The following is a 55,158-nucleotide window of genomic DNA, read 5'->3' on the forward strand; positions in this document are numbered from 1 at the left end:
TACAAGCACGCCAACGTCCAGCGCCATTTCGAGAGCTCGCCCAAGCAGTGGGATTCGCTGCGCGAGCGCACGCTCAATGAAAAGTCCGAGCTGGTTGCGCTGGCGCGCTACGACATGATCAACCACGATCCGCAGCCGTACCGGGGCAAGACCTACGAACAGGCGTTCGGCGAGCCGGCGCATCGTCAGTCCGCCGCGCGCCCGGCGCGTGCACCGATGGCCGACGGTGTGCTGGTGCAGGGCGAACGCGGCAATGAAGTGCTCGCGCTGCAGCAGAAGCTGGCGCAGGCCGGCTATACCGGTGTGGATGGCAAGGTGCTGAAGCCCGACGGCGATTTCGGCAGCGATACCTACCACGCGGTGCGTCAGTTCCAGAAGGCGCATGGGCTGGAAGAAGACGGCAAGGCGGGGCGTGACACGCTGTCTGCACTGAACGCCGGGGTTCGCCCACCCGCACAGACACCGGCACCGGCACCGCCATCGGTACCCTCGCCAGAACGCCACGAGCCGAAGGCGCCCTCTACGGATGGTGCGCCGCTGGCGGCCGCCCCCGGTGGCGGCCGCATCACGGTGATCGAGCCCTACGGCAATGTCACCAGCAACCGCACGCTGGCCCACGGCATCAGTGGCGAAACGGCCTATCGCGAACTGAAGATCCATCACCCTAACACCAATGCCGAAGCCGTGCGCACCGGCGATGCCCGCAAGGCCGACCGCCAATCGGGCATGGTCGAAGGCGAGATGGAGAACATCCGCACACGTGAGGACAAGAATGACATTCCGCTGGTGCGCAAGGACCTGATCCTCACCGATCGCCTGGGCAGTCGCGATGTGATGATTCCGAACCCGGTGGCCGGCTACGCGCAGTTCAACAAGGACGCGACCAATTCGATCAGCCTCTACAGCCACCCGGCCGGCGATCCGCGCCGTGAGCTGGTAGGCCAGGTGCTGCACGGCGCCGCCGGCACGTCGCCCTACAAGAACGGTGACTTCGTCGAGTACGGCGCTCCGCTGATCCAGCAGTCGAACGCCGGCAGCAAACCGGTGCATGCGCATATCGAAGTGGAGCCGGCGCAGTTCCGCCGCTACCTCGGCGACATGCTCAACGACCGCATCACCCTCGGCGGCAAGGTACACGCGCAGGGGCCGGAAGCAGCGCAGGCCGCACGCGCCACGCAGCAGGCGCCGATGGCCGACGGCATGCTGGTGAAGGGCGAACGTGGCGATGAGGTCAAGGCACTGCAGGGCAAGCTGGCCGCGCTGGGTTACACCGCCGCCGACGGCAAGGCGCTGGGCACCGATGGCATCTTTGGCAAGGACACGCTGGCAGCGGTCAAGCAGTTCCAGGCCAACAACGGCCTGGAGCAGGATGGCAAGGCCGGCCGCCAGACCCTGGCGCGCTTGGACGACCCGGCCGCAGTGAAGGCCGGCGCGCAGACCGCCGCCGCCCCGGCACGCGCCGAACCGACCGCACCGGCAGCGCCCAGCATGCGCGATCCTTCGCATGCCGAGAATCCGCGCTTCAACCAGGCCCTGGAGAAACTACAGGAGCTGCAGCAGCAGCGCGTGCAGGCTGGCCTGTGCCCGCTGTTCGCCAATGCGCAGGAAACCGAACGCGCCGCCGGCCAGCTGGCCTACGAGAGCAAGGTCGCCGGCATGCGCCAGATCGACCATGTGGTCGCACGCCCGGATGGCAGCGGCTTGTTCGCCGTGCAGGGCAATGTCGGCGACCCGGCTGCGCAGCGCACCTTCGTCGACAGCCGACAGGCCGTGTCGCAGTCGGTCGAGGCCAGCACCCGCCAGACCGAGGAACTGGATGTCCAGTTCAATCAGCGCGTGCAGGAACAGCAGCAGGAGCAGGTGCGCAACCGCGGCCTGTAAGCCTGCTGCACTGTGGCCGAAGGCTCCGGGCCCAACGACCCGGGGCCTTCTGTCGATTCATTCTGCAGGGTCGACCCGCCGGTACACCCCGAACTGGGTCCTGCGCTGGCCCATCGGGATGATCAGGGCCAGCAGGACCGCGCCTCCGTCCACCTGCTTCACCACCAGATCGTTTTCCACCGTGCAGGACAGTTCCACGCGCGACCAGACGCAGCCGGCGCCGGCCTCGCCCGGTTTGCACGATGACCACCGGTTGATGACCAGCTGTTCTCCTTCGGCGCTGTAGCTCTTGCTGGAAGCGCTGCCTGCAGCCTCGATGCCGGTGCCGTCGGCGGCATGGAAGCGGGCCACCAGCCGGCTCGCCTCCTGGCGGATCGTGACCTGGTGGATGTCCTTGTTGTAGACGCCAAAGAGCCTGGAAAGCGCGCCGATGGGCGCATTTTCCTGTCCTGCCGACAGGTAGGACGGCCGGTTGTCGAAGGTGGCGCCTTCGGTGAAGTCGCATCGTGGGCCCGGCCTGATTTCGGCGAGGCGTGCGTCGCGGACGCTGCTGCAACCACTGCCCAAGGCCAGCACCGTCAGCAGGGTGAGGTAGGCGAGGCCAGGGCCAGCCAGCGAGGATGCAGTCTGTTTCATTGTGGCTTCCCTTCCAACAGATGCGGTGCAACAGGAACTCGCGTACCGAGTATCCCCACGCAAGGGCGGCAGCGGCAACCCGGCCTGCATCCCCGGCTGCCCGCCGCCATTCATCCGCCCGGTGTAAACTATTGATCTCACTGGCAATGCCAGTCTCCACGATCAACCGCCCGATGACGTCCGCCACCGCCCGTTACGCTGATTCCCTGCGCCTGTCCGTCGCTCCCATGATGGACTGGACCGACCGCCATTGCCGGGTGTTCCACCGCCTGCTGGCGCCGGGTGCGCGGCTGTACACCGAAATGGTGCACGCCAATGCGGTCATCCATGGCGATCGCCAGCGCCTGCTCGGTTTCGATGCCAGCGAACAGCCGCTGGCACTGCAGCTCGGTGGCAGCGATCCGGCCCTGCTGGCGCAGGCCGCGCGCATCGCCGCCGACTGGGGCTACGACGAGGTCAACCTCAACTGCGGCTGCCCGTCCGACCGCGTGCAGGCCGGGCGCTTTGGTGCCTGCCTGATGCGCGAGCCGGTGCTGGTGGCCGAATGCGTGTCGGCCATGGTCGAGGCAGTGGACATCCCGGTGACGGTGAAATGCCGCTTGGGCGTGGACGAAGACGACAACTACGAGGTATTCGCCAGTTTCGTCGACCGCCAGGTCGAGGCCGGCGCCGCGATGGTGGTGGTGCACGCCCGCAATGCCTGGCTGAAGGGCCTGTCGCCGAAGGAGAACCGCGAGGTTCCGCCGTTGAAGTACGACTGGGCCTACCGGCTGAAGCAGGAGCGCCCGGCACTGCCGGTGGTGCTCAATGGTGGCCTGGCCAGCATCGAGGCGGTGCAGGCGCAGGCCGCGCACGTCGATGGCGTCATGCTCGGTCGCGCGGCCTACCACGACCCCTACCTGCTGCATCAGCTGGAAGCGCTGCAGACCGGCGCGCCGCTGCGTCCGCGCGGTGAGCTGCTGCGCGCCCTGCGCCCGTACATCGAAGCCCGCCTGGGCGAGGGCCTGGCCCTCAAGCACATCACCCGCCACATCCTCGGCCTGTTCCACGGCCAGCCCGGCGGCCGCGCATTCCGCCAGGTGCTGAGCGAGGGTGCCCATCGCCCCGGTGCCGACTGGGCGCTGGTCGAGCAGGCGCTGGCAGTCACCGAACGCGAAGCCGAGCGCGCCGCTGCGTGACGGCAGTCACATTCCTGACTTGACAAGGGCGGCCGTTTCGTCCCGAATGTTCACTTAGCTGAACAACGGTCTGGAGCATCTGGAAAAGTTCAGACCGGATTCACTGCCCGAAACCAAGAATTTGCAAAAGATTTGTAAAACGCCGGGTTCCATTCCGGTGCCCGGATTTACGACTTTTGAACGAATCGCCGTGCTCGGCTAGGATCGCATCGATGTCTTCCGCTCCCTTCCACCGCTGTATTGCCCTGGCCACCTGCGTGGTCCTGGCGGCTGCCCCGCTGTCTTCGGCGCTGGCGCAGGACCCGCAGCGGGAACAGGGGCGCGCAGAAATGATGGAGCGTGGAGGCCGTGGCGCCAGCAACGAGCGCTCGCTGTCCGATGCCGTGCGCCGCGTGCAGCGCACCACCGGTGGCCACATCCTGGGCGCCGAGCGTGTGCCGTTCGATGGTCGTGACATCAACCGGGTCAAATACATGGACGACCGCGGTCGGGTCCGCTACATGGACGACCCCGCCCCGGCACGTTCACAGCCGCGCACGCCGCGGTCGGATATGTCATCACTACGCGGCGATAACCCCTGAACAGGGATAGTTGTCGCTATCAACCCGTACCCACAGGCCTCCGGGCCGCACCCAGCACACTAGGGAGAGTTCATGCGTATCCTTCTGGTCGAAGACGAAGCCCCGCTGCGTGAGACCCTGGCAGCCCGGCTCAAGCGCGAAGGTTTTGCCGTCGATGCAGCGCAGGACGGCGAAGAAGGCCTGTACATGGGCCGCGAAGTGCCGTTCGACGTCGGCATCATCGACCTTGGCCTGCCCAAGATGTCGGGCATGGAGCTGATCAAGGCCCTGCGCGACGAAGGCAAGAAGTTCCCGGTGCTGATCCTGACCGCGCGTTCGAGCTGGCAGGACAAGGTCGAGGGCCTGAAGCAGGGCGCCGACGATTACCTGGTCAAGCCGTTCCATGTGGAAGAGCTGCTGGCCCGCGTCAACGCGCTGCTGCGCCGCGCCGCCGGCTGGAGCAAGCCGACCCTGGAATGCGGTCCGGTTGCCTTGGATCTGGCAGCGCAGACCGTCAGCGTGGCCGGCAGCAATGTCGATCTCACCAGCTATGAGTACAAGGTGCTGGAGTACCTGATGATGCATGCCGGTGAACTGGTCTCCAAGGCCGACCTCACCGAGCACATCTACCAGCAGGACTTCGATCGTGACTCGAACGTGCTGGAAGTGTTCATCGGCCGCCTGCGCAAGAAGCTGGACCCGGATGGCGAACTGAAGCCGATCGAGACCGTGCGCGGTCGTGGCTACCGCTTCGCGATTCCGCGCAACGAGGGCTGAGGCCTTCAACAGGCGATAAACGATGTCCGGCCGTCTGTGGTTCTTCCGACGCTGGCGGCCGCGCTCTCTGCAGGCGCGCCAGATGTTCGCCGCGTCAGTGGGTCTGGTCGCGTTCCTGGCCCTGGCCGGTTACGCGCTTGATGCCGCCTTCGCCGATACGGCGAAGGCGAACCTGCGCGAGCGCCTGAAGAACTATGCCACCGCCTATGCGGCCGGTATCGACTTCACCCGCGACCGCTCGCTGTACATCCGCGAGCAGCCGCCGGATCCGCGTTTCGACGTGCCCGGCAGCGGTCTGTACCTGCAGGTCGTCATGCCCGACGGCAAGGGCAATTCGATGTCCGCCGAAGGCCCGATGCTGCCCACCGTCGGCGGCGGCCTGCTGGCTCCGCGCCAGGAAGTGTTCGAAGGCCCGCTGCCGATGATCCAGATCGACGGCAGCCAGGGCTCGGTGTATCGCTATGGCTTGGGCCTGGTGTGGGATGCCGACGCCGACCCGGCCACCGAATTCCCGTACACCATCTACGTGATGGAAGACTCGCGCGCGCTGGGTGCGCAGCTGCGCGTGTTCCGCAGCCGGGTCTGGTTCTACCTGGGCGGCATCGGCCTGATCCTGCTGCTGCTGCAGACGGTCATCCTGCAGTGGAGCCTGCGCCCGTTGCGGCGGGTGATCACCGAACTGACCAAGGTCCAGCGCGGCGAGACCGAGCGCATGAGCGAACGCCACCCGCGCGAGCTGGAGCCGTTGACCGACAGCATCAATGCCTTCATCGAGGGCGAGCGTGAGAACCTGGAACGCCAGCGCAATACCCTGGCCGACCTGGCGCACAGCCTGAAGACGCCGATTGCGGTGCTGCGTACGCAGATGGACAGCGGCGCCGGCGATGGCGCCCTGCGCGAAGAGCTGGACGTGCAGCTGCAGCGCATGAACAACCTGGTGTCCTACCAGCTGGCACGCGCGGCCTCGTCGGGCCACAAGCTGTTCTCGGCACCGCTGCCGATCGAATCCAACGCCGAAGAGATCGTGCGTGGCCTGGAAAAGGTCTATGCGTCCAAGGGCGTGCTGTGCGAATTCGACATCGACCCGGCCGCGCGCTTCCACGGCGAACCGGGTGACCTGCAGGAACTGCTGGGCAACCTGCTGGAGAACGCGTTCAAGTGGGCCAAGCGCCGCGTGCTGCTGACCGCGCAGCCGTTGCCGGCGCCGAATGCGCGTCGCGCCGGTCTGCTGCTGGCGGTGGATGACGATGGCCCGGGTATTGCTCCGGAGGACATCGGCAAGGTGCTGCAGCGTGGCGTGCGCGGCGATGAGCGCGTACAGGGCCACGGCATCGGCCTGTCGATCGTGCAGGACCTGATCAAGGACTACCGCGGCGAGCTGCAGGTGTCCCGTTCCAGCGAACTGGGCGGCGCCCGTTTCGAAGTGCGGCTGCCGCCGGGGCCGTAACGATCCGTTGCAACCCGATCCGGTCGACGTAGACCCTCGGGTAGCGCCGGGCCATGCCCGGCGGACGGATGAATCACCCGACCATTGCCGGCGGCTCGCCGTAGAACCGCCGCAGATGCGCAGCCACCTCCGGCAACGCTTCGGCCAGCAGGTCCGGCGCAGAGAAGTGGTACTCGCTGGCCACCGCGAAGAACTCTTCCGGTGCCTCGGCCGCATACGGATCGATCCGTGTTTCCACGCCGGCATCCACCTGCGCACAGAACGCGTCGTACGATTTCTGGAAGTCAGCAGCCCACTCGCGTTGCCACGCACGCGGCAACGGCGGCGTGCCGTCCATCGCACCGTCGAGCGCATCCAGCTTGTGCACCATTTCATGCACGGCCACGCAGTAACCCTCATGCGGTGCTGCCAGGTCGGCCTGCACATCGGCCCACGAAAGAATCAACGGACCGCTGTCCCACGACTCGCCAATCAGCTCGTCATCCCACTCGTGCAGTACGCCGGCAGCGTCCATATGGCTGCGATGCACGCGGAACGCATCGGGGTAGACGATCAGCTGCGACCAGCCTTCCAGCCCCACCTCGCCGAACTCCAGCAGCGGCAGGCAGCACAGTGCGGCCAGCAGCACGCCATCGGCCGGCTGCAGCTGCAGGTCACCGATCGGGGAAATGGTCTTCTCATGCAGGAAGCGCGTGGCCAGCGCGCGCAGGCGTGCATGCCGTTCGTCGTCCAGGCCGCGCAACCACGCTGCGCGGTGGCAGGCATCGTTCCAGTGTGCGTCTTCGATCGGTCGCGGCGCGGGCCGCAACCACTGCAGCAACGACTTGATCAGCGGAACATACCCGGCAGGTAGCTGTGCCACTTCGGCGCACGGATGCGCTGCAGTACATCGTCGTCACCGCCACCGCCGCTGCTGGTCGCGGCGGCCGGACGTACCGGTGCCGGCTTGGCGGCCGTCGCTGTCGGCGCGTTGGTCAGCGTGCGCTGCGAGGCTGCATCGCTGGCCGAGTAGACGCAGGCGCCACGGCTGTCATCAAGCGCTGCTGTGGCAGATGCCGCGAAGGGCATCGTCAGCAGGATCAGGCAATGGGCATAACGGCGCATTGACGACATCCACGTTAAGGGAAGGTGAGTTCCCGATTCTAGCCCGAACCCGGCGCCAGATTGGAAGCCCGCCGGAACCGGGGCCGGCGGGCGCCGCTGGCGGGTTTCCCGCATAATTCCGTCCTGACCTTGTGGAAGCTGCCGTGGACGATCGCCAATTGCTGGCCAAACTCGCTGCCGGTCGCCTGTCCGGCGACGCCCTGGCCCGTGAGCTGGGCCAGACCCGGGCCGCCATTTGGAAGCGAATTCAAGGGCTTAGAGCCGCTGGCGTCGAGGTTGAAGGTCGCGCAGGCGAGGGCTACGGGCTGACCCGGCCGGTCGACCTGCTGGACGCCGGGGCCATCCGCGCCGGCCTGCCCAAGGAGGCCGCAGCATTGCTGCACGACCTGCAGGTGGCCTGGACGGTGGACTCCACCAACGCCGAATTGCTGCGCTGCAGCGCGCCCCAGCGCGGTGTCAGCGTCCTGTTGGCCGAGCGCCAGACTGGCGGCCGTGGCCGTCGCGGGCGCACCTGGGCGTCGCCGCTGGCCGCGCATGTGTATCTGTCGGTGCTGCGCCTGTTCGAGGGTGGCCTGGGCCGTTTGGCCGGGCTGAGTTTGGTCGCCGGCGTCGCCGTGGCCGAAGCCCTGCACGATCTGGGCTACACGCAGGCGCAGCTGAAGTGGCCGAACGACGTGCTGGTCGATGGCCGCAAGCTGGTGGGCCTGCTGGCCGAGGGTGGTGGCGAATACGCCGGCCCGGCGCGTGCAGTGATCGGCATCGGCATCAACGTGCACATGCCGCCGGCCTTCGCCGAACAGATCACCCAGCCGTGGGTGGACCTGGACACACTGGCCGGCGCTTCGGTGGATCGCAACACGGTGGTGGCGGCGGTGCTGGCACGCCTGCTGCCGGCGCTGGAGGAATTCGACCGGGAAGGGCTGGCGCCGTTCCTGCCGCGTTACGCAGCGTTCGACATGCTGGCCGGGCGCGAAGTGCGCGTGCAGCTGGATGGCGAATGGCAGCACGGTACCGCGCTCGGCTTGGCTGACGATGGCGCGCTGCGCGTGCGCATCGATGGCCGCGAGCGCCTGCTGCATGCCGGCGAAGTCAGTGTGAGAAAAGCATGAGCGACTGGTTGTTCGATCTGGGCAATTCGCGCTTCAAGTTCGCGCCGTTGCAGGGTGATCGTGCCGGTGATGTGCAGGCCTGGGCGCATGGCGCCGAAGGCATGGCCGGGCAACCGCCGCACAGCCTGCCCAGTGGCGGCACCGCGTTTGTGGCCAGCGTCGCCGCGCCATCGCTGACCAGCGCGATGCTGGATCAGCTGCAGCGCCGCTTCGAGCACGTGCATGTGGTGCGCACCAGCGCCCAGTGTGCGGGTGTACGCATTGCCTACGCCAAGCCGGAAAAATTCGGTGTCGACCGCTTCCTGGCGCTGCTGGCTGCCGCCAAGGCACAGCGGCCGGTGCTGGTGGTCGGTGTCGGCACCGCGTTGACCATCGACCTGCTGGATGCCAACGGCCAGCATCACGGTGGACGCATTTCCGCCTCGCCGACCACCATGCGCGAGGCGCTGCACGCGCGCGCGGTGCAGCTGCCGGCCAGCGGCGGTGACTACAGCGAATTCGCCAACGACACCGCCGATGCGCTGGCCTCCGGCTGCGATGGTGCAGCCGTGGCGCTGGTTGAACGCAGCGCCCGCCAGGCACAGGCGCTGTTGGGCGTCATGCCGTCGCTGCTGGTGCATGGTGGTGGCGCACCCGCGCTGATGCCGCTGCTGGACGGCGCCGACTATCACCCCTCGCTGGTGCTGGATGGCCTCGCCCGCTGGGCGGTGCACCAGCCCGCAGGCTAGTATCGGCGCATGCTGACCCGTGCCCTGATCGTCGTGCTGGCGATCCTCAATCTTGGTGTTGCCACCTGGTGGCTGTTGCGCGATGAACCCGCGCGTGCGCCGTTGCCACCGCCCCCGACCGGCGTGGCCGAGCTGCGCTGGTTGCCCGGTGGCACCGATGCGGCGGTGGCCGCGCAGGCCTCGGCAGCGGCACCCACTGAAGCACTGGTGGAGCGTGAGGCGGCGCCGGCTACCGCAGTGGCCGCTGCACCCGCACCGGCAGCGGCGACACCTGCAGCACCCGGCAAGCCCGCCGAACCAGTGAAGGCGCCTGAGCCGATGGCCGCCGTCGCCAAGCCAGCGCCCGAACCGGTGACCGAGAAACCCGCAGCCCCTGCCGTACCGCCGCGCTGCCTGGCGCTGGGCCCGTTCGCCGACCGCGCCGCTGCCAGCGCTGCGCAGAGTCGTGCGGGCAACCTGTTGAGCCAGGTGCGCCTGCGCGAGCAGCCCGCCGCCAGCGGCAGTGCCCGTTACCGCGTGCTGCTGCCCGCCGCCGCCAGCCGCGATGACGCGCAGGCCACGGTCAAGCGCATCGTCGCCGCCGGGTTGAGCGACTACTACATCATCAGCCAGGGCGACGAGACCAACGCCATTGCGCTGGGCCAGTACCGCAACCGCGAGGGCGCCGAACGGCGCATGGCTGCAGTGCAGGCCGCCGGCTTCCAGCCACGCCTGGTCGCCAGTGGTGATGCCGGCCAATGGTGGCTGGAAGGGCAGCTGGCCACCGGCAGCGAACCGGCCCAGGCACAGCAGCGCAGTGGCGCCGCGCAGCAACGGTCGCTGGAATGCACGCGACTGCGCTAGAATTCCCCCACCACGGCGCTGCCGTCGGCGTTTCACCCCGTGCCGCTTTAGCTCAGTTGGTAGAGCAACTGTCTTGTAAACAGTAGGTCATCCGTTCGATTCGGATAAGCGGCACCATCTCCCGACAATCTCCATTGCCCCTTTTGTTGCATGGGTCGGCTAGTGTCTGTGTGCCTACGCCGCATGCAGCTGCAGCTCCACATACTCCGCCAATCCCCGGCACGCCAGCAGCAGCCCTTCGCGCGTTCCGTCGCCGATCTGCTGCTCGTCGCCTCCATCGACCCGCACTCGCTCGGCGGCGTGGAATATTTCCAGCAAGGTGGTCAGCCCGGCAGCGGCGCGGTCGGCGCGTGCCATGGCCATGCGCTGGCCGGGTGCCAGCGTTGGCCCGCGCCACGGCTGACCGTCGGCACCATCGCCGTTGCGGATGCGCTGCAGGCAGCCTTGCAACGTGATCGGGTCCGGGACATCGACGGCGGCGGCGAACGCGGCTTCCAACGGCTGCGCAAGCTCTGGGGGCAGGCGTTCGGCGGCGTCGCCCAGCGTGGCGGTCAGATAGGGATAGTCAGGGGCGGACATGTGGTCATCCTCGGGTGCAACAGAGGCGCCACCGCAGGGGGTGGCGGGCGATGCGTGGCTTCCAAGACCGGGAATCGATGAGCCGGCGGGCGCAAGGCCCCCACGCACCGCCCGCCATAAGGCAGCAGACGGAGTGTCAGCCGGCGCCACCCGCAAGAGGCGACGCCGGCTGACAAGCGTAAACAGCTTCGATTGCACGGGCTTGGAAGTCCCGGCCACTGGTTTTCGGTGGCAGTTCATCATGCGCAGGCAGAATCACGGGCTGCCAGTCGATTGTTCCGATGGCATCGCGCTGTTTGAAAGGAAAAATGAATTATCGCAATTGGCTTGTCGTGGCCAATCCCAAGGCAAAAACGACATCCTGCGCGGCGTGCTGTTGGATCATGAAACAGGCAGAAGCGCTGCAATCGCACGGCGCAAAGCCGGCGCAACGTGTCAAGCCAGCTTAACCACGTCACCAAGCAATCCACTCAACCATCATACGCACCCGCGCGGCGATCAACGCGTCCCCGGATCACCCGGCACCAGGTGTCGCCACGGAAACACATCCTTGGCGAAATGGCTGACATAGCCCCCCGTCGCGGCCTGGATGACCATGAACGACAACCGTGGGCGCATGGCCTGCAGCGTCTGCAGCTGCGCCACATCCAACGCGCTGTTTCGCAACCGGAAGGTATGCAGCGCATCGAAGGCATCGCTGGCGAACAAGCGCTCATAGGCCGCGAAAGGCGTGACCGCATCGGTCTCACGGGCATCAGCCCAGACGAATTGCAGCTCCGTCGATTCGCAAAAATCCAGCAGGCCCAAGGCAGGCAGGTTGCGTGATGCGGCGAGGTTGTCGATGAAGCGCTGGGTGTCAGAGCCACCGCCGATGCGCAGGCTGTGCAGGTGTGGCAGCGGAACCTCGAAGAACGCGGCGTCCGGTGCATTCGGCACGACCAGTTCGCTCAGATACGGGGCCTTGGAAACGAAGCAGGCGATCTCGCCGTCTTCTTCCATGATGGTGCCCGCGCGCTGCACCAGCGACATGTTGTGGTCGGCCGGTTCGGTAGGGCTGATCGACAACGAGCGCAGGCGCGGGAAACGCACATCGCTGTCCAGCAGCGCGGTGAACTCCCACTCGCGCGTGCCATTGGCCCCTTCGTCCGGGCCGGTGAACGACAGCGACATGATCGCATCGGCCACGCCCTGGTCGGACAGGCAGGCCAGCGTCCATGCGAATGGCTCTTCCCATGGGTTGCCGAAGAACTCCACGTGCAGGCCGCCGTACAACGGCGCCACGGTCACCCGTTCCTGCAGCGCTGCCCACAGCGGGCCGGCCGGGTCCTGGATATCCAGTTCATGCTCGGCGGCACTGTCCAGATTGAAGGCATGGATGCGTTGCTGCAGCGCCAGCAGCTGCTGCTGCGCGTGGTCGAAGGGAGGAGCTGTCATGTGTGCATACCGGACGTCCGTGTGATCCGCCCGATGATAGCGCTGGCCTGATGGCGGTGGTCTGCAGCCCGTGATCGGTTGCTTGATATTCCTCACGGTCGAGCAACTCCGGCAGCCCCCATACTGGCGCCCTCCGCTCACTCCTCACAAGGAAGCCGACCATGCGCCGCCACCGCTTGCCGTTGACCGTTGCGCTGCTCGCCAGCGCCTTCACAGCACCGGCGATGGCCGCCGTGCCGTTCATCAATGCCAGCTGCCCCGGTGGGCTGGATGTCCATGCAGACGAGGGCGGGCCGGTCTACGTGCAGGGCCGCGAGACCACCCTCAAGCGCTTCAACGATCGCTATTTCGAAGCGCGCGATGCCAGCAGCGGCACCACGCTTTCAATCAGCACCGGTGACGACGGTACGCCGCAGGTCAGCTACACCGGACGCGGCGGTGCCAACGGCATCTGCCAGGTCAGCAACAACGGCACGCCGGCGACTGCCGTGGAAGGTGGCAGGCACCACCGTGAGGATCGCGATGACGATGCAGCACTGCCACGCGAGGTGACCTGCGAATCCACCGACCAGCGCCAGGTGTCCTGTGACATGGACACGCGTGGCAACGTGGAGATCGTGCGCCAGCTCAGCCGTACCCGTTGCGAGCAGGGCAGCAACTGGGGCCTGTCGCGGCATTCGGTCTGGGTCAACGGTGGCTGCCGCGCGACGTTCCGCAACATGTCCAAGGCTGCAGCCAACGCGCCAGCGGGCGATACCGCGCTCGGTTCGTGCAATGCAAGCAAAGGCGCACAGGGCACGCTGGTGACCCAGGTGCCGGTCGGCACCGATTACCAGGAACTGATCATCGATTATCCCGAGGGCCGCTTCCTGTGCATGATGCGCAACGACGGCCGGGTGCAGAGCGTGACGCCGATTCGCCGCCGCGGGGGTTGAGCTCATCGTGCCTGCAGCCCTAAGGTGACTACCCTTACACCCGTCTGGCGGCACCACCATGTCCCATCTTCTGGCCAAGGCAGCCGAGAAACAGGATCTTGACCGAATCGACGCATTGCTGGATGCGGGTGCCGATATCGAGTGGCAGCACAAGGGCACCGGACGTACTCCGCTGCTTTCGGCTGTGATCGCCGGAAAGACTGACTCGGTGTTGCGGCTTTTGGACCGTGGCGCCAACATCCAGCACGCCTGCATGGCGGTGGGCTTTACCGCAATGGGATGGGCGGCCGAGCGCAACGACGCAGACATCGGACGCCTGCTGATCGCACGCGGCGCCTCGCTGGACGCGGCCTCCCCGGAACTGCATCGCACACCGCTGATGGTGGCGGCGCAGGGCGGTCATCTGCCGATGGTCGAGCTGCTGCTGGCTGGCGGTGCTGATGTCGCACGCGTGGATTTCGAAGGACATAATGCGCTGTCGCTGGCCGAAGCGCGCGGGCATGCGGCTGTGGTGCAGTGCCTGCAGGCAGCGGGCGCGCAGATGCCACCGATGTTGGAGGAGGCGCCGCCGCTTGCGTGGCCTGAACCGGCCGCAGAGGGGGAACCGGCATCAGTGGTGCGTGGCTATATGCTGGCCTGCAATGAGTGGGAAACGCGTGGTTACCGTGATGCCAAGGTCGGTGGAGTCCTGCTCGGTAGTGCAGCATTCCAACAGGAGCGCGCGGACATCCTCGCGGCCTGGTGTACCGACCGGAAGCGGGTGTATTCCACGGGCATGTCGGTGGGCAATCCGCCGGTGCACGTGCCGGAGGACCTGCTGGCCGCGGTCGGTCAGCCGACGGCCTCCAAGGCCGAAGTCCTGGTACGTGACCATGCACAGAAATCCCGCGCGCTGCGTTACGAGCGCCTGTTCGTGCTCAAGCGCGTGGCTGGGCAGTGGCGGATCGACATGCTGAAGAAGCGCCTGTTCCGCACCGAAGCGTGGTCGTCGGCGATTCTCTGAGCACGGCCCGAAGTGCCGTCAGCCGGCGGCGTTGTACAGCACTACCCACGCCAGCATCAGGGCGAACATGCCGGCGAACGTCAGGCCAAACCACAGCGCCGCCACCTTCACGTTGCCGATCAACGCTGCCAGCATCCGCTGCGGCTCGCTCTTCAGGATCGGATATTCGGCGTGTGCCTTGCGCAGACGCTGCCAACCCAACCCGAGGAATACCAGGGTCGAGAACGGCACCAGCAGGAGCGTCGCCTGCATCAGCCAGCCATTCGGCGACGCATCCATCGAGCTGCTCAGCAGAATCGCAAAAACGGCGATGGGCAGCGCCCCGATGAAAAAGCGCGGCCAGGCAGTGTTGATGAAGGGCGACATCGCAATCTTCCATGAGGGGCGGTCGGGTCCGCGCGGCATCATGCCATGCGATGGCCCTGCTGCACCGCCGCGAGTGGTGTCACATGCGTCTGGCTAGACTGTGCTTCTTTTTCGTTCGCAGGAGGCACCCATGGCCCATCATCCCGCCGTTACCCTGATCGGCGTCCCCACCGACATCGGGGCGGGCCATCGCGGCGCCCGGCTGGGGCCGGAAGCCCTGCGCGTGGCCGGCCTGCCTGAAGCACTGGAAGCGCGTGGCGTGGACGTGCGCGACCTTGGCAACCTGGACGGCCCGCGCAACCCGTGGACCGCGCCGGTGCAGGGCTATCGCCACCTGGACGAGGTGGTGGCGTGGAACCACGCGCTGATGGAAGCCAGCTACGCCGAACTGCAGGCCGGCCGCATGCCGATCATGCTGGGCGGCGACCACTGCCTGGGCATCGGTTCGATCACTGCCGTCGCGCGCTGGTGCCGCGAGCAGGGCAAGGACCTGCGCGTGCTGTGGCTGGATGCGCATTCGGATTTCAACACCAGTGAGGTGACCCCGTCGGGCAACATCCACGGTATGCCGGTGGCCTGCCTGTGCGGCCTCGGCCCGGATGCGCTGACCAGGCTGGGCGGCACTTCGCCGGCGATCCAGCCTTCGCAGGTGCACCAGATCGGCATCCGTTCGGTGGACCCGGAAGAAAAGCGCCTGATCAAGACCCACAAGGTCGATGTCTACGACATGCGCTACATCGACGAGAACGGCATGAAGCGCACCGTGGAAGCGGCGCTGGCCGGCATCGACGAGAACACCCACCTGCACGTCAGCTTCGACGTCGATTTCCTCGACCCGAGCATTGCCCCGGGCGTGGGCACCACCGTACCGGGCGGGGTGAACTACCGCGAAGCGCAGCTGGTGATGGAGATGATCGCCGACAGTGGCCGCATGGGCTCGCTGGATATCGTTGAACTCAATCCGCTGCTGGACAACCACAACAGCACCGCCGAACTGGCCGTGGACCTGGTCGAAAGCCTGTTCGGGAAATCGACCCTGATGCGCGACTGAGAGGGTCCAGCCTGAACGGTTGGACGAACCGTTCACACGCGCTCCACGCCCCTGCCGCCAGATTGCACCTCACGCGGCAGTGTTGGCTTCGAGCCAGCCTGCCGCCCCGATCAATACAACCGAACCCCGTGATTGAGCGGTGTAGCGGCAAACCCAAGGAGAAGCCCATGAAGCGCGTAGTTGCCCTGATGCTGTTGTCGATGTTCTCGGTGGCCCTGCTGGCCGGTTGCAACACCGTTGCCGGTGCCGGCAAGGACGTGCAGAAGGCTGGTGAGAAGGTTGAGGATGCCGCCAAGGGCAACTGAGCCTGAGGTGGTGCGCACTACGGAAAAGGCCGGGATCTTCCCGGCCTTTTTCATGCGCGCTTGCCGCGTGTGGACGCCGCGTGTCGACCGGTAGTGAACCATTCAAGCAGGTGAGCAGCGCTTTCATGGCCGGTTGACCGTGCTTCAACGTGCACTGCGCGATGCTGCAGCCACGGTAACAACGCCGTTGCATTCCAAGGAAGCCTCAGCAATGAACAAAGACATCATTTCCGGCAAGTGGTCCCAGCTCAAGGGCAAGGCCCAGGCGAAGTGGGGCGATCTGACCAATGACGATTTCGATGTGGCCGAGGGCAATGCCGAATATCTGGCGGGCCGCCTGCAGGAGCGCTATGGCTGGGCCAAGGACCGCGCAGAAACCGAAGTGCGCGATTTCGAGAAAGCGATGCACAAGGATTACCCGGACTACAAGTAACCGGGCGTCGAACGCTCGCGTTATGCCCCCACCGACAACGCCCGCGCCGGAAGGTGCGGGCGTTGTGCTGTGTGCAGATCAACGCGCCGGCGGGTCGGGCACGTAGCGGTTGGGGAAGGCCTGTGGCTGGCGGTCCAGGCGCGAGGGCGAATCGAGCAGGATGCCGCGTGCACGCAGGTTGCGGGCGCTGTCGTAGCGCAGCTGCAGCACCTGTGCCGGGCTGCGGGTGGCGCGTTCGAAATCGGTATCGCGCACCGATGAACTTTCGCGCGCACCATGCCCGGTGCCCAGCGCGGGCGCCTGCGACTTGGCCGAATAGCCTTCAATGCGGCTGGCGCTGGCGTCGGCCGCCGCCGAGGCTTCGGCCGACGCCGGTGCCGGTGCCGGCCCGGCGCGACCGCGCAGGATCGGCTGCGGACGCGGGTACCAGCGACGCGCTTCCTCGAACACCGCCACGCCGACCACGCCGACGTTGTCCGGGCGGCCGGTGCGGCTGGCATAGCTGCCGCTGGGGCTGCTGAAGACGAACTGGGCCACTTCGTCCTGGGTCTTGCGCCAACCGGTGATGTCGGCGCGCTGGCCAGGGTTGAGCACGTAACCGGTCTGCGAGGGATCGGCGTCTTCACCGGAGATGGCGTTGACCCCGTCCACCGACAGCACCACCAGCACCCGTCGCGTGCTGTCGTTGTACAGGCGCACCGCATAGCGGTGGCCGCGCTCACCGGCCACCCAGCGCTGGCCGTCGGCCGGGTAGCTGCGCAGCTCGGTGCCGCGGTCGCGGTCGACCAGGGCCACGCGCACCGGGCCGTCCTGCGGCATCGGCGGGGGCAGCGGAGCCGGGCGGAAGCCGGCCAGGGGCAGGATCAGCAGCAGGGGCAGCAGGCGTTTCATCGGGCGTCTCCAGCGGGGTTGGGTGAATGAACGCGCCGGAGGCCCTGACGGGGTTGACCGTGTGCACGGTAAACTGGCCGCGTTCATAGAAGGTTCCCGCACGCAGTCATGACGACCCGAGTCCTTACCGGCATCACCCCCTCCGGCACGCCCCACCTGGGCAACTACGTTGGCGCCATCCGCCCGGCCATTGCGGCCAGCCGCGCGCCGGACATCGAGAGCTTCTTCTTCCTGGCCGATCTGCACAGCCTGATCAAGTCGCAGGACCCGCAGCGCACCCAGCGCGCGACCCTGGAGATCGCTGCCAGCTGGCTGGCCTGTGGCCTGGACCCGGAACACGTGTGGTTCTATCGCCAGAGTGACATCCGCGAGACCACCGAGCTGATGTGGTTCCTGACCGCCATCGCCAGCAAGGGCATCCTCAACCGCGCCCATGCCTACAAGGCGGCGGTGGACAAGAACCGGGAGGAAGGCCAGGACGAGGACGCAGGTGTCAGCGCCGGCCTGTTCATGTACCCGGTGCTGATGGCGGCCGACATCCTGATCTTCAAGGCCAACCAGGTACCGGTGGGCCGTGACCAGATCCAGCACATCGAGATGGCGCGCGACTTCGCCCAGCGCTTCAACCATGTGTACGGCAAGGAGTATTTCCCGCTGCCGGACGTGGTGATCGACGAGCAGGTGGCAACCCTGGCGGGCCTGGATGGCCGCAAGATGAGCAAGAGCTACCACAACACCATTCCGCTGTTCGTGCCGCGCGAGGAGCTGAAGAAGCTGGTGTTCTCGATCCTGACCGACTCGCGTGCCCCTGGCGAGCCGAAGGACACCGAAGGTTCGGCGCTGTTCCAGATGTACCAGGCGTTCGCCACCCCGGAGCAGACCGCTGCCTTCGCCAAGGCCTTCGCCGATGGCATCAGCTGGGGCGATGCCAAGCAGCAGCTGTTCGAGCGCATCGACAGCGAACTGTCGCCGCTGCGCGAGCGCTACAACGCGCTGATGGCCGAGCCGGAGAAGATCGAAGCACTGCTCAAGCGCCGTGGCCAGCAGTTGCGTGAGCAGCTGGCAGCACCGCTGCTGGAAGAACTGCGCCATGCGGTGGGCCTGCGTGATCTGTCCGATGCCGGCGACATCGCCAGCGAAGATGCCGGTGAAGCCCGCGCCGCTCCCCCGCTGTTCAAGCAGTACCGCGAGAAGGACGGCCGTTTCTACTTCAAGCTCACCGCCGGTGACGGCACGCTGCTGATCCAGAGCGAAGGCTTCGACTCGCCGCGCGATGCCGGCCAGCTGATCGCCGTGCTGAAGCAGGCCGAGCAGGGTGACCAGCTGCAGAGTGACCTGTTCAAGCTGGAAGCCGAGGTGGATGCGGTGCTGGCGGCGCTGGCTGTGCTGCGCGCCGACTGATCGGTAGATGCCGACCTTGGTCGGCGCTGTTGAGGGCGGAATGCCGGCCAGCGGCCGGCACTACCACGGCATTGCACCCATGGCATGATGTCCGCGCGCCTCAGGCGCGATGACATGGAGTCTGCAATGGCCTGGTTGTCGCTGCTGCTGTTCCTGCCCTGGTTCATTCTGCTGGGCAGCCTGTACTGGCTGTTTCCGCGCCAGCCGCGTACCGCGCGGCGACGCCTGTTCGATGGCGCTGCGCTGGCATTGGCGCTGGCCCTGAGCATCGTGGCGATGCTGTGGGGCCACCACATCGGTCTGGTACAACCGGGCGCCGGGCCGATCTGGCCGCAGGTGCTGGCGGTGCTGTATGCCTATGGCGCGTTCCTGGCGGTGCTGGTACTGGCGCTGCTGCTGCGGCCGCAGTTCGCTTTGCGCTGCAGCTGATCGGTAGTGCCGGCCGCTGGCCGGCAACTGCATTCAACCGGCTAACCCGGGATTGCCGGCCAGCGGCCGGCACCATCCGACCAAAGCCGCATCGATCACGCCATGCCGGCGCGCCTACCATGGGTGTCTGTTCCCGATCCTGCCAGGTGCGCGTCGATGACCGCCGATCCCAGCATCCACACCATCGATACCGGTTTCCAACGGCCTGACTTCGATGCCGCCTACCTGGTCATCGAAAACGGTCGTGCTGCGTTCGTCGACTGCGGTACCGGCCTGTCGGTACCGGCGATGCTGCAGGCCCTGGCCGACAACGGGCTGGGCGTGGAGGCGGTGGACTGGCTGCTGCTGACCCACGTGCACCTGGATCATGCCGGTGGCGCTGGCCTGCTGATGCAGCAGTTGCCCAATGCGCGCGCGGTGCTGCATCCGCGCGGCGCGCCGCACATGATCGATCCGAACCGGTTGATCGCCGGTGCCACGGCCGTTTATGGCGCTGAGGAAATCGCCCGCAGTTATGGCCGCATCGAAGCGATTCCCGAGCAGCGCGTGGTGGTGGCTGACGACGGCCAGCGCATCGACCTGGCCGGTCGCGAGCTGGTGCTGCTGCATACCCCGGGGCACGCGCTGCACCACTACTGCGTGTGGGATGCGCGCAGCCGCAGCTGGTTCACCGGCGATACCTTCGGTATCTCCTACCGCGAGCTGGACAGCGCGCAGGGCGCTTTCATCTTCCCCACCTCATCGCCGGTGCAGTTCGACCCGGACGCGATGAAGGCGTCGATCCAGCGCATGCTCGGTTACGCACCGCAGGCGATGTACCTGACCCATTACGGTCGTGTCGAACAGGTCGAAAAGCTGGCCGAGGATCTGTTCGAACAGATCGATGCGATGGCGGCAATCGGCCGCCAGTGCGATGGTCGCCCCGATCGTCATCGCTGCCTGCTGGCCGCGTTGCAGGCGCTGTACCTGGAGCGTGCACAGCAGCATGGCTGCGCGCTGGACCAGGCTGCAGTGAGCGAAGTACTGGCGATGGATATCGAACTCAACGCGCAGGGCCTGGCCTGCTGGCTGGACCGTGTATCGCGCTGACCTGCGCACGCCCTGGCGGCGGAGATCCGCTGCGCCCCTGGTAGATCCACGCCATGCGTGGATGACACGGTCCCGGGCCGCGCCGCGATGTCACGACCACGTTACACTCTGGTGACTTTCAAGCTAGCCGTGGTGTTGCCGTGAACCCGATGCGCGTGTTGCTGCTGTCGTCCTGCCTGTTCGTCGGTGGCCTGGCCCATGCGGCCAATGACCTGCCCGGCGGCGGCATCGATCCGCAGGCGCTGTCGCGTCATGTGCGCGTGCTGGCATCGGACGAATTCGAAGGCCGCGCACCGGCCACCGAAGGTGAAGAACGCACCGTGCAGTACCTGATCGAGCAGTTCCGCAGCTACGGCCTGCAGCCGGGTGGCGTGGACGGCAGCTGGGTGCAGCCGGTGCCGCTGGTGCGTGCGCAGCTGGTCGGCCAGGCCAAGGCCAGTCTTGCCCTGAAGGGCGGCAAGCGCGCGCTGGCCAATGGCGTGGACGTGACCCTGCAGAGCCTGCAGCCGCGCACGCGCGTGCAGATCAAGGATGCACCGCTGGTGTTCGTCGGCTATGGCATCGATGCGCCCGAGCGCCACTGGAACGACTACAAGGACGTGGACCTGCACGGCAAGATCGCCGTGATGTTGATCAACGATGCCGATTTTGAAGCCGACGCGCCAGGTGCGTTCGATGGCAAGGCGGTGACCTACTACGGCCGCTGGACCTACAAGTTCGAGGAAGCCGCGCGCCGGGGTGCCGAAGGCGTGCTGATCGTGCACGAGACCGCACCGGCCGCGTATGGCTGGGCCACGGTGAAGAGTTCGGGCACCTCGCCGCTGTTCGACATCGAGCGCGGCCAGGCCGAGGCGATGGCCCAGCACACGCCGCTGCGTGGCTGGATGCAGCGTGAGCTGGCCGAACAGATCTTTGCCGACGCCGGCCTGGATTTCGATGCAGAGAAGCGCAAGGCGATGAGTGCGGACTTCCGCCCGGTTGCGCTGGACAACGCGAAGCTGAGCGTCGATTTCGCGCTCAAGCGCGAGCAGGTGGTGACCCGCAACGTGGTGGCCAAGCTGCCCGGCGGCGAGCACGCCGATGAGGCGGTGATCTTCTCGGCGCACTGGGATGCCTTCGGCATCGGCCAGGCCGACGCCAAGGGCGACCGCATCCGCCGTGGTGCGATCGACAACGCCACCGGCGTGGCCACCGTGCTGGAACTGGGCCGGGTGTTCGCCGCCGGCCCGCAGCCGCAGCGCACCCTGTACTTCGTCGCCCTGACCGCCGAAGAGAAGGGCCTGCTGGGCGCCAGCTACTACGCCGCGCACCCGCTGGCGCCGCTGGACAAGACCGCTGCGGTGCTGAACATCGAGATGTTCAGCCCGGATGGTGCCACCCGTGACATCGCCTCGTGGGGCAAGGGCCGGGTGTCGCTGGAAGGCGACCTGGAACGCGTGGCCAAGGCCCGTGGCCGCGGCTACAGCCCGGATCCGAACCTTGAAGCCGGCTTCTTCTACCGTGCCGACCACTTTGCCTTTGCCCGCCTGGGCGTGCCGGCGATCACCATCGGCCCGGGCCTGGACAAGCTTGAGGGCGGCGTCGAGGCCGGTCGCGCGCTGCGCGAGAAGTACTTCGCCGACTGCTACCACCAGGCCTGCGATGCATGGACGCCGAGCTGGGATCCGGCGGGCCACGCGGCCGACACCCTGCTGGTCTATGACCTGGGCGCCGAACTGGCCAACAGCCGTCGCTGGCCGCAGTGGGAGAAGGAATCGGAATTCCACGGCGCCCGCGAGAAGAGCGAAGCCGCCCGCCGGTAAACGCACGGCAATGCCGGCCGCTGGCCGGCAACCTTCAAACGCACGGCAATGCCGGCCGCTTGCCGGCAACCTCCAAACGCACGGTAGTGCCGGCCGCTGGCCGGCAAGCTCATGAACCTTCCGAAAGGATGTGCAGTTGCCGGCCAGCGGCCGGCACTACCGCATCTCCAGCCACGCGGCGGCCACCGGCATTGCACCGGTGGCCGCGATCACTACGGCGCGTTTACTTGCGCGTGCCGTCGAGCCAGTTGGGGCCCTTGTTGGTGAGGAAGAACACATAGACCACCAACGATACCGCGATCGTCGCGGTGACGTAGATGGCGAACCAGTCCACGTGGCCGGTCTTCAATGCGCCCTGGTACAGCAGCGGCGCGGTGCCGCCGAACAGCGAGTTGGCCAATGCATAGCCGAAGCCCACACCCAGTGCACGAATGTGGGTGGGGAACAGCTCTGCCTTCACCACGGCGTTGATGGAGGTGTAGCCGGTGAGGATGACAAAGCCCAGTGCCAGGGTAAGGAAGGCGAGGGTGGCATCGTGCTGGTGCGGCAGCTGCGTGATCAGGTACCAGCTGTACAGCACGCCGCCCACACCGAAGAACACCAGCAGGCTCTTGCGGCCGATGATGTCCGACAGCCAGCCGCCGACCGGCTGCAACACCATCAGGAAGGCCAGCACACCCAGGTTGATCAGGGTGCCGGTCATCGGGTCGTTGCCGGCGAAGGCGCTCTGGATCATCTTCGGGCCGTTCACCGAGTAGGTGTAGAAGGCGATGGTGCCACCGGCGGTGATCAGGAAGCACAGCAGCAGCGGACGCCACTGGTGCACGAACAGTTCGTACATCGAGCCGGACTTCTTGTCCTTGCCCTCGCGCGCGGCTTCGATGGAGGATTCCGACAGCGACTCGTCCATGCCACGGCGCAGCCAGAACACGACCACGGCGGCGATGCCACCGATGCCGAAGGCGATGCGCCAGCCCCACTCGGAGATTTCCGGCTTGGCCCAGAACGTCAGCATCACGAACAGGGTCAGCTGGGCCAGCACATGGCCGCCCACCAGGGTGACGTAGTGGAACGAGGACAGGAAGCCGCGGCGGCCCGGAATGGCGGCCTCGGACATGTAGGTGGCGCTGGCACCGTACTCGCCACCGGTGGCGAAGCCCTGCAGCAGGCGCGCGAACAGCAGGATGATCGCCGCCCAGATGCCGATGCTGGCAGCGGTGGGGGTGATGGCGATGATGAACGAGCAGAAGGCCATCAGCGTGACCGACACGGTCAACGCAAGGCGACGGCCATGACGGTCGGCGAAGCGACCGAAGAACCATGCGCCGATCGGGCGCATCAGGAAGGTCGCGGCGAAGATCGCCCACACGTACAGGGTGGAGTTCTTGTCTTCAGGCGAGAAGAACTGCGATTCGAAGTACACGGCGAACACCGAGTACACGTAGACGTCGTACCACTCCACCAGGTTGCCGGCGGAGCCTTTGAGGGTGTTGGAGATGGAACGCCGCAGGGCGGCGCCGTCGGTGCTGGGGACAGCGGATTGGGACGTAGTGCTCATCCGGGTGGGGATCCTCGATGCGGTGCGTCCATGCGGGAAATTGCGCTGCCTGGCGCGCGGTGCGCTGCCGGCCAGCCTCCTTGGTACTGCAACCCACGTCAACGCCGGGTGCCGGAAGGGGCGGGCGGGGCATGGATGGATGACAGCGTGCCACTACATGGGCTGCCGGACCATAACCAAAACGTCCTAAAATCCGTGTTCCCCCAGCTCCCTGGTGCGTCATGTCGGCTCCCCCCGTTCCGTCTGCGGCTGCCCCACGGGGCGGCCTTGTCGTGCTGGCACTGCTGCTGGTCTACGTGGTCTGGGGCTCGACCTACCTGGGCATCGCCAAGGCCCTGCATGGCGGCGCGCTGCCACTGACGATGGTCTCCGGCAGCCGGTTCATCATTGCCGGCGGCCTGATGTACCTGGCGCTGCGCCTGTTCTGGAAGATGCCCAGACCCACCCTGCGGCAGTGGCGCAACCTGGTCATCATGGGCGTGACCATGCTGGTGCTGGGCAACGGCATGGTGGTGCTGGCCGAACGCGAGGTGTCATCCGGCCTGGCCGCCACCGCGGTGGCCTCGGTGCCGTTGTGGATGGCGCTGTTCTCGGCCCTGCGCGGGCAGCATGCCAGCAAGGGCGAATGGCTGGGCATCGCCGTTGGCTTCGTCGGCGTGGTCTGGCTCAACGCCGGCAGCAGCCTGACCGCATCGCCCACCGGGCTGGTGCTGCTGCTGATCGCGCCGGTCGGCTGGGCGTTCGGCTCGGTGTGGGCACGCGGGCAGGACCTGCCGGGGCCGTTCATGACGGCGGCCGGGCAGATGATCTGCGGTGGCGTGCTGCTGGTGCTGATCGGCCTGGTCGTCGGCGAGCGCCCCACCACCCTGCCCGACAGCGGTGGCCTGCTGGCGATGGCCTACCTGTGCGTGTTCGGTTCGATCGTGGCGTTCACCGCTTACGTCTGGCTGCTGCAGAACGTGCGCCCGGCGCTGGCCGGCAGCTATGCCTACGTCAATCCGGTGATTGCTGTCCTGTTGGGGGCTGCATTGAATGGTGAACGCTTTGGTTGGCGCGACTTCCTGGCCATGGCGGTGATACTTCTGGGTGTGGTGGTACTGACGATGGCAAGGACACGCAAGCGATGAGCATGGACGAGAAAGAACAGCGACGGGGCCTGTTGATCACTGCCTCCACCTTCGTGCTGTGGGGGCTGGTGCCGGTGTACTGGCATCTGCTCAACGAAGTGCCTTCGTTCCAGATCATCGCCCACCGCATCATCTGGAGCACCGTGCTGGTGGTGGCCTGGCTGCTGATCGCCTCGCGGCTGGGCTGGTGGAAGAAGATCGCCGCGCAACCGCGCGCGCTGCCGATCCTGGCGGTATCGAGCCTGACCATCGCCTTCAACTGGGGCCTGTACATCTGGGCGATCAACGCAGGACATGTGATCGAAACCAGCCTGGGCTACTTCATCAACCCGCTGGTGAACGTTCTGCTGGGCGTGCTGGTGCTGAAGGAGCGCCTGCGCCGCGTGCAGTGGCTGGCGGTAGCCATCGCCGCGGTGGGCGTGGCCTGGCTGACCATCGATGCGGGCACGCCGCCGTGGATCGCGCTGGGCCTGGCGTGCTCGTTCGGCCTGTACGGCCTGCTGCGCAAGCTGGTGTCGGTCGATCCGGTGGCCGGGCTGGGCGTGGAAAGCCTGTACCTGTTCCTGCCCGCGCTGGGCTTCGCGCTGTGGTCGGAAAACGGCCATGGCGGTGGCTTCTTCGGTGGCTGGGGCTGGGCAAACGACCTGATGCTGATTTTCGGCGGGGTGATCACGGCGGTGCCGCTGATCGGCTTCGCCTACGGGGTCAAGCGCATCCCGCTGTCGCTGGTCGGCATCCTGCAGTACATCGCACCGAGCCTGCAGCTGCTGCTGGGCGTGTTCTTCTTCCACGAAGCGTTCGACACCGGCAAGGCGATTGGTTTTGCGGCGATCTGGGCCGGCCTGGTCCTGTACGTCGGTGACAACGTACGGGCGATGCGCGGCGCGAAACGGTAGCGCCTCCGGGGTCAGATCCCTTCGCGATGCAAAGGGATCCGACGCCGCAAAAAAGAACGGCGCCCCGAGGGGCGCCGTTCTGCTTCCATCCACGGCCAGGAGAGAGTTGGCCGGGGCGGGAACGCGGTTGCAGGCTTAGAAGCGCTGCTGGTACTTCATGTACATGAAACGACCGATGTCGAAGCCACCGTAGTAGGTGAAGCTGCTGTTGGGCTGGCTGTACATGATCGGACCCTGGTGGTCGAACACGTTGTTCAGGCCCAACGACACGGTGCCATCCCACGGCAGGCTGTAACGCACCTGCAGGTCGTGGAAGGTGTTGGAACCCACCTTGCGGCTCGGCTGTGCATCGGTATACGGCGAAACAAAGTCGGCCATGTTGCAGTCCGGGCCACCGCCCAGATCGTACGAGCAGGCTTCCTTCATGCCCGAGTAGTAACGGGCGGTCCAGCCGATGCCGAGGTTGCCGTACTGCCAATCCAGGTTGAAGGTCGAACGTACGCGGAAGTCACCGGCCCAGCCCACGCGCTGCTCCACCGGGGTGGTGGCGGCGCTGTCGTTGCGCTGCTCCAGGTAGTCGGTGTAGGTGGTGTTCCAGTTGATGGCGAACTTGCCGTATGCGGTTTCCGGCAGGCGGTAACGCACACCGATGTCATAGCCGGCGGTTTCGCGGTAGCCGGCGTTGACCAGCGAACGGTCCAGCGCCGAAACCTGGCCGCGGGTGGCCGCAGCGGTGGAACGGGTGAAGCGACCGCATGCCGAATCCACGCCCTGCACGTAGCACTGGTTGAGGATGTCGGTAGCCGACTCGCCCACGATGGCGTTGTCGATGCGGATCTTCCACCAGTCCAGGCTGACGTCCAGGCCCTGCACGAATTCCGGGCTGTAGACCAGGCCGACGGTCCAGGTCTTGGCGGTTTCCGGCTTCAGTTCCGGGTTGGAACCGGAGTTGAAATCGGAGGTGGCCTGCTGGCCCGGGCGGTTGGCAAGGTTGCCGTCCGAACCGGTCTGCTGACGGAAGTTGGCGGGCACGTTCAGCGCCTGGCAGCGTGCTGCCACGGTCGGGCTGCTGGCGGCGATGCCGAACTTCGTGTCGCACGGATCGGTGAACGAATCGCGGCTGGAAACCGCGCCGCCGTAGAGATCGTCCACGGTCGGTGCACGGAAGCCGGTGCCGTAGGTGGCGCGTACCAGCAGGCTGTCGATCGGCTTCCACTTCAGGCCGAACTTGCTGTTGGTGGTCGAACCGAAGGTGTTGTAGTCGGTGTAGCGACCGGCCAGGTCCAGCGACAGCTCGCGGGCGAAGGCCATGTCGGCCAGCAGCGGCACCTGCATTTCCAGGTAGACCTCGTTGAGCGAGTAGTCGCCACGGGTCGGCTGGCCGGTGGTGCCGGCGATCTGGCCCTTCTGCACCATCAGGTCCGGGGTGTAGCTGGCTTCTTCGCTGCGGTGCTCAAAGCCCATCGCGCCCATGATGTCGCCGGCCGGCAGGGTGAACAGCGAGCCGGAGATGTTGGCGCTGGCGACCTTGGTGGTGCTGCGCACCTTGTCGACGAAGCGGGTGAACAGGTAGTCCTGCACGTCCTGGTTGCCCAGCGAGCCCGGGCCGGTGTAGCCCATCGGCGCAGCCGGATTCCACGGCACGCAGCCGGCGATCACCGCACCCGGCGTACCGCAGCGGGCCACGTCGCCGTCCATGAAGGACGGGCCGACGGCGAGGTTGACGTTCGGCTGGTACATGCTGCCGGTGCCAACGCGCTCGCCTTCATTGCGGTTGTACATGTAGCTGACGTTCCAGTCCCAGTAGCGCGAACCGGTTTCGAAGCTGCCTTCCAGGCCGAGGCTGGCACGCTTGGTTTCCAGCGTGTTCTCGGTACCGCGCGGCAGCTCTTCGGTGCGGTGCGAGAACAGCACGTCCTGGCCCCACTTGTTGAAGGTGCTGTCCTTGGACAGCGCAGCGCGCGTGCCGTTGCGCGACTGCGCAGCCGAGACCGAGTACGGGTAGCCGGCCAGGTGCTTGGTCGACTCGCGCTTGCTGTACAGCGCATCGGCGACGATGCGCAGGTTGTCGGTGATCGAGAAGCCGCCGTTGGCGAACACCGAGGTGCGCTCCAGGCCGCTCAGCAGGCTCATGTTGGTCTTGGCGTTGGCGCCGTCAGCCGGATCCGGCGTGTGGAAGTTGCCGGCGCTGCTCGGGTCGCCGCCCGGGCCCACGGTCAGCGGCTTGCCACCGACGGTGACCGTGCCCCACTGGGTGGTCGGGCTCAGCGCGTCGACGTCGTCGGCATGGCGCGGGCCACCCGGGTAGCGGCTGAACTCGCGCGCATCGCCGAGGATCTCGTCTTCCTTGGTGCGCTCGGCGCCAACGCTGAACCAGCCGCGGTCGAAGGTCTTGCCGAAGGTGGCGCTGTAGGAGCGCTTCTGGCCGTCGCCTTCACCGTACTGGCCGACATAGACGCTGGCTTCGCCACCGTCGAAGTTCTTGCGGGTGATGATGTTGACCACGCCGGCGATGGCGTCCGAGCCGTACAGCGCCGAGGCGCCATCGGTCAGCACTTCGACGCGTTCCACGATCGCCGACGGAATCGAGGCCAGGTCGGAGTATCCGCCGGCGCTGACGCCCATGCGGCGGCCGTCGATCAGCACCAGGCTGCGTTCCGGGCCGAGGTTGCGCAGGCTGACATACATGCCGCCGAAATCGCGCGAGGAGCTCAGCGAGGACGAACGGCTCAGGCTCGGTGCGCCGGCTGCCGTGACGTCCTGCAGGATGTCGGCAACGTTGACGTAGCCCTTCTTCTCGATGTCGGCGCGGTTGAGTGCCACCACCGGCTGCGCGGTCTCGACACTGGCCTGGCGGATGCGCGAGCCGGTGATCTCGATGCGGTCGAGGTTGGTGGGGGTATCGCCGGCTTCCTGTGCGAAAGCGGGCGTGGTGCAGCTGGCGGCCAGCGCGATGACGATCGCGTTGCGCAGCGGGGTGGTCTTCAGGGACATCCGTGAAATCTCGTGTTTCAGAAAAAACATGCATCCGTTCTATGGACGCGTGGGGTGCTGCAAACCAACGTGGGGGCCGGATTCTAGAGTGTTTTCATCGGTAACTGTTTGTCCGCGCGCGCTGTAACGCCGCGAAAATGAATCGCAACCAACAATCCACAGGTGCACTGTGCGCAACGTCACGCGCGCTGCGTTTGCGATGGGCAGAGGCACCGATAGCGGCGGTGTTTGCGCAATCTGTAATCGTTGTTGCGTGCGTACACGCATCCATCCACGCATGGCGTGGATCTACTGCAACAACGTCGGCGTCCACACCATGCGGATGGGCCAGTAGATCCACGCCATGCGTGGATGACGTGCAAAAAAAAGGGACGGAGCCTTCGCTCCGTCCCCTGCGCAACGTTCATTCAATCAATGCGTGATGCTCAGGTCTCGCGCAGCGCCGTGGTGATCGGCAGGCGTGCCGCGCGCAGTGCCGGGAACAACCCACCCACCAGGCCGATGCCCAGCGCCCACTTCAGCCCGCTCCACAGCAGTTCCGGCGATACATGGAACTTGAACACTACCGCGCTGAAGTTGCTGCCGATGGTGGACACGCTGTAGCCGTTGAACAGCAGCCATGCCACCGCGCAGCCAAGCAGTCCGCCGAGCAGGGCCAGCAGCATGGTTTCCAGCATCACCGCAGTCACCACCGGCAGGCCACGGAAGCCGATCGCACGCATGGTGGCGATCTCGCGTGCGCGCGTCGCCACGGCGGCATACATGGTGTTGAGCGCACCAAACACAGCGCCTACGGCCATGATGGTGCCGATCACCTTGCCGAGGATGTCGATCAGCTTGGTCAACCCACCACCCTGCTTGCTGTAGTAGACGCGGGTGGTTTCCACGTCCAGCTTCAGGCGCGGATCGGCGGCCACGGCGGCCTTGAACTGCTCGAAGCCGGCCTTGCCGTCGGTACGCACGCTGATCGACTGCCAGGCACTGCGCTGGTAGGTGGTGGCCAGCGTGTCGGCGTCGGTCCACAGTTCCGAGTCATGCGCATCGCCGGTAGCGAACACGCCCACGACCGTCCAGGTCTGGTTGCCCAGGGTGAGCGTTTTGCCAACATCCATGTCGCGGAACTGGCTCCTGGCGCCCTGGCCGACCACGATCTCGCGCAGGCCGGCGGCGAACCGGCGGCCTTCGACGATCTTGACCTTGTCATGCACGGCCCACGCCTGCGGGCCGACCCCGCGGAACTGCGCATTGACGTCGGTGCCATCGGCCTTGGACACCAGGTTGACCACCTGCGAGAGTTCCGGCGACAGCAGCGGCCGCCCCTGCGCATCGCGGGTGATGCCGGGCAGGGTGGACAGCGTCGGGACCTGTTCGCGGGTGATGACCGAGTTGGTCTCGGCCTGCGAACCGCCGCGCAGCACGATCGCGGTGGTGTCATCGCCGGTGTTGTTGAGCGTGGCCTGGAAGCCTTCGCCCATCGCCAGCATCGCGACCAGTACGCCGACCACGCCGGCGATGCCGACCACGATCACCGAGGAGGCACCCCAGCGTTGCGGCAGGCTGGCGATGCCGATGCGGGTGGCGGCCAGGGCCAGCCGGCCACTGCGGGTGAGCGCCAGCCACAGCCCCAGCAGCACCGCGATGGCAGCGACACCGATCCACGGCAGGCTGATCCAAACCACCAGGCCAACGACCAGCAGCAGCACGGTCACCGCGTTCCCCAGCCACTTCTTGAGCTTGTTCATGTCGGTGTCCTCTTCAGCGGCCGGCGAGCGCGTCGACGATCTTCAGGCGCTTGGCGCGCAGTGCGGGCAGCAGCCCGACCACGATGCCGATCACCACGATCAGGACGGTGCCCACCAGCCAGGTCGGCGTCGGTACGTGCGGCGGCAGCATGCCCATGCTCTTGGGGCTGATGGCCGGCAGGATCAGCGCCGCCAGGCCCATGCCGATCAGTCCACCGAGGCCGATCAGCAGCACCGATTCGACCATCACCAGGGTCAGCACCGTGCTGTCCTTGAAGCCCAGCGTCTTCAGCGTGGCCAGTTCCGGAACGCGCTCGCGCACCGCCTGGGCCATGGTGTTGCCGGTCAACAGCAGCAGGGTGAAGAACACCGCGCCCATGATCGAGGTGACGATCATGCCGATGTCGGCGAACTGTTTCACGAACGCCTGCTGGAACGCCGATTCGGTCTGGGTCTTGGTTTCGTGGTCGGAGTTGGCCGAGATCGCATCGATGGCCTGCGCCACCCTCGACGACTGCTCCGGGTTGTCCAGCGTCACCGTGTACCAGCTCACCTGGTTCTTGATGTAGTCGTTGGACTCATCGAAGTACTTCCAGTTCATCATCAACTGGCGTTCTTCATTGGCCGCCAGTGCGCGATCCTTCGAGCGGTAGATGCCCTTCAGTTCCAGCGGCCAGTCGTTGCTGCCGCCACGCGGGAAGATGGTGGCCTGCAGCGGGATGGTGTCGCCGATCTTCCAGCCGAACTGCTTGGCCAGCGTCTCGCCGACGATCGCGCCGGTACGGGTCTGCTGCCAGTCCTGCAGCTGCGCCGGGTCGATCTGCAGCTCGCGGTAGACATCGAAGTAGTTGGGCGCCACCGAGAAGTTGGGGAAGAAGTTCTTCGGGTCCTGGTAGATGCCGCCGAACCACATGCCGTAGGTGACATCGCGCACGCCGCTGACCTGGCGGATCTGCGTTTCCAGGCGGATCGGCAGCGACTGGGTGATCGACAGGCGCGAAGCCACCACCAACCGGTTGGCACCTTCCACGCTGCCACCGGACGAGAACGCCACGCGCACCGAGTCGAGCATGCCGAACAGCAGGAACGCGGCCACCACCGACAGCAGGGTCAACAGGGTGCGGGTGCGGCTGCGGAACAGCTGCGCCCAGACCAACGAGAAGTATTTCATCGCTGTGGCCTCCGTCAGTGGGCCAGCGGCGCGTCGGCCAGCTCGCCCTTGTCCAGGTGCACCGTGTGGGTGGCGTACTCGGCAGCCTTCGGGTCATGGGTGACCATGATGATGGTCTTGCCGTGTTCGCGGTTGAGCTGCTGCAGCAGGCCCAGGATCTCTTCGGCGGACTGGCGGTCAAGATCGCCGGTGGGTTCGTCGCAGATCAGGAAGGTCGGGTCGGAGACGATCGCGCGGGCGATCGCCACGCGCTGCTGCTGGCCGCCGGACAGTTCGTTGGGGCGATGGCTGCGGCGGTCGGCCAGGCCGACCAGGGTCAGCGCGATCTCGGCATTGCGCTTGCGCTGCGCCGCGCTGAGGTGGGTCAGCAGCAACGGCAGTTCCACGTTCTTCTGCGCGGTCAGCATCGGCATCAGGTTGTAGAACTGGAACACGAAGCCGACATGGTGGCTGCGCCACGTCGACAGCTGGCCGCCGCTCATCTGGTCGATGCGCTCGCCTTCGATGCTGATCTCGCCGCCGGTGGGGTTGTCCAGGCCGCCGATCAGGTTGAGCAGGGTGGTCTTGCCGGAACCGGACGGGCCCATCAGCGCGACGAAATCGCCGCTGGCGATATCCAGATCGATGCCGTGCAGCACCTGCACCTTTTCGGGGCCACGCTGGTAGGTCTTGGTGATGTTGCGCAGTGAAACCAGGGTCGACATGGGTGGTTCTCCACGAAAGGCGGGAAACGGGGATGCGTCCCGGCCAACGGCCGGCACGCGTCGAACAGTGGTGCTTTCCAGCGGTACTGCCGGTGGCGCCATGCGGGCGCCGGGCCGTTACTGCGCTTGCTTCTGCTTGACCCTGGTGCCGTCGCGCAGGGTGTCCGGCGGGTTGACCACCACCGACTCCCCCGCGCTCACGCCCTTGAGGATCTGGCGGTCCTTGCCCATCGCCTGGCCCGCCTCGACCGTGCGTTGCTGCACACGGTTGTCATCGCCCAGTGCGAAGGCCACCGACGCGCCCTCACGCTCGACCACCGCAGTGGCCGGAACGCGCACGCCCTGTGGCTTGGCTTCGGTCTGCGGCTTGGCCTGTTCCAGGAAGCTGACCCGCACGCCCATCTCCGGCACGATGCGCGGGTCTTTCACCTTCAGTGCGACCCGTACCTTCACCGTGGCCTTGCCGCGGTCAGCGGTGGGAACGATGGCGATCACCTCGGCCGGGATCTTCCAGTCCGGGTAGGCGTTGAGCGTGGCTTCCACCGGCATCTTCGGCTGCACGCGGCCGATGAAGGCTTCGCCGACCTCCACTTCGATCTCCAGCGATTCCATGTCGACGATGGTGCCGATGCCGGTACGGGTGAAGCCACCACCGGCCGACAGCGGCGAGACGATTTCGCCGGGCTGCGCGGCCTTGGCGGTGACCACGCCGGAGAACGGCGCGCGCACGATGTTGTTGTCCACGCCAAGGTCGGCGATGGACAGCTGGTCGTTGGCAACCTTGACGTTGCGTCGTGCGGTTTCCAGCTGCGCACGCAGGCTGTCACGCTGGGCCACGGCCTGGTCGTACTGCGAACGCGAGACCAGCTGCTGGCCGACCAGCGCCTGCAGGCGGCTGGCTTCAGCGGCGGCCTGCTTCTGCTGGGCTTCCAGGCCGACCACCTGGCTGCGTGCGGCCTGCAGCTGCGAGGCGTACAGGTTGCGCTGCGCGTCGGCATCGATCGGGTCCAGGGTGGCCATGATCTGCCCCTGTTCCACCCGCATGCCTTCTTCGATCATCACCTCGCGCACCTTACCGGTGATCTTGGCCGACACCGTGGCCATGCGCCGGGCGACCACGTAGCCGCTGGCGTCGAGCACCGAGCTGCTGGCGCTGCCCTGCTGGATGGCCACCGCCGGCGCGGTGTCCACTTCCACGGTGGGCGCGCGGCCGAACAGTGCGAATGCACCACCGGCCAGCAGCACGATGATCACGGCCACGGCGATCCACAGCCAGCGGCGGCCACCACTGCCGCCACTGGAGGCGGGCGGCGGCGACTTGCGGTCGATACGGAGTTCCTTCAACAGCTCGGCAGAAGCGTTCATTCGTTCCATCACAGGCGTTCGGGCGGGTGTGACCGGAAGGGCAGGCAGCGGCGGTTCCGGCGGTGGAGCGTGCGGCACAGCATGAAGGCAGGTGCATCGGCGATGGCAGTGACAGCTGTCATCCGATGTCATTGACGGCGGCAACTGCGAAATGTGACCACGGCGGCACAGGATGGCAACGTCCCCGCTACCGGTACCGCCCATGGATACGATCGCTCCGTCGCTGGCCCGCCTGCAGCAGGTGCAGGTGCGTTACCGCGGCCATACCGCCCTGCACGGAATCGACCTGCAGGCGCGCGCTGGCCAGGTACTGGCCCTGCTGGGCCGCAACGGTGCCGGCAAGAGTACCGCGATCAGCGTGCTGTTGGGCCTGCGCCGTGCCGACGCCGGCCAGGTCGAGCTGCTGGGCGGTGATCCGCAGCAGCGCGATCATCGGCTCGGCCTCGGCGTGATGCTGCAGAGCACCAGCCTGCCGCCGATGCTGCAGGTGGATGAACTGGTGGCGCAGGCGCGCCGGCGCCTGCGCCGGGTCGGCTGAACTGGCATGATCGGCAGCGATCGTCCTCGCCTGGAATCTTCCGTGCCACCGAGCTGGCTTGCGTCCCTGCTGCGCCCTGCCCCGGATTCGGCGGTGGCCGAACTGCTGCGGCGTGGCAAGTCGCCCTGGAGTGGTGCGATCCACCTGCTGTGGTCGGTCTGGATCTTCCTCACCCCGGTGCTCGGGAATGGCTTCACGCTGCGCTGGCTGTTGCTGACGCTGGCCAGCTATCCGTTGTTCCTGCTGTTCTATGCCAGGGTGATGCTGGCGCCACGGCACCACGCCTGGCGCTACGCGCTGGGCATGATTGCGATGGCCCTGGTGCTGCTGCCGTGGTATCCGTCGGGACTGAGCTACTTCGTGTTCGGCTGCGTGATGATCCGCATGAGCAGCCGCGGCGGCTGGTGGGTGTACCTGTTGCAGCTCACTGGCCTGAATCTCCTGTTCTGCAGCACCGCGCTCTACTTCGGTTATCCGTGGCAGGCCATGGTGTGGATGCCGGCGGTATCGTTCATTGTCGGGCTGGTGGTCAACGTGGAGGCCTTGAGCCATCAGCGTGACGTTGCCCTGCAGCTGTCCCAGGACGAGGTGCGGCGCCTGGCGACCACCGCCGAGCGCGAGCGCATCGGCCGTGATCTGCATGACCTGCTGGGGCATACGCTGTCATTGATCACGCTGAAGCTGGAACTGGCGCGCAAGCTGTACGACCGCGATGACGCGCGTGCCCGGCAGGAAATCGGCGAGGCCGAGGACATTGCCCGCGAGGCGCTGGCGCAGGTACGCAGTGCGGTCACCGGCATCCGCGCCAGCGACCTGGCCGGCGAACTGGCCTCGGCACGCCTGCTGCTGGAATGCCAACAGGTACACCTGCAGTACATGCCGCCGCCGCCGATGCCAGTGGAGGTAGAGCGTGGGCTGGCACTGGTGCTGCGCGAGGCGGCGACCAACATCGTGCGCCACGCGCAGGCGACCCGGGTGCAGGTGGATTTCATGCTTGAGGACCGACAGTTGGTGATGCAGATACGCGATGACGGCCGTGGTGGCGTGCAGGCCGAGGGCAACGGATTGTGTGGCATGCGTGAGCGCGCAGCGGCGCTGGGTGGCCAGTTGACGCTGCAGTCGCCGCGCGGGGAAGGCACGCTGCTGACCGTGCGCGTGCCCCTGGTGGCCGCGACTACGCCGCTGTCGCCGGCATCGCTGGCACAGGGAGGCGCGGCATGATCCGCATACTGCTGGCCGAAGATCAGGCGATGGTGCGCGGCGCATTGTCGGCGTTGCTGGGCCTGGAACCGGATATCGAGGTACTGGGCAGTGCTGCCGACGGCGAAGCCGCCTGGCGCATGCTGCAGCAGCTGCAGCCGGACATCCTGGTCACCGACATTGAGATGCCGGGGCTGAGCGGGCTGGAACTGGCCCAGCGCATCGCCCGCCATGAACTGCCGATCAAGGTGGTGATCGTGACCACCTTCGCCCGTGCCGGTTTCCTGCGTCGCGCATTGGAAGCGGGTGTACTGGGCTATCTGCTGAAAGATGCACCGGCCGAGAACCTGGCCGAGGCACTGCGCAAGGTGAAGCAGGGCATCCGTGCGATCGATCCGCAGCTGGCGCTGGATGCGTGGTCGCAGGCCGACCCGCTGACCGACCGCGAGCGCCGCGTACTGCGCCTGGCAGGCGAGGGCCGCACCGCCAGCGAGATCGCCGAGCAGCTGGGGCTGTCGCACGGCACGGTGCGCAATTACCTGTCCGAATGCATTGGCAAGCTGGGCGTGGCCAACCGGATCGAGGCGTACCGGCTGGCGCGGCAGAAGGGGTGGTTGTAGGGGGGCGTCACTTTCTTTGCTCGTGCAAAGAAAGTAACCAAAGAAACACGCCGCCGGCCGCGAGCCGGTGCTGCGCACCGGTACCCTGCGCTTCTCGGTGAATCAGGGGACGGCGCCGAACTCGCTGCGCTCAGACATCGGCGCCTCTTCGCCCCTGATTCCCCTGCGATGCTCGGCTCGCTAGAAGGCGGAATGGAAGGTCAAGATCAACGGCAAAGGCATCCACGCATGGCGTGGATCTACTGGGTGCAGCTGCGGCTTTTGACGTTGGGTCCGCCTTCAAGCGAGCCGAGCACCGCAGGTCCGGCGAGGGCGCAGAGGCGCGGGTGTCTGAGCGCAGCGAGTTCCGCGCCGTCCCTCGGCGGACCGAGGAGCACAGGGCACCGGCGTGCGAAGCACGCCGGCTCGTGGCTGGCGGCGCGTTTCTTTTGGTTACTTTTCTTTTCGCGCGAAAAGAAAAGTGACACCCCTCCGCAGTCGCGAAAAAGGGCAGCCGGGAACCCCCGGCGAACCCATTCAATCCTTCCCGCGTGCCATCGCCTGGAACACGCCATCGCGGCGCACCCACAGGTGGAACAGCGCCGCACCCACGTGCATCAGCACCGTGGCGAACAACACATAGGCCAGCAGGCTGTGCGCATTGCGCAGCGCGGCGTACAGCGCTGGCGTGTGCGGCACGATCGGCGGCAGGTGCAGGCCACCGCCCAGCACGATCGGGTAGCCGCCGGCCGACAGCATCGCCCAGCCGATCAGCGGCATCGCCAGCATCAACGCGTACAGCATCCAGTGCGAAGCCTTCGCCGCCAGCACCTGCCACGCGGGAAGATCCGCTGGCAGCGGCGGTGGGCGATGGCGCAGGCGGTTGTACAGGCGCAGCACCGCCAGCAGCAGGATGGCGATACCCAGCGGCCGGTGCAGGTCGATCAGCATGGGACGCAGGTGCAGCGAGGCGACCATGGTCACGCCGATGAACAGCATGGCGATGATCATCAGCGCCATGGACCAGTGCAGCACCCGGGCGAGCAGGTTGAAGTGGCCGTTGCCGGTGCTCATCGTGCGTCCCCCTTCGTCTGTGCCGCCGCACCGCTGGCGCGCTCGCGCTCGCGGCGGTTGAACGACTGCGAATACACCGCCGAGCGCGCAGCCAGGATCGGGTCGTCGCTGCCGCGCACGCCGCTGGGCACGATCAGCGGATCGAAGTTGAGCTGGCCGCAGGCGCCTTCTTCCTGCGACTGCATGCGGTCGAGGCTGAGCACGCCCGCCACCACCTGTTCGCGCGATTCAGGCCACGGCACCGAGGGATCATCGATGGCATCGCCCGGCGCGGCCAGGCTGACCACCAGGTTCCAGCGCACCGGGCCGGTGGCCAAGCGCTGCTGCAGTTCCTGGCTGAGGAAATCGACATTGGCCTGCTTGCGTGCCTCTGCATCCATCTCCACCAGCGGCGCCTGCGGCTGCCAGCGCCAGCGCACCGCGCGTTTCTGCCCCTGCGCGTTGGTGAACCAGAAACTGTTGACGCTGTTGAAGGTGGTGTTGGCCCAGCTGCTGGTCCACGGTGCGCTCTTGGCCCACTGCTGGAAGGCCTGTGCGCTGGGGTACCTGGCCAGCACGGCCGCCATCTTCTGCGGGTCGGGCTTGCCGGTGGCCGGATCCGGAATCTGCGCGCGGGTCTGCTCGTAGAACGCCTCGGCGGTGGGCACGGCGAAGAACGGGAAGCTGTTCATCGCCATCCGCCATTCCTGCCCGTCATCGCCCACCAGCTGCACGGCGATGCTGCGCACACGCGCGCTGCCATCGGCGCCGTGCGGATCGCCGCCGCCGATCGACAGCCGGCCCAGCACCGGAACCTTCGCCTGTGAGAACACCCGTGCGCTGGACAGCGTGGGCGCCTGTGCGCTGGGTTCGAACCAGCCGCTCACGCACACCCCTTTGCTGTGCGCGCGGCGGAAGCCGGGATGTGCAGGGCCGGTGGCCTCGATGGTGTCGGTGAAGCGCTGTGCGGTCAGCCGGTCGCGGCCGATCCAACCGGCCAGCCAGGCGAAGGCGAGGGCAACGATGCCCAGGATCAGTGCGATCAGCGCGATCCAGGGCAAGGGCGAATGCCGGCGCGGCGCGCTCGGCTCCTGGCCGGCGCGGGTGTAGCGGAAGAGCGACATGATCGAAGTCCTGCCTTCACGGATGTGTGGGTGGGCGACCACCACATCCTCGCAGAACCCGGCCGGGGCCGAAATTCAATTTTTCGTCAGATTTGCAGGGTGATGCAGTGCCGACCAAGGTCGGCACCCACCGGCATGGGTAGCGCCGGGCCATGCCCGGCAGCTCCATCAGCTGTAACGTGCCTTCAGCATCGTCCACGCCGAACGCAGGGCCAGAGCTTCGCCACCGGCCGGGCGGCCCGGGCGCTCGCCATCGTTCCAGGCATACACGTCCAGATGTGCCCAGCGCTGTCCGTCTTCCAGGAAGCGTTCCAGGTACAGCGCGGCGGTGACCGAGCCGGCCATGCGCGAACCGGCGTTGGCCAGGTCGGCGATGCCGCTGCTCAGGTAACGCAGGTACGGACGCCACAGCGGCATGCGCCACACCGGGTCACGGGTGGCGTCGCCAGCCTGCAGCCACTGCTGGGCAACCGTGTCATCGTTGCTGAACAGCGCCGGCAGGTCCGGGCCCAGCGCGATGCGTGCCGCGCCGGTCAGCGTGGCGAAGTCCAGCACCAGGTCCGGCTTCTGCTCACCGGCGAACGTCAGCGCGTCGCACAGGATCACCCGGCCTTCGGCATCGGTGTTGTCGATCTCCACGCTCAGGCCCTTGCGGGTGGCGATCACTTCGCCCGGGCGGAAGGCATCCGGGCCGATCGCATTTTCCACGGCCGGTACCAGCAGGGTCAGGCGCACCGGCAGCTGCTGGGCCATCACCAGCCCGGCCAGGGCCAGCGCGTGTGCGGCGCCGCCCATGTCCTTCTTCATGTTGCGCATGCCATCGGCCGGCTTGATGTCCAGGCCGCCGGTATCGAAGCACACGCCCTTGCCGACCAGTGCCAATGCCGGGTCGGTCTCCTTGCCCCAGCGCAGCACGATCAGCCGCGGCGCACGGTGCGAGGCACGGCCCACCGCATGGATGGCCGGGAAGTTCTGCGCCAGCAGTTCGTCGCCGGTGATGGCTTCCACCTGCGCGCCATGCGCTTCAGCCAGGGCACGCGCGGCGTCTTCCAGCTGCTGCGGGCCCATGTCTTCGGTCGGCGTGTTGACCCAGTCGCGCACGCGCAGGCTGGCGGCGATCAGGTCGGCCACTTCGCCGGTCGGTGCAGCCACCAGCTGGGCCGGCGCGCGGTTGCGCTTGCGGTAGCGGTCGAATCGGTAGCTGCCCAGGCCCCAGCCCAGCTGCAGCAGCGCCTGCTCGGCGGCCGGCAGTTCGCTGGCCAGCTGCCACACGCTGCCTTCCGGCAGGGCATGCGGTGCATGGGCGTAGCTGTAGGCATCGGCACGATCACCGACGCCGATCACCGCGCCAGCCAGGCCATCGGCGCCGGGCAGCAGCGCAACCGAATGCGCGCCCGCAGTGAAGCCCTGCGACTTCAACCACGCCTGGGTGGCAGCGGATTGGCTGTTCTTCCACGCCTCGAACTGGCTGCGGTCCAGCACGTGCAGCGGCAGTGCGGCGGTGGTGTCGGCGGTGAAGCCAGTGATCTCGCTCATGCGTCAGGTACTCCGGGATGCGTCAGCGTCGGCGGCGTCGAGGTTGGCATCGAGCCAATCGGCCAGGCCGGTGAGGGTGTCGAACTGCAGGTCAGGCTGCAGCTGCGGATGGTTCCAGGTGGCCGCTTCGCGGTTGATCCAGCAGCCGCGCAGGCCGGCAGCCATCGCGCCGGCCACGTCCATCTCGACGTGGTCGCCCACGTGCAGCACCTGCGCCGGGGCGACGCCCAGGCGGTCGCAGGCAGCGTGGAAAATGCTCGCTTCGGGCTTGGCCGCGCCATGCTCGCGGGCGCCCAGCTGGAAGCTGAAGTGATGGGCCAGGCCGATCCGTTCCAGATCGGCGTTGCCGTTGCTCAACGCGGCCACCGGCACCCGCGCGGCGATACGCGCCAGTGCGTCGAGTGCATCGGGGTAGCACTCCACCTGGTTGCGCGCGGCGTAGAACACTTCATACGCCGGCTCCAGAAGATCCAGGCTGGCGCCACTGTTTTCCAGCGCCTCCTGGATCGTCAGCCGGCGCAGCGCGCTCAGGTCGAAATGCAGGTGGGGGTTGTCGCGGAACGAGCGCTCGCGCAGTTCGCGCATGGCCGCCACCGGATACATCGCGGCGGTGGCGGGGCTGTGTTCGCGCATCCAGTCGAACAGGACCTGGTCGATGCGGGCGCCGATCGGAGCGAACGGCCACAGCGTATCGTCGAGGTCGAGGGTGATGGCAAGGACAGGGAATTTCACCCCGCCATTCTACGCCTGCCCGCGCGGGCTTTCATGCGCGCGGCGGGCAGGCGCTGCCGCCGTCAGTGGCTGCGCAGGTCGTAGGAGCAGTACAGGACGGTCTGGCCATCGACGCGATCCACGCTCAGGTCATGCCTGCCCACTTCGCGCCGGTAGCCACCGGCCACCGGCGGCGGCATCTTCGCCAAGGCGGCGACCTTGCTGATTTCCGCGCTGCCGAAGTACGCCGTGTAACTGTCCACGCCATCCTCGCCGCTGGAGCCGTCGTAGGAGGTCACGTGGGTCACCGGCAGGCCAAGCACCATCAGCGGCGAGGCCAGTGTGTAGCCGTCGTCGTACTCGTCCCTGGTCTTGGCCCCGGCGGGCATCAGCACCTTGGCCATGGCATCGAACTGTTCGGGCGTGAGATGGCGCTGGCAGGTGATGGCCTCCACCAGCTGGGTGCGGGCCACTTCCGCACTGGGCGGGGCCGCGGCGAAGGCGGGGGCGGCCAGGCAGGTCAGGGCGAGGCATCGACGCGCGAAAGAGAACATGGGGAGGGTTCCATCCTGGGAAAAAGCGGGCGCATATTCTGCCAGCCTTCGCCGTCCCACCGTTCCTCTCCCCGCACGCCCGTCGATGGAGCGCGCCTCACTCCAGCAGCCGCGCCCAGCCGTGCATGCCGTCCAGCCGCGCCAGCACCAGCTTGATGCAGACCAGCAGGGGCACCGCCAGCAGCAGGCCGATCATGCCCCAGGCCCAGCCGAACACCATCAGCGCCAGGATCAGCACCAGCGGTGACAGTTTCATCTGCCGGCCAAGCACGATCGGCGTCACCAGCTGCCCTTCCAGGGTATGCAGGGCCAGGTAGGCGGCCGCAGGCAGCAATGCCTGCAGCGGGTCGCGGAACTCGACAAAGCCCATCAGCAGCATCAATGCGACGCCGAGCAGCGGGCCGACATAGGGAGCGAAATTCAACAGCGCCGCCACGGTTCCCCACAGCAGCGCCTCCTGCAAGCCGATGCCCAGCAGCATCAGCACCCCGGCCAACAGCAGGCCGACCACCGTGTTGATCACGCTGATGGTCAATACGTAGCGCGACACCTCATGCTCGATCGAGCGCAGGATGTCACTGGTAAAGCGCTGCTGCTGCCGGTTCGGGAACAGGGCGATCGCTGCACGCTGCAGGCTCTGGCCGTAGATCATGAAGAACAGCGTCAGCAGCACGACGGCCAGCACCGAGGCGGCCAGCCGCGGCGCACGGGTGAGCATCCGGTAGGGGTCGTCCAGCTGGGTGCGGATCACCTGCACCTTGCGGTTGCCGTCGCCGCCGGCCACGCGCGCGAAATTCTCTGCGGCCTGGTTGGCCTGCTGCACCGGCTTGGTCAGGTCCTGCACCTGGCGCGCAACCTTGCGCAGCTGCTGCGGTGCTTCCTGTGCCCAGTCCATCGCCGGGCCGATCAGCTGCACAGCCAACGCACCGGTCACGCCCAGGCCGGCGCCCAGCACCAGCAGAGCGCCGAGCGCGCGCGGAATCCACAGCTTCTGCAGCAGGCGCAGGATGGGGTTGCCGACCAGGGCGAAGAACATCGCCAGCAGGACCGGCAGGATGATGTCCTGCGCCGCCCACAGGGTGAACGCCACGGCCAGGGTCGCCAGGATCACCAGCGACATCGGGCCACGTGGGCGCGAGGGCGGCGGCAGGGGTGCGGACTCGTCCGGCGCAGGCGACGACGGGGACAACAGGGACTCGCTCATCGACGCACCGACCAGAAAGAGAGGCCCATTATCGGCCCGCCGCGATCAACGCGGCGGGTAAGGTTCGTCAACGTTCGGACATCTCGGTCGCCGCTTCGGCCGGACGGGGCTCGCGCAGCTCGGGCTCGGCCACCGGGCGTGCTGCCGGTCGTGCCGCAGCGGCGGGTGGCGGCCCGGCCGCCTCATCCACCTGGTCGGCGGCATCGTCTGCGGTTTCCGCCGCCTGCGCCGCCACCACCGAAGCAAACGCGGCCTGGGCGCTGGCGAACAGGCTGGACACCGAACCGACCATCTGCAGCCAACGCGCTCCGTTGACCTTGCCTGGAACCTCCAGCTTGCCGGCGATGAACCCGCCGGCCAGACCCACCACCACGATGCGCAGTGGCGACCAGCCCTGTCGCCAGACCTGGCTGAGCACGTTCCAGTGGTCCTGGGTCTCGCCGAGGCGCACGGCCATCACCTGTTCGCAACGTTTCACACGCCGCTGCAGTGCACCGAACTTCATGGCTTGCCCTCCGGGATCTGCACGCCGGCATCGGGATCATCATCGGTGGGCTCATCGAACAGGCCCAACCGGGACAACTGACGCCGGGTGGCGTGCATGCCGGTGTGGTGGAAGAAGTAGGAAACGCGCCAGATCGCATAGCCGGTGACGGCCAGGCTCAGCAGCGAGGTGATCAGCAGGGCCTGCAGCCAGCTCAGGCCGAAGCTCTGCAGCAGGGCGATGAGGGTGGCGGCCAGCAACAGCCAGGCCGACGCACCGAACACGATGGCGACGCCGGCCCAGGCCAATGCGCGGCCGAACGCGCTGCGCGCCAGCGCGAAGTCCGCCGACGCCAACCGGCGCAGCGAACGCAGTGAGTGCTTGGCCGAATCGGCAGTCGCCCGGCCGGCTGCGCCGACCTGGCGGATGCTTTCGTCCAACGGCGGCGTGGCCGCCGGATCAGGACGTTGCGTGGTGTCTTCGCTCACGCCGCAGCTTACTTGTCGCTGCCGCGGGCCAGCTTGGCGATGATCCAGCCGGTAGCGAAGGCCACGCCGAACGAGGCCAGCGGACGTTCGCGGATCAGCTCAGCAGCGCTGTCGATCAGGTCCTTGCCCTTGTCCATCAGCGCGTCGACCTGTTCCTTGGCGGCGGCACCACCGAACTCGGCAGCAGCCAGGCCCGACAGCGCGCTGTCGGAAAGTTCAGCCTTGACGTTGGCCTTGCCGATGCGCAGTTCGTCGGTCGCGGCGCCGGTAGCGCCCTTGATCGCACCGCCGGCAGCGCTGGCGGCCTGCTTCAGGTGGGAACCGGCTTCACCCAGGTGGTCCTTCAGGTTCTCGGTATTGGTGGGGCTCATCGAATCACTCCTGTTGCGATGGGGGAACGGGCGATCGGCGCTTGGCCGACCTGGACGTACAGCAATAGCATCACGTGGGTATAGGGGGCGTTACGGCCAGGCGATCAGCGCATCACCAACTGGCCCTGCTGCTGGCCATTGTTGCGCAGCACGCGCAGCACCAGGGTGGGCGGGCGCTGCTGGAAATTGGCGCGCCAGCTGGCCAGGTCGGCGAATTCGCCCACCGTGGCGTCGGTGATGATGTCGCCCTGCTGCAGGCCATTGGTCGCGGCGCGGCTGCCGCGCTTGACCTCGCTGACCAGCACGCCGCCCACGCCAGACTGACGCAGCGATTCGGGCAGGTCGACGAAGCTGGCACCGGTCAGGCGCGGGTCCAGGCTCTCGCCGCTGACCACGCGCGCCTGTTCCTTCAGCGTTGCCTTGATCTGCAGCGGCTTGCCTTCACGGCGAACGTCCAGGGTCAGCACGCTGCCCACCGCCGCCAGGCCTTCCACGTTGTGCAGTGCTTCGGCACTGTCCACACGCTGGCCGTTGGCCGATACCACCACGTCGCCCGGCTTCAGTCCCGCGGCGGCACCGGCCGAACCGGCCAGCACGCGGGTCACCAGGGCGCCACGGGTTTCGCCCAGGCCCAGGCCCTGCGCGATCTGCGCGCTCAGGTTCTGGCTTTCGATGCCCAGCGTGCCGCGCACCACCACGCCATGCTTGACCAGCTGGTCGACCACGCTGCGGGCCAGGTTCGACGGAATCGCCAGGCCCAGGCCGATGTTGCCGGCCATGCTGCCCTGCGGGTTGAAGCTGGCGGTGTTGATGCCCACCAGCTGGCCCTGCAGGTTGACCAGTGCGCCACCGGAATTGCCGGGGTTGATCGATGCATCGGTCTGGATGAAGTTCTGGTAGCCCAGCCCGCGGATGCCACTGCGGCCCACCGCCGAGACGATGCCCGAGGTGACCGTCTGGCTGAAACCGAACGGATTGCCGATGGCAACCACGAAGTCGCCCACCCGCAGCTGGTCGCTGTTGCCCAGCTTGATGTCGGTCAGGTTCTGCGCCGGAATGCGGATCAGCGCGATGTCGGTGTCGCGGTCCGAGCCGAGGAACTCGGCCTTCACCGTGCGCCCATCGGCCAGTGTCACCTGCACGTCATCAGCGTTGTCGATGACGTGGTGGTTGGTCAGCACCAGGCCTTCGGTGGCATCGATGATGACGCCCGAACCGAGTGACTCGTTGATCCGCTCCTGCGGGATGTCCGGGAACAGGCGGCGGAAGAACGGGTCGTTGAAGAACGGGTTGCGTACCCGCACCACCTGCTTGGTGTTGACGCTGACCACCGCCGGCATCGCCTTTTCCAGCATCGGTGCAAGCGAAGGCACCGCCTGCCCGGCGACCGCGGCCGGCAGCGCTGCGGAGGTGGGCAGTACCGCCGGCAGCGGAGCGGCATCGGCACGGTTGTCCAGGTGCGCATTGAGGCCGGTGGCAACGAAGCCGCCGAAGGCAGCGGCGATTGCGAGCGTAAGCAGGGTGGGAAGCGGTCGCATGGGAGTCGGTTCGCAGGCTGAGGTTGGGGCCGTTGACGCATACGGTAGAACAAGCTGAATGAGTGTGTCGCGATCTGGATAAATGCCCCATGAAAATCCGACCCCCACCGCAGGCGCCGGAAAGCTGACGCGCGCACCACAACGCTGTTCGCGACAGCCGCGAGCGAGCGCCGCAAGGCACGCGGGCAGCGCCCTGATACACCGCGACACTTGCGCAGTTCCGCGCATCCCGACCTTGCGATGACGCTCAGTGCTGCGCGGATGTGTGGCTGCTGCCAGTGCCTGCATCTGCACGCCAGCAGCAGGCAGGCTGCGCAGCACACTGCTTAAAAAAAGGGATTTCCTGACTGCGGGGCACGTCAGCCGCCGCTATCGCTTACTCCAGTTGCGTCGCACCGGATGCGATTGGCCGGCCGTGCCCGTTCCACGATAGCCATTGTCGGTATAGCATCGCCCCGTTTTGACAATCCAGGCCCCCAGGAGGGCAACATGAGCAACGGTAATGGTGTGTCGGTCGTGACCGACGCCGTCGAGAACGTGAAAGAAACCGCCACCAACGTCGGCGAGACCATCGCCCACGCCGCCGAAGACGCAGTGAAGTCGGTCAAGAAGACCGTCAAGCGCGCCCGCAAGGCTGCCACCACCCGCGTCGCCAAGGCCAAGAAGGTCGTGGCCAAGGTCGAGAAGACCGTTGCCAAGAAGGCCGAGAAGGCTGCCAAGTCGGTCGGCAAGACCGTTGCCAACGCCAAGAAGAAGCTGGAAGCGGCCAAGAAGAACGCCAAGGCCGAAGCGGCTGCCCTGAAGAAGGAAGTGGCCAAGAAGAAGGCGGCTGCCGGCAAGACCGTGACCAAGAAGGCTGATGCTGCCAAGAAGACCACCAAGGCTGCCGGCAAGAAGGTCGCTACCGTGAAGAAGGCCGCCACCAAGAAGGTTGCGACCGCCAAGAAGGCTGTGGCAAAGAAGACCGCTGCTGCCAAGAAGGTTGTCGGCAAGAAGGTCGCTACCGCCAAGAAGGCTGTGGCCAAGAAGACCGCGGCCGCCAAGAAGGTCGTCGGCAAGAAGGTCGCTACCGCCAAGAAGGCTGCGGCCAAGAAGACCGTCGCTGCCAAGAAGGTCGTCGGCAAGAAGACTGTCGCTGCCAAGAAGGTCGTCGGCAAGAAGACCGTCGCTGCCAAGAAGGTCGTCGGCAAGAAGACCGCCGCTGCCAAGAAGGTCGTCGGCAAGAAGACCGCCACTGCCAAGAAGGTTGTCGGCAAGAAGACCGTTGCTGCCAAGAAGGTTGCCGGCAAGAAGGTCGCTGCTACCCGCAAGACGGTCGCCAAGAAGGCTGCACCGCTGAAGAAGGCCGTGGCCAAGAAGGCTCCGGCCAAGAAGGCCGTGCGCAAGGCTGCCAAGCGCAAGTAATCGCGCGTGGTTCGAAGGCCCTTCCGCTCATCGGGCGGGAGGGCCTTCTGCGTTTTCGGGGGGGGCTGATCGTTGCCTGGCGTGGATCTGCGGCAGCAGCCTGGGGCAAGATGAAGGTCTTCCGCAGGAGCCCTGACCATGCGCGGCATCGATTTCAGTTCCTGGCAGGGCGTGCTGTCCACCCTGGCCGGGTTGGTCCTGATCACCCTGCTCGGCGTGGGCATCCGCCTGCTGGTGATGCAGACCCTGCAGCAGCGCCGCGAACGAGAGAATCGGCAGATCAATGAGCGGCTGCGTACCTTGATGGCGGCCTACAAGACGCTGGGCGGCTCCTTCACCGGTGAGCTGGGGGTCGATCCAACCCACCTGCGCGACCTGCGCCAGCGGGCCCACGAAGAAGGCATCGCCGAGCCGGGCTCGGATCGGGCCCGGCGCATCCGCGATGCGGTCGAAGCGGCCTTGTCGGACATCCTGCTGCTGGGCACCGACGAGCAGGTACGGCTGGCCGCGCGCGCTGCCAGTGAACTGGCACAGGGGCGTGCGGTGCACACACACGAACTGGTGATCTCGCTGCGCGACTTCGTCCGCGAGGCGCTGGACCTTGCGCCGGTACCGGCCGACCTGGAGATCCCGCGCCAGGGGCCTACCCGCCCTGCGGGCAGCGGTGGCGGAAGTGGCAAGGGCCGCAACGAGGGCGACGCCAAGGGCGGTCGCACCGGTGGAGGTGGCGGCGGTGGCGGCGGCATGGGTGCCGGAATGGGCGGGCTGGGTGTGGGTGCCGGTGCTGCGCTGGGTGCCGGCCACGCGGCCGGTGAGGATGAAGCGGGCGCCCGCTGAGGACGCCCGCCCGCGTCAACGCTTGAGTTCGAAGATCGGCTCGAATCCGCCGTAGATCATCCGTGCACCGTCGAACGGCATGGGATTCTTCGACGGGTCCAACCGCGGGTCTTCCATCATTTTCTGCATGCCTGCATCGCGGGTGGCCTTGTCCGGCCACTCGATCCAGGAAAACACCACGGTCTCCTCCGCCGTGGCTTTCACCGCGCCGAAGAAGTCGGTGGTCTTGCCGTGCGGCACGTCATCGCCCCAGCACTCGACCACGCGCAGCGCGCCGTGTTCGAGGAACACCACGTCGCCGCTGCGCGCGTGGGCGAGGAACTTCTCCTTGTTGGCGGTGGGCACCGCCAGGACGAAACCATCGATGTAGCTCATCGCTTGCCTCCGGAATGGACCGTGCCAGGTACACGGCCTTCATTGAGTCGACGCTTCAGGGCGCGGCAAATCGACATCGATTGCCGCGCCATTGAATCGAAGCGCGTGCGCGTACCGCGCGCGTATGCCTGAGCCTTGCTGAATCAATGCAAAAAATTCAGCAATGCGAAGACCGCTGTTTTCAGGGAGCGTTGTGGCGAATAACGGAGAATTTACATTCCCGATGCGATGGCGCCCTGGCGCTGCTGCACACCATAAGAAAGTAAAGGTGTACCCCCATGAAGAATTCGCTGATTGCTCTGGCTCTGGCCGCTGCCCTGCCGTTCACCGCTTCGGCCGCCGAGAACCTGTCCTACAACTACGCCGAGGCTGACTACGCCAAGACCGACGTTGACGGCATCAAGGCTGATGGCTGGGGCGTGAAGGGTTCCTACGGCTTCCTGCCGAACTTCCACGCTTTCGGCGAGTACAGCCGTCAGGAAGTCGACCACACCAACATCAAGGTTGACCAGTGGAAGGTCGGTGCCGGCTACAACGTCGAAATCGCTCCGTCGACCGACTTCGTTGCGCGCGTCGCCTACCAGAAGTTCGACCAGAAGCACGGCCTGGATTTCAACGGCTACAGCGCTGAAGCCGGTATCCGTACCGCGTTCGGTGCCCATGCTGAGGTCTACGGCCTGGTCGGTTACGAAGACTATTCGAAGAAGCACGGCGTCGACATCGACAGCCAGTGGTACGGCCGTCTGGGTGGTCAGGTCAAGCTGAACCAGAACTGGGGCCTGAACGGCGAGCTGAAGATGAACCGCCACGGCGACAAGGAATACACCGTCGGCCCGCGCTTCAGCTGGTAATTGCATCTACGGCGCGCCCGCGCGCTGTTCGTGCTGAAACAGGCCCGGCATTGCCGGGCCTGTTGCGTTGTGGGGAATCAGAACAGAGTCTGACTGCGATGCGCGGCGTCATGTTGCATTGCAATGAATTGGATTCCGCCACCGCCAGTGGCGCCCTACGGTGGATATCCCGTGCTGCCGGATACACCGCGATGCCGCCCGTACTCCCACCGCTGCTCCCCGACCGGCCGCGCCGTCTGGCGCTGCTGGATCCGCATCCGGTGCTGCGGCTGGGGGTGGAAGTGCTGCTGCACCAGCACAGCGGCGTGCACGTGCGCGGCAGCTACGCCAACGAAGATGACCTGGTGGAACTGCTGCAACGCGAACCCGGCTGCGTTGACCTGCTGGTGATCGATGCGCTGCCGCTGGGGGATCTTGGCGACGGGTTGCAGCTGCTGCGCGGATTGTCCCGGCGCTGGCCCAGCCTGCCGATACTGGTGCTGTCGGCGCACTGCAATGCCAGCACCGTGGCCACGACGATGCAGGCCGGCGCACGCGGCTTCCTGTCCAAGGCGACCACGCCGGAAATGCTGCTGCGCGCGGTGGACGTGGTGGCCCGCGGTGGGCGGTTCGTGCCCCCGGAGCTGCGCACGCAGCTGAATCGATCGCGCGCTCGGCGCATGTCGGCGCCCAGCCTGACGCCACTGAGCCGGCGTGAACGCGAAGTGCTGCGGCTGGTGCTGCAGGGGTGCAGCACCGGCGAAGTGGCCCGGCGCTTCCAGCGCTCGGCCAGCACCATCAGCACGCAGAAGAAGGCGGCCTATCAGAAGCTCGGCATCCGCAGCGATCTCGAACTGTTCCGCATCCGCCACCTGCTGGAGTGTGGCTGACGGGCGCGCTTACTCGCCCTGGTACTGCTTTTCCTCGACCAGCGCCGAACCGGCAACACGGTTGATCTCGTTCTTCACCTGCACGCGTTCGCCGTTGGTGCCGTACACGCCGCGCGCCAGCTGGATGAACGCCTCGTCGAATACCTGCGCCGCTTCCTTGTCGCGCAGCTGGTCCTGGATCTCCCACATGCGCTCGTTGATGGCCTTCAACTGCGTCTTCAGCGCGGCCAGGGCCGGCTGCGCGTCAAGCTGCTGCTGCAGCAGCGGCAGCAGGCCGTCAAGCTCGGTGCGCACGTTGGCCAGCTTGGTCGCATCGTCGATGCGCTCGGCCTTGATCTCGAGAATGGTGATCTTGTCGATCAGCTCGCCGATCGATACCGGGGTCAGGATGGCGTCCACGTGGTTGGTTCCTGGAAATAGGCCCGCATGATACCGCGCCCACCGCAGCGCGGATTTACGCTGAATTTGCGCTGGCACGGCAGCATCGCCATCGAACCGTTACGGCCCTGCCATCGACACTGCCGTCCCGGCGGACAGACCGCCTTCGACGAGGAAGTGAGTGCAGTGAAGAGCAAGGGGATGATCGTGGCCAGCGCGGCCGCACTGGCGGGGCTGCTGTGCGCCGGCAGCGTGCAGGCGCAGGTGCAGGTGCAGGTGAGTGGCACGGCGGCATTGACCAGCGACTATGTCTGGCGCGGCAGTTCACAGAGCGAGGGCGATCCGGCCGCGCAGGTGGGGGCAAAGGTGACGGTGGGTTCGGGCTGGTATGCCAGCGCATGGGGATCGAATGTTTCGTTCACGCCGGACAGCGGGGCACGCAGCGAGTTCGATCTCGTCGCCGGCTGGTCCGGCGCGCTGTCGCCGGACTGGAGCCTGGATGCGAACCTCACCCGGTATGTCTATCCGGGCACTGGCCGCGCACTGGACTGGACCGAACTCAATGTCACCACCACCTGGAAGCAACGCGCCTGGCTGCAGGTTGCCCACTCCAACGATGCCCTGGCCGGCGGCCATCGCGGCACCTACGCACAGCTGGGCGTGCGGGTGCCGTTGAACGAGCGCGTGCGGTTGGAAGCGGCGGTGGGGCAGTACTGGCTGGCCACCGCGCAGGGGCCGGACTACCTGCATGGCCAGCTCAGTGCCATTGCCACGTTGACGCCGGCCTGGGAACTGCGCGCCACCGTGCATGACACCGACAGCGCCGCCAAGCGTCTGTTCCCGGGCAATGCCGGTGGACGCTGGGAACTGGCGCTGCAGGGCAGCTTCTAGTCGGCCGACGCGGCCTGGCGTGCGCGCCAGGCACTGGGCAGCCACACCAGCAGGGCCAGTACCGCCACCGCGGTACCGGCCACGCATACGCCGGTCCAGCCGAAACGCTGGTAGACCTGTGCCGACAGCAGCGAGCCCAGCGAACCCCCGATGAAATAGCCGGTCATGTAACCGGCATTGAGGCGGTTGCGTGCCTCCGGCTGCAGTGCGTAGATCAGGTTCTGGTTGCTGACATGCAGCAGCTGCGCGGCCAGGTCCAGCACCACCACGCCGACCAGCAGCGCCAGCAGCGAATGCGCCGAGAGCCCCAGAGGCAGCCAGGACAGCAGCAACAGCACCAGCGCAATGGCCGTGGCCCGGCCGGTCTGGCCACGATCCGACATGCGCCCGGCAAGGCCGGCAGCCAGCGTACCGGCGGCACCGACCAGCCCGAACAGGCCGATGGTGGCGTCGCTGTAGGCATACGGTGGCTGCGCCAGCAGGAAGGCCAGTGGCGTCCAGAAGATCGCGAACATCGCAAAGCTGCACGCGCCGAGCAGCGTGCGCTGGCGCAGCACCGGTTCCTGCACGAACAGCGTGCCGATCGAGCGCAGCAGCGCGAAGTAGCTCAGCCCGGCGCTGTGGTGGAAACGCGGCAGGCCGCGCTGCAGGGCCAGCGCGGTCAGCACCAGCGTACCTGCAGCGATCGCATAGACCAGGCGCCAGTCGCCCAGGCTCGACAGCAGCCCGGCCACGGTGCGTGCCAGCAGGATGCCCAGCAGCAGCCCGCTCATCAGCGTGCCGACCACGCGGCCGCGATGCTCCGGTGCGGCCAGGGTGGCGGCGAACGGCACCAGCACCTGCGCCACCACCGAGAACAACCCGGTGATCGCGGTACCGGCCAGCAGCCATGGCAACGACGGCGCGCACGCGCTGATCACCAGCCCGCTGGCCGACAACAACGTCATCACCACGATCAGCCGGCGGCGCTCGAACAGATCACCCAACGGCACCAGCAGGATCAGGCCAGCGGCGTAGCTCAACTGCGCAGCGGTCACCACCATGCCGACCTGGCCGAAAGGCACGCCGAAGGCATCGGCGATGGTATGCAGCAACGGCTGCGCGTAGTAATTGCTGGCCACCGCGACGCCGGTGGCGACCGACATCAACAGGATCTGCCAGCGCTGCAGGGGAGGAAGGGAAGGAGACACGCGATGTTCCGTGAAGCAGGGCAGCACAGTGTCCGCCTGCTGCTCTCATGATGGAAATGAATCATCATCATCGCTGTCATCTGGAATTGAGATACGGGTGTGAACCTCAAGCAGCTCGAGTTCGCCGTGGCCCTGGCTGAAGAGGGCAACTTCACCCGTGCGGCCGCGCGCTGCCACGTCGTGCAGTCCGCCCTGAGCCATCAGATTGCCCATCTGGAGCAGGAGCTGGGCACGATGTTGTTCGAGCGGCTGCCGCGCCAGGTGCGCGCCACCGCGGCGGGGGAGGCGTTGCTGGTGCACGCCCGGCAGGTGCTGGCCAGCCTGCGCCACCTGCGTGCCGACGTCGCTGCCGTCAGTGGTGACGTGCGCGGGCTGCTGGCGATCGGGCAGATCTCGTCGCTGACCGGCGTCGACGTGGTGGCCATGCTGGCTGCCTTCCAGCAGCAGCACCCGCAGGTGGAGTTCCAGTTGCGGGTGGACAAGAGCGAGACCCTGCTGCAGCAGGTGCAGTCGCGCGCACTGGACGTGGCGCTGGTGGGGCTGGCGCCGTCGGCCCATCTGGAGGGCGTCTGCCACCAGATGCTGCAGGAAGAGGATCTGGTGGCCGTGCTGGCGCCGCAGCATCGGCTGGCCACGCGCCAGCGGTTGCCGTTGGCGGCGCTGCAGGATGAGGCTCTGGTCGATTTCCCGCGGGGGACCGGCGCGCGCCGGCAGACCGATGATGCGTTCGCCGCAGCGGGCCTGCCGCATCAGGTGCGTTTCGAGGTCAACCTGATGGAACTGATCGAGCGCTTCGTCCGCCACGGCCTGGCGGTGGGCATCGTGCCGGTGCGGATCGCCGACGGTTTTGAAGGGGTGGTGCAGGTGCCGCTGCAACCGACCCCGACCCGGCGCGTACATCTGGTCTGGCAGCGCCTGCCGACGCCGGCCGCACGCGCCTTCGTCGACGCCGTGCTCAGCTGCGCAGGCGCAGGCTCAGGCCCTTGAGGAAGTTGCGCAGCATCTGGTCCAGGCAGCGCCGGTAGTTCTTGTGGCCGGGCTGGCGGAACAGCGCGCCGAGTTCGGATTTGGAGACGTTGAAGCCGATGCTGGTGAAGATCTCCATCATGTCGACATCGCGCAGCTGGAAGGCCACGCGCAGCTTCTTCAACACCAGGTTGTTGTCGATGCGGGTTTCCACCGCGCGCGGCGCCTGGCCCTCATCGTGACCGCGCAGGTGCAGGATCAGGCCATCGAGGAAGTGCGCCAGCGCACTGTCGCTCATCGGCTGGAAACCCGGCTCGTCTTCGCGCAGCAGCCAGGCCTTGGCCTGGTCGACATCCACTTCGAACGCCGGATCGGCCATCTGGCACAGGGTCACCACGTGGTGGTCGCCGAGGTCCAGGGAGTAGCGCACGCTGCGCAGCACATCATTATTGATCATGGCCCATTGTACCGGCCCTGCGGCTGTAACCGGACTGTCACCGGATTGCAGCATCGTGAGCGCTGTTCTGCAGAGACCCTCTCCGATGCGCCGGTACCTCCTTTCCGTTCTGCTGGCCGCCAGCAGCTTCGCCGCCACCGCCCAGGACCGTTTCGTGCCCGTGGAGCAGCGTCTCAGCGCGGCCCAGCTGGCCGAAGTGGGCCTGGACGCGACCCAGCTGCAGACCCTGAACCGCGTGCTGCGCGAGGCCGAGGCATCTACGCCCGTACCCACGCGGGCGGCGGTTGCGGCCAACACCGGCGCGCCGTTGCCGGCCAACGTTCCCGCCCCGGCGGCGATGCACCTGGGCCTGGAAGAGGGGCCAGTCAGCGCGCGCGTGGTCGGCGACGTCGCGGGTTGGCAGCCGGGCTCGGTGTTCACCCTCGACAACGGTCAGCAGTGGCAGGTGATGAAGGGCCAGATGAAGCTGCGCAAGACCCTGCAGGCACCGCAGATCGAGGTGATTCCGGGTATCGCCGGGCGCTGGTTCCTGCAGGTCGACGAAGATCTGCCGAAGGCACGCGTGTTCCGCCTGCGCTGACCGCGCGCACCGCAGCGGGCCGATCAGGCAACGCAGCCGTGGGCCGACGGTGCCAGAATGGCGGTCTGGTTTCCCACGGAGTTGTCTGATGACCCGAACCGTCCTGATTACCGGCGCCACGTCCGGCTTCGGCGCCGCTGCCGTACACCGCTTCGCCCAGGCGGGCTGGAAAGTGATCGCCACCGGCCGTCGCAGCGAACGCCTGCAGCCGCTGGTCGAGCGCTACGGCAAGGAGGTGGTGCACGCGGCCGTGTTCGACGTGCGTGATCCGGTCGCGATGGAAGCGGCACTGCTGGCGCTGCCGCCGGCCTTCGGTGACATCGATCTGCTGGTCAACAATGCCGGTCTCGCCCAGGGCACCGCGCCGGCGCAGAGCGCCAGCCTGAAGGACTGGACGACGATGATCGACACCAACATCACCGCGCTGGTCACCCTGACCCATCGCCTGTTGCCGCAGCTGGTGGAGCGCAAGGGCGCCATCATCAACATTTCGTCGGTGGCCGGTGTCTATCCGTATCCGGGCGGCAACGCCTATGGCGGCACCAAGGCGTTCGTCAGCCAGTTCTCGCTGGGCCTGCGTTCGGACCTGCACGGTACCGGCGTACGCGTGACCACCATCGAACCGGGCATGGCCGAAACCGAGTTCACCGTGGTCCGCACCCATGGCGACCAGGTTGCGTCGGACAAGCTCTACACCGGCGCCAACCCGATGACCGCCGAAGACATCGCCGAGCAGATCTTCTGGGTGGCGAGCCTGCCCCCGCACCTGAACATCAATCGCCTGGAACTGATGCCGGTCAGCCAGTCGTTCGCCGGTTTCCAGGTTGCCCGCGAGAGCTGATCCGCTGTCTGCAGCGTCGAGCCCGGCGCTGCACGGGCAAAAAAAAAGCCGGGCAATGCCCGGCTTTTTTCATTATGCCCGCACGCTTACTGCGCCTTGATCGCCATCGCCTGCAGGCCGGTGCCATCCAGCTTCTGCTTGGCTTCGGAAAGCTCACCGGCGGTGCCATAGGGCCCCATGCGTACGCGGTACACGGTCTTGCCGTTGATCTGCGCCGACTCCACGCGTGCGGCCAGGCCCATCATCGCCAGCTTGGCCTTGGTCGCTTCGGCATCGCCGGACGCGCCGAACGCACCGGCCTGCAGGATGTAGCGGGCGTTGTCGGCCGTTGCCGGGGCTGCTGCGGTGCTGGCGGCGGCCGGCGCGGTTTCGCTGCGTGCCGCAGGAGCGGCGGCACCGGTGCTGGTGCTGGCCGGCGCGGTGGTGGCCGCTGGCGCGGCGGTCGTCGGGCGTTCACTCACCGGCGTCGGCAGCGGACGGCTGGTGGCGGTCACCGGCGCGGTGCTGGCAACGCTCGCCGTCGCCGCAGGGGCTGCGGCCACAACCGCCGCCGGCACGGGCTTGCCTTCCAGTGCGGCCTG

The 55,158-nt window shown here is 66.8% G+C and carries 58 protein-coding genes and 1 tRNA gene (2 of these 59 running past the window's edge); 31 read left to right on the top strand and 28 right to left on the bottom strand.

All coding sequences use genetic code 11. The features are described 5' to 3' along the window. Positions 1-1,881, top strand: the 3' portion of a protein-coding gene (locus CR918_RS20540; protein WP_099844664.1) for a peptidoglycan-binding domain-containing protein. 528 nt of this gene lie to the left of the window's left edge; the window shows 1,881 of its 2,409 coding nt (coding positions 529-2,409); its start codon lies off the left edge, out of view; the stop codon is at positions 1,879-1,881. A 57-nt stretch (positions 1,882-1,938) separates the two neighbouring features. On the opposite strand, the gene CR918_RS20545 is transcribed toward CR918_RS20540, so the two are convergent. Next, positions 1,939-2,517, bottom strand: coding sequence for a hypothetical protein (locus CR918_RS20545; RefSeq protein WP_099844665.1), 579 nt, complete (start codon positions 2,515-2,517; stop codon positions 1,939-1,941). Between the two features lie 146 nt (positions 2,518-2,663). On the opposite strand from CR918_RS20545, the gene dusA reads away from it, so the two are divergent. From dusA to CR918_RS20565, 4 genes are all read left to right on the top strand, one after another. Beyond that, positions 2,664-3,695, top strand: coding sequence for a tRNA dihydrouridine(20/20a) synthase DusA (dusA, locus tag CR918_RS20550; RefSeq protein WP_099786225.1), 1,032 nt, complete (start codon positions 2,664-2,666; stop codon positions 3,693-3,695). Between the two features lie 212 nt (positions 3,696-3,907). Beyond that, positions 3,908-4,276 carry a hypothetical protein gene (locus CR918_RS20555; RefSeq protein WP_025878314.1) on the top strand — a complete coding sequence of 123 codons (369 nt, stop codon included), beginning with the start codon at positions 3,908-3,910 and terminating at the stop codon, positions 4,274-4,276. 72 nt (positions 4,277-4,348) lie between these two features. Next, the gene (locus CR918_RS20560) at positions 4,349-5,032 is read left to right on the top strand and encodes a response regulator transcription factor (protein ID WP_004136763.1); all 684 of its coding nucleotides are present in this window, start codon (positions 4,349-4,351) and stop codon (positions 5,030-5,032) included. 22 nt (positions 5,033-5,054) lie between these two features. Beyond that, on the top strand, positions 5,055-6,479 hold the full coding sequence (locus CR918_RS20565) for an ATP-binding protein (RefSeq protein ID WP_032978238.1): 1,425 nt from the start codon (positions 5,055-5,057) through the stop codon (positions 6,477-6,479). 73 nt (positions 6,480-6,552) lie between these two features. Here the strand turns inward: CR918_RS20565 and CR918_RS20570 are convergent, their stop codons facing one another. Both CR918_RS20570 and CR918_RS20575 read right to left on the bottom strand, forming a co-directional pair. After that, positions 6,553-7,341 (bottom strand): M90 family metallopeptidase, encoded by a 789-nt coding sequence (locus CR918_RS20570; RefSeq protein ID WP_165780931.1) that lies wholly within the window; start codon positions 7,339-7,341, stop codon positions 6,553-6,555. Further along, on the bottom strand, positions 7,308-7,583 hold the full coding sequence (locus CR918_RS20575; RefSeq protein WP_099844667.1) for a hypothetical protein: 276 nt from the start codon (positions 7,581-7,583) through the stop codon (positions 7,308-7,310). Before CR918_RS20575 ends, CR918_RS20570 begins: the two co-directional genes overlap by 34 nt. Positions 7,584-7,726: 143 nt before the next feature. Between CR918_RS20575 and birA the strand changes: the two genes are divergently transcribed. The 4 genes from birA (at position 7,727) to CR918_RS20595 (ending at position 10,380) form a co-directional block, all read left to right on the top strand. Then, positions 7,727-8,692 (top strand): bifunctional biotin--[acetyl-CoA-carboxylase] ligase/biotin operon repressor BirA, encoded by a 966-nt coding sequence (gene birA, locus CR918_RS20580; RefSeq protein WP_093820899.1) that lies wholly within the window; start codon positions 7,727-7,729, stop codon positions 8,690-8,692. Next, complete coding sequence (locus tag CR918_RS20585) at positions 8,689-9,420, top strand: type III pantothenate kinase (protein ID WP_025878323.1); 732 nt, start codon at positions 8,689-8,691, stop codon at positions 9,418-9,420. The genes birA and CR918_RS20585 overlap by 4 nt, the downstream gene beginning before the upstream one ends. Before the next feature lie 9 nt (positions 9,421-9,429). Continuing rightward, positions 9,430-10,263 carry an SPOR domain-containing protein gene (locus tag CR918_RS20590; protein ID WP_099844668.1) on the top strand — a complete coding sequence of 278 codons (834 nt, stop codon included), beginning with the start codon at positions 9,430-9,432 and terminating at the stop codon, positions 10,261-10,263. A gap of 41 nt (positions 10,264-10,304) precedes the next feature. Further along, positions 10,305-10,380: transfer RNA gene (locus CR918_RS20595), tRNA-Thr, on the top strand. A 57-nt stretch (positions 10,381-10,437) separates the two neighbouring features. On the opposite strand, the gene CR918_RS20600 is transcribed toward CR918_RS20595, so the two are convergent. Beyond that, positions 10,438-10,842 (bottom strand): hypothetical protein, encoded by a 405-nt coding sequence (locus tag CR918_RS20600; protein ID WP_099844669.1) that lies wholly within the window; start codon positions 10,840-10,842, stop codon positions 10,438-10,440. A 498-nt stretch (positions 10,843-11,340) separates the two neighbouring features. After that, positions 11,341-12,276: a hypothetical protein gene (locus CR918_RS20605; RefSeq protein ID WP_099844670.1), complete on the bottom strand. Its 936-nt coding sequence runs from the start codon at positions 12,274-12,276 to the stop codon at positions 11,341-11,343. Between the two features lie 161 nt (positions 12,277-12,437). On the opposite strand from CR918_RS20605, the gene CR918_RS20610 reads away from it, so the two are divergent. Beyond that, positions 12,438-13,211: a DUF3011 domain-containing protein gene (locus CR918_RS20610; RefSeq protein WP_099844671.1), complete on the top strand. Its 774-nt coding sequence runs from the start codon at positions 12,438-12,440 to the stop codon at positions 13,209-13,211. A 58-nt stretch (positions 13,212-13,269) separates the two neighbouring features. Next, positions 13,270-14,214, top strand: coding sequence for an ankyrin repeat domain-containing protein (locus CR918_RS20615; RefSeq protein WP_099844672.1), 945 nt, complete (start codon positions 13,270-13,272; stop codon positions 14,212-14,214). An 18-nt stretch (positions 14,215-14,232) separates the two neighbouring features. On the opposite strand, the gene CR918_RS20620 is transcribed toward CR918_RS20615, so the two are convergent. Continuing rightward, positions 14,233-14,580, bottom strand: coding sequence for a hypothetical protein (locus CR918_RS20620; RefSeq protein ID WP_093820738.1), 348 nt, complete (start codon positions 14,578-14,580; stop codon positions 14,233-14,235). A 130-nt stretch (positions 14,581-14,710) separates the two neighbouring features. Between CR918_RS20620 and rocF the strand changes: the two genes are divergently transcribed. From rocF to CR918_RS20635, 3 genes are all read left to right on the top strand, one after another. Beyond that, positions 14,711-15,631 carry an arginase gene (gene rocF, locus CR918_RS20625; protein WP_032978254.1) on the top strand — a complete coding sequence of 307 codons (921 nt, stop codon included), beginning with the start codon at positions 14,711-14,713 and terminating at the stop codon, positions 15,629-15,631. A gap of 167 nt (positions 15,632-15,798) precedes the next feature. After that, positions 15,799-15,936: an entericidin A/B family lipoprotein gene (locus CR918_RS20630; RefSeq protein WP_019661832.1), complete on the top strand. Its 138-nt coding sequence runs from the start codon at positions 15,799-15,801 to the stop codon at positions 15,934-15,936. Positions 15,937-16,147: 211 nt separating this feature from the next. Further along, complete coding sequence (locus CR918_RS20635) at positions 16,148-16,369, top strand: CsbD family protein (protein ID WP_025878332.1); 222 nt, start codon at positions 16,148-16,150, stop codon at positions 16,367-16,369. Positions 16,370-16,447: 78 nt separating this feature from the next. Here the strand turns inward: CR918_RS20635 and CR918_RS20640 are convergent, their stop codons facing one another. Further along, a complete protein-coding gene (locus tag CR918_RS20640) occupies positions 16,448-17,260 on the bottom strand; it encodes a hypothetical protein (protein ID WP_099844673.1) in 813 nt (270 codons plus the stop codon). 108 nt (positions 17,261-17,368) lie between these two features. Here CR918_RS20640 and CR918_RS20645 point away from each other — a divergent pair, with 108 nt between their 5' ends. The 4 genes from CR918_RS20645 (at position 17,369) to CR918_RS20660 (ending at position 21,981) form a co-directional block, all read left to right on the top strand. Continuing rightward, entirely contained in the window at positions 17,369-18,661 is a 1,293-nt protein-coding gene (locus CR918_RS20645; RefSeq protein ID WP_025878334.1) for a tryptophan--tRNA ligase, read from the top strand. Between the two features lie 126 nt (positions 18,662-18,787). Next, a complete protein-coding gene (locus CR918_RS20650) occupies positions 18,788-19,090 on the top strand; it encodes a hypothetical protein (protein WP_099844674.1) in 303 nt (100 codons plus the stop codon). A gap of 156 nt (positions 19,091-19,246) precedes the next feature. Further along, positions 19,247-20,179: an MBL fold metallo-hydrolase gene (locus tag CR918_RS20655; protein WP_099844675.1), complete on the top strand. Its 933-nt coding sequence runs from the start codon at positions 19,247-19,249 to the stop codon at positions 20,177-20,179. A gap of 149 nt (positions 20,180-20,328) precedes the next feature. Continuing rightward, positions 20,329-21,981 carry a M28 family metallopeptidase gene (locus CR918_RS20660; protein ID WP_099844676.1) on the top strand — a complete coding sequence of 551 codons (1,653 nt, stop codon included), beginning with the start codon at positions 20,329-20,331 and terminating at the stop codon, positions 21,979-21,981. A gap of 223 nt (positions 21,982-22,204) precedes the next feature. Here CR918_RS20660 and CR918_RS20665 read toward each other — a convergent pair whose 3' ends face one another. Further along, a complete protein-coding gene (locus CR918_RS20665; RefSeq protein WP_032978271.1) occupies positions 22,205-23,539 on the bottom strand; it encodes an MFS transporter in 1,335 nt (444 codons plus the stop codon). Between the two features lie 221 nt (positions 23,540-23,760). Between CR918_RS20665 and yedA the strand changes: the two genes are divergently transcribed. Continuing rightward, entirely contained in the window at positions 23,761-24,666 is a 906-nt protein-coding gene (gene yedA / locus CR918_RS20670) for a drug/metabolite exporter YedA (RefSeq protein ID WP_025878341.1), read from the top strand. Beyond that, positions 24,663-25,562, top strand: coding sequence for an EamA family transporter RarD (gene rarD, locus CR918_RS20675; RefSeq protein ID WP_025878342.1), 900 nt, complete (start codon positions 24,663-24,665; stop codon positions 25,560-25,562). The genes yedA and rarD overlap by 4 nt, the downstream gene beginning before the upstream one ends. A gap of 135 nt (positions 25,563-25,697) precedes the next feature. Here rarD and CR918_RS20680 read toward each other — a convergent pair whose 3' ends face one another. The 5 genes from CR918_RS20680 to CR918_RS20700 all read right to left on the bottom strand — a co-directional run bounded on the left by CR918_RS20680 (position 25,698) and on the right by CR918_RS20700 (position 33,538). After that, on the bottom strand, positions 25,698-28,556 hold the full coding sequence (locus CR918_RS20680) for a TonB-dependent receptor plug domain-containing protein (RefSeq protein ID WP_099786214.1): 2,859 nt from the start codon (positions 28,554-28,556) through the stop codon (positions 25,698-25,700). Positions 28,557-28,981: 425 nt separating this feature from the next. After that, entirely contained in the window at positions 28,982-30,298 is a 1,317-nt protein-coding gene (locus CR918_RS20685; RefSeq protein ID WP_025878344.1) for an ABC transporter permease, read from the bottom strand. Positions 30,299-30,311: 13 nt separating this feature from the next. Continuing rightward, positions 30,312-31,469: an ABC transporter permease gene (locus CR918_RS20690; protein ID WP_088100730.1), complete on the bottom strand. Its 1,158-nt coding sequence runs from the start codon at positions 31,467-31,469 to the stop codon at positions 30,312-30,314. A 14-nt stretch (positions 31,470-31,483) separates the two neighbouring features. Next, the gene (locus CR918_RS20695; RefSeq protein ID WP_025878346.1) at positions 31,484-32,173 is read right to left on the bottom strand and encodes an ABC transporter ATP-binding protein; all 690 of its coding nucleotides are present in this window, start codon (positions 32,171-32,173) and stop codon (positions 31,484-31,486) included. 117 nt (positions 32,174-32,290) lie between these two features. Next, positions 32,291-33,538 carry an efflux RND transporter periplasmic adaptor subunit gene (locus CR918_RS20700; protein ID WP_032978286.1) on the bottom strand — a complete coding sequence of 416 codons (1,248 nt, stop codon included), beginning with the start codon at positions 33,536-33,538 and terminating at the stop codon, positions 32,291-32,293. A gap of 202 nt (positions 33,539-33,740) precedes the next feature. On the opposite strand from CR918_RS20700, the gene CR918_RS20705 reads away from it, so the two are divergent. From CR918_RS20705 to CR918_RS20715, 3 genes are read left to right on the top strand one after another with little or no spacing between them, the layout of a single operon-like run. Next, positions 33,741-34,076 (top strand): ATP-binding cassette domain-containing protein, encoded by a 336-nt coding sequence (locus CR918_RS20705; RefSeq protein ID WP_275539735.1) that lies wholly within the window; start codon positions 33,741-33,743, stop codon positions 34,074-34,076. Positions 34,077-34,082: 6 nt separating this feature from the next. After that, positions 34,083-35,297 carry a sensor histidine kinase gene (locus CR918_RS20710; RefSeq protein ID WP_025878349.1) on the top strand — a complete coding sequence of 405 codons (1,215 nt, stop codon included), beginning with the start codon at positions 34,083-34,085 and terminating at the stop codon, positions 35,295-35,297. Further along, positions 35,294-35,896: a response regulator transcription factor gene (locus CR918_RS20715; RefSeq protein ID WP_025878350.1), complete on the top strand. Its 603-nt coding sequence runs from the start codon at positions 35,294-35,296 to the stop codon at positions 35,894-35,896. The genes CR918_RS20710 and CR918_RS20715 overlap by 4 nt, the downstream gene beginning before the upstream one ends. Positions 35,897-36,412: 516 nt before the next feature. On the opposite strand, the gene CR918_RS20720 is transcribed toward CR918_RS20715, so the two are convergent. From CR918_RS20720 to CR918_RS20765, 10 genes are all read right to left on the bottom strand, one after another. Next, entirely contained in the window at positions 36,413-36,949 is a 537-nt protein-coding gene (locus tag CR918_RS20720) for a cytochrome b (protein ID WP_025878352.1), read from the bottom strand. After that, a complete protein-coding gene (locus CR918_RS20725; protein ID WP_099844677.1) occupies positions 36,946-38,052 on the bottom strand; it encodes a catalase family peroxidase in 1,107 nt (368 codons plus the stop codon). The genes CR918_RS20720 and CR918_RS20725 overlap by 4 nt, the downstream gene beginning before the upstream one ends. Before the next feature lie 168 nt (positions 38,053-38,220). After that, the gene (locus CR918_RS20730; RefSeq protein WP_099786212.1) at positions 38,221-39,588 is read right to left on the bottom strand and encodes a leucyl aminopeptidase family protein; all 1,368 of its coding nucleotides are present in this window, start codon (positions 39,586-39,588) and stop codon (positions 38,221-38,223) included. Between the two features lie 3 nt (positions 39,589-39,591). After that, a complete protein-coding gene (locus tag CR918_RS20735; protein WP_025878355.1) occupies positions 39,592-40,320 on the bottom strand; it encodes an HAD family hydrolase in 729 nt (242 codons plus the stop codon). Positions 40,321-40,382: 62 nt separating this feature from the next. Continuing rightward, the gene (locus CR918_RS20740; protein WP_032978295.1) at positions 40,383-40,853 is read right to left on the bottom strand and encodes a hypothetical protein; all 471 of its coding nucleotides are present in this window, start codon (positions 40,851-40,853) and stop codon (positions 40,383-40,385) included. A 97-nt stretch (positions 40,854-40,950) separates the two neighbouring features. Further along, positions 40,951-42,057 carry an AI-2E family transporter gene (locus CR918_RS20745; protein WP_025878356.1) on the bottom strand — a complete coding sequence of 369 codons (1,107 nt, stop codon included), beginning with the start codon at positions 42,055-42,057 and terminating at the stop codon, positions 40,951-40,953. A 67-nt stretch (positions 42,058-42,124) separates the two neighbouring features. Then, complete coding sequence (locus CR918_RS20750; protein ID WP_025878357.1) at positions 42,125-42,562, bottom strand: hypothetical protein; 438 nt, start codon at positions 42,560-42,562, stop codon at positions 42,125-42,127. After that, entirely contained in the window at positions 42,559-43,029 is a 471-nt protein-coding gene (locus tag CR918_RS20755; RefSeq protein ID WP_025878358.1) for a phage holin family protein, read from the bottom strand. Before CR918_RS20755 ends, CR918_RS20750 begins: the two co-directional genes overlap by 4 nt. An 8-nt stretch (positions 43,030-43,037) precedes the next feature. Beyond that, entirely contained in the window at positions 43,038-43,400 is a 363-nt protein-coding gene (locus CR918_RS20760; protein ID WP_025878359.1) for a hypothetical protein, read from the bottom strand. A gap of 104 nt (positions 43,401-43,504) precedes the next feature. Next, the gene (locus CR918_RS20765; RefSeq protein WP_025878360.1) at positions 43,505-44,938 is read right to left on the bottom strand and encodes a Do family serine endopeptidase; all 1,434 of its coding nucleotides are present in this window, start codon (positions 44,936-44,938) and stop codon (positions 43,505-43,507) included. Between the two features lie 489 nt (positions 44,939-45,427). On the opposite strand from CR918_RS20765, the gene CR918_RS20770 reads away from it, so the two are divergent. Both CR918_RS20770 and CR918_RS20775 read left to right on the top strand, forming a co-directional pair. Further along, positions 45,428-46,342 (top strand): histone, encoded by a 915-nt coding sequence (locus CR918_RS20770; protein ID WP_099844678.1) that lies wholly within the window; start codon positions 45,428-45,430, stop codon positions 46,340-46,342. 138 nt (positions 46,343-46,480) lie between these two features. Continuing rightward, positions 46,481-47,179 carry a hypothetical protein gene (locus CR918_RS20775; protein WP_059064128.1) on the top strand — a complete coding sequence of 233 codons (699 nt, stop codon included), beginning with the start codon at positions 46,481-46,483 and terminating at the stop codon, positions 47,177-47,179. Between the two features lie 15 nt (positions 47,180-47,194). Here CR918_RS20775 and CR918_RS20780 read toward each other — a convergent pair whose 3' ends face one another. Further along, positions 47,195-47,554, bottom strand: coding sequence for a DUF1428 domain-containing protein (locus tag CR918_RS20780; RefSeq protein WP_025878363.1), 360 nt, complete (start codon positions 47,552-47,554; stop codon positions 47,195-47,197). 278 nt (positions 47,555-47,832) lie between these two features. On the opposite strand from CR918_RS20780, the gene CR918_RS20785 reads away from it, so the two are divergent. Both CR918_RS20785 and CR918_RS20790 read left to right on the top strand, forming a co-directional pair. Further along, a complete protein-coding gene (locus CR918_RS20785; RefSeq protein ID WP_025878364.1) occupies positions 47,833-48,405 on the top strand; it encodes an OmpO family porin in 573 nt (190 codons plus the stop codon). A gap of 191 nt (positions 48,406-48,596) precedes the next feature. Continuing rightward, entirely contained in the window at positions 48,597-49,274 is a 678-nt protein-coding gene (locus tag CR918_RS20790) for a response regulator (RefSeq protein WP_025878365.1), read from the top strand. Positions 49,275-49,283: 9 nt separating this feature from the next. Here CR918_RS20790 and CR918_RS20795 read toward each other — a convergent pair whose 3' ends face one another. Continuing rightward, on the bottom strand, positions 49,284-49,673 hold the full coding sequence (locus tag CR918_RS20795; protein ID WP_025878366.1) for a DUF6165 family protein: 390 nt from the start codon (positions 49,671-49,673) through the stop codon (positions 49,284-49,286). A gap of 165 nt (positions 49,674-49,838) precedes the next feature. Here CR918_RS20795 and CR918_RS20800 point away from each other — a divergent pair, with 165 nt between their 5' ends. After that, a complete protein-coding gene (locus tag CR918_RS20800) occupies positions 49,839-50,543 on the top strand; it encodes a TorF family putative porin (RefSeq protein ID WP_099844696.1) in 705 nt (234 codons plus the stop codon). On the opposite strand, the gene CR918_RS20805 is transcribed toward CR918_RS20800, so the two are convergent. Further along, positions 50,540-51,688: an MFS transporter gene (locus CR918_RS20805; RefSeq protein WP_394122850.1), complete on the bottom strand. Its 1,149-nt coding sequence runs from the start codon at positions 51,686-51,688 to the stop codon at positions 50,540-50,542. The two genes, CR918_RS20800 and CR918_RS20805, sit on opposite strands and share 4 nt — an antisense overlap. A 144-nt stretch (positions 51,689-51,832) precedes the next feature. Here CR918_RS20805 and CR918_RS20810 point away from each other — a divergent pair, with 144 nt between their 5' ends. Continuing rightward, positions 51,833-52,720 carry a LysR family transcriptional regulator gene (locus CR918_RS20810; protein ID WP_099844679.1) on the top strand — a complete coding sequence of 296 codons (888 nt, stop codon included), beginning with the start codon at positions 51,833-51,835 and terminating at the stop codon, positions 52,718-52,720. On the opposite strand, the gene CR918_RS20815 is transcribed toward CR918_RS20810, so the two are convergent. Beyond that, on the bottom strand, positions 52,689-53,156 hold the full coding sequence (locus CR918_RS20815) for a YehS family protein (protein ID WP_025878370.1): 468 nt from the start codon (positions 53,154-53,156) through the stop codon (positions 52,689-52,691). The genes CR918_RS20810 and CR918_RS20815 overlap by 32 nt on opposite strands. Before the next feature lie 85 nt (positions 53,157-53,241). On the opposite strand from CR918_RS20815, the gene CR918_RS20820 reads away from it, so the two are divergent. Then, on the top strand, positions 53,242-53,736 hold the full coding sequence (locus CR918_RS20820) for a hypothetical protein (RefSeq protein WP_099844680.1): 495 nt from the start codon (positions 53,242-53,244) through the stop codon (positions 53,734-53,736). A gap of 88 nt (positions 53,737-53,824) precedes the next feature. Then, positions 53,825-54,577, top strand: coding sequence for an SDR family NAD(P)-dependent oxidoreductase (locus CR918_RS20825; protein ID WP_025878372.1), 753 nt, complete (start codon positions 53,825-53,827; stop codon positions 54,575-54,577). An 86-nt stretch (positions 54,578-54,663) separates the two neighbouring features. Here CR918_RS20825 and CR918_RS20830 read toward each other — a convergent pair whose 3' ends face one another. After that, positions 54,664-55,158: the 3' portion of an SPOR domain-containing protein gene (locus CR918_RS20830; RefSeq protein WP_099844681.1), read on the bottom strand. Its footprint extends 399 nt past the window's final position; only the last 495 of its 894 coding nucleotides appear in the window; its start codon lies beyond the right edge, outside the window — the gene reads right to left on this strand; its stop codon occupies positions 54,664-54,666.

The sequence above is a fragment of the Stenotrophomonas indicatrix genome (genome assembly GCF_002750975.1).
In the GTDB taxonomy this organism is placed as follows: domain Bacteria; phylum Pseudomonadota; class Gammaproteobacteria; order Xanthomonadales; family Xanthomonadaceae; genus Stenotrophomonas; species Stenotrophomonas indicatrix.

Bases quoted from the DNA above. Each gene is read 5' to 3' on its own strand.
- CR918_RS20760 (WP_025878359.1), bottom strand. From the start codon at position 43,400: ATGAGCCCCACCAATACCGAGAACCTGAAGGACCACCTGGGTGAAGCC.
- CR918_RS20775 (WP_059064128.1), top strand. From the start codon at position 46,481: ATGCGCGGCATCGATTTCAGTTCCTGGCAGGGCGTGCTGTCCACCCTG.
- CR918_RS20605 (WP_099844670.1), bottom strand. From the start codon at position 12,276: ATGACAGCTCCTCCCTTCGACCACGCGCAGCAGCAGCTGCTGGCGCTG.
- CR918_RS20600 (WP_099844669.1), bottom strand. From the start codon at position 10,842: ATGTCCGCCCCTGACTATCCCTATCTGACCGCCACGCTGGGCGACGCC.
- CR918_RS20685 (WP_025878344.1), bottom strand. From the start codon at position 30,298: ATGAACAAGCTCAAGAAGTGGCTGGGGAACGCGGTGACCGTGCTGCTG.
- CR918_RS20695 (WP_025878346.1), bottom strand. From the start codon at position 32,173: ATGTCGACCCTGGTTTCACTGCGCAACATCACCAAGACCTACCAGCGT.
- CR918_RS20640 (WP_099844673.1), bottom strand. From the start codon at position 17,260: ATGAAACGCCTGCTGCCCCTGCTGCTGATCCTGCCCCTGGCCGGCTTC.
- CR918_RS20720 (WP_025878352.1), bottom strand. From the start codon at position 36,949: ATGAGCACCGGCAACGGCCACTTCAACCTGCTCGCCCGGGTGCTGCAC.
- CR918_RS20705 (WP_275539735.1), top strand. From the start codon at position 33,741: ATGGATACGATCGCTCCGTCGCTGGCCCGCCTGCAGCAGGTGCAGGTG.
- CR918_RS20805 (WP_394122850.1), bottom strand. From the start codon at position 51,688: ATGTCGGTCGCCACCGGCGTCGCGGTGGCCAGCAATTACTACGCGCAG.
- CR918_RS20740 (WP_032978295.1), bottom strand. From the start codon at position 40,853: ATGTTCTCTTTCGCGCGTCGATGCCTCGCCCTGACCTGCCTGGCCGCC.
- CR918_RS20725 (WP_099844677.1), bottom strand. From the start codon at position 38,052: ATGTCGCTCTTCCGCTACACCCGCGCCGGCCAGGAGCCGAGCGCGCCG.
- CR918_RS20630 (WP_019661832.1), top strand. From the start codon at position 15,799: ATGAAGCGCGTAGTTGCCCTGATGCTGTTGTCGATGTTCTCGGTGGCC.
- CR918_RS20645 (WP_025878334.1), top strand. From the start codon at position 17,369: ATGACGACCCGAGTCCTTACCGGCATCACCCCCTCCGGCACGCCCCAC.
- CR918_RS20765 (WP_025878360.1), bottom strand. From the start codon at position 44,938: ATGCGACCGCTTCCCACCCTGCTTACGCTCGCAATCGCCGCTGCCTTC.
- CR918_RS20690 (WP_088100730.1), bottom strand. From the start codon at position 31,469: ATGAAATACTTCTCGTTGGTCTGGGCGCAGCTGTTCCGCAGCCGCACC.
- CR918_RS20545 (WP_099844665.1), bottom strand. From the start codon at position 2,517: ATGAAACAGACTGCATCCTCGCTGGCTGGCCCTGGCCTCGCCTACCTC.
- CR918_RS20635 (WP_025878332.1), top strand. From the start codon at position 16,148: ATGAACAAAGACATCATTTCCGGCAAGTGGTCCCAGCTCAAGGGCAAG.
- CR918_RS20790 (WP_025878365.1), top strand. From the start codon at position 48,597: ATGCCGCCCGTACTCCCACCGCTGCTCCCCGACCGGCCGCGCCGTCTG.
- CR918_RS20745 (WP_025878356.1), bottom strand. From the start codon at position 42,057: ATGAGCGAGTCCCTGTTGTCCCCGTCGTCGCCTGCGCCGGACGAGTCC.
- CR918_RS20820 (WP_099844680.1), top strand. From the start codon at position 53,242: ATGCGCCGGTACCTCCTTTCCGTTCTGCTGGCCGCCAGCAGCTTCGCC.
- CR918_RS20590 (WP_099844668.1), top strand. From the start codon at position 9,430: ATGCTGACCCGTGCCCTGATCGTCGTGCTGGCGATCCTCAATCTTGGT.
- CR918_RS20565 (WP_032978238.1), top strand. From the start codon at position 5,055: ATGTCCGGCCGTCTGTGGTTCTTCCGACGCTGGCGGCCGCGCTCTCTG.
- CR918_RS20660 (WP_099844676.1), top strand. From the start codon at position 20,329: ATGCGCGTGTTGCTGCTGTCGTCCTGCCTGTTCGTCGGTGGCCTGGCC.
- CR918_RS20560 (WP_004136763.1), top strand. From the start codon at position 4,349: ATGCGTATCCTTCTGGTCGAAGACGAAGCCCCGCTGCGTGAGACCCTG.
- CR918_RS20650 (WP_099844674.1), top strand. From the start codon at position 18,788: ATGGCCTGGTTGTCGCTGCTGCTGTTCCTGCCCTGGTTCATTCTGCTG.
- dusA (WP_099786225.1), top strand. From the start codon at position 2,664: ATGCCAGTCTCCACGATCAACCGCCCGATGACGTCCGCCACCGCCCGT.
- CR918_RS20770 (WP_099844678.1), top strand. From the start codon at position 45,428: ATGAGCAACGGTAATGGTGTGTCGGTCGTGACCGACGCCGTCGAGAAC.
- CR918_RS20710 (WP_025878349.1), top strand. From the start codon at position 34,083: ATGATCGGCAGCGATCGTCCTCGCCTGGAATCTTCCGTGCCACCGAGC.
- CR918_RS20785 (WP_025878364.1), top strand. From the start codon at position 47,833: ATGAAGAATTCGCTGATTGCTCTGGCTCTGGCCGCTGCCCTGCCGTTC.
- CR918_RS20730 (WP_099786212.1), bottom strand. From the start codon at position 39,588: ATGAGCGAGATCACTGGCTTCACCGCCGACACCACCGCCGCACTGCCG.
- CR918_RS20555 (WP_025878314.1), top strand. From the start codon at position 3,908: ATGTCTTCCGCTCCCTTCCACCGCTGTATTGCCCTGGCCACCTGCGTG.
- CR918_RS20815 (WP_025878370.1), bottom strand. From the start codon at position 53,156: ATGATCAATAATGATGTGCTGCGCAGCGTGCGCTACTCCCTGGACCTC.
- rocF (WP_032978254.1), top strand. From the start codon at position 14,711: ATGGCCCATCATCCCGCCGTTACCCTGATCGGCGTCCCCACCGACATC.
- CR918_RS20665 (WP_032978271.1), bottom strand. From the start codon at position 23,539: ATGAGCACTACGTCCCAATCCGCTGTCCCCAGCACCGACGGCGCCGCC.
- yedA (WP_025878341.1), top strand. From the start codon at position 23,761: ATGTCGGCTCCCCCCGTTCCGTCTGCGGCTGCCCCACGGGGCGGCCTT.
- CR918_RS20780 (WP_025878363.1), bottom strand. From the start codon at position 47,554: ATGAGCTACATCGATGGTTTCGTCCTGGCGGTGCCCACCGCCAACAAG.
- CR918_RS20680 (WP_099786214.1), bottom strand. From the start codon at position 28,556: ATGTCCCTGAAGACCACCCCGCTGCGCAACGCGATCGTCATCGCGCTG.
- CR918_RS20615 (WP_099844672.1), top strand. From the start codon at position 13,270: ATGTCCCATCTTCTGGCCAAGGCAGCCGAGAAACAGGATCTTGACCGA.
- CR918_RS20750 (WP_025878357.1), bottom strand. From the start codon at position 42,562: ATGAAGTTCGGTGCACTGCAGCGGCGTGTGAAACGTTGCGAACAGGTG.
- rarD (WP_025878342.1), top strand. From the start codon at position 24,663: ATGAGCATGGACGAGAAAGAACAGCGACGGGGCCTGTTGATCACTGCC.
- CR918_RS20715 (WP_025878350.1), top strand. From the start codon at position 35,294: ATGATCCGCATACTGCTGGCCGAAGATCAGGCGATGGTGCGCGGCGCA.
- CR918_RS20610 (WP_099844671.1), top strand. From the start codon at position 12,438: ATGCGCCGCCACCGCTTGCCGTTGACCGTTGCGCTGCTCGCCAGCGCC.
- CR918_RS20825 (WP_025878372.1), top strand. From the start codon at position 53,825: ATGACCCGAACCGTCCTGATTACCGGCGCCACGTCCGGCTTCGGCGCC.
- CR918_RS20585 (WP_025878323.1), top strand. From the start codon at position 8,689: ATGAGCGACTGGTTGTTCGATCTGGGCAATTCGCGCTTCAAGTTCGCG.
- CR918_RS20700 (WP_032978286.1), bottom strand. From the start codon at position 33,538: ATGAACGCTTCTGCCGAGCTGTTGAAGGAACTCCGTATCGACCGCAAG.
- CR918_RS20620 (WP_093820738.1), bottom strand. From the start codon at position 14,580: ATGTCGCCCTTCATCAACACTGCCTGGCCGCGCTTTTTCATCGGGGCG.
- CR918_RS20575 (WP_099844667.1), bottom strand. From the start codon at position 7,583: ATGCGCCGTTATGCCCATTGCCTGATCCTGCTGACGATGCCCTTCGCG.
- CR918_RS20655 (WP_099844675.1), top strand. From the start codon at position 19,247: ATGACCGCCGATCCCAGCATCCACACCATCGATACCGGTTTCCAACGG.